The 50,189-nt window shown below is 47.5% G+C and carries 43 protein-coding genes; 21 read left to right on the top strand and 22 right to left on the bottom strand.

Going from position 1 to position 50,189, the window contains the following annotated elements; all coding sequences use genetic code 11:
• Together VM802_RS32125 and map are read right to left on the bottom strand one after the other, a co-directional pair.
• Positions 1-1,172 (bottom strand): THUMP domain-containing class I SAM-dependent RNA methyltransferase (locus tag VM802_RS32125; RefSeq protein WP_325538662.1); only part of this gene is annotated, 1,172 nt, incomplete at its 3' end.
• 27 nt (positions 1,173-1,199) lie between these two features.
• Positions 1,200-1,958, bottom strand: coding sequence for a type I methionyl aminopeptidase (gene map / locus VM802_RS32120; RefSeq protein WP_325538660.1), 759 nt, complete (start codon positions 1,956-1,958; stop codon positions 1,200-1,202).
• 166 nt (positions 1,959-2,124) lie between these two features.
• Here map and VM802_RS32115 point away from each other — a divergent pair, with 166 nt between their 5' ends.
• The 9 genes from VM802_RS32115 to VM802_RS32075 all read left to right on the top strand — a co-directional run bounded on the left by VM802_RS32115 (position 2,125) and on the right by VM802_RS32075 (position 9,506).
• On the top strand, positions 2,125-2,550 hold the full coding sequence (locus VM802_RS32115) for an organic hydroperoxide resistance protein (RefSeq protein ID WP_325538658.1): 426 nt from the start codon (positions 2,125-2,127) through the stop codon (positions 2,548-2,550).
• Between the two features lie 12 nt (positions 2,551-2,562).
• Positions 2,563-3,240 (top strand): type 1 glutamine amidotransferase domain-containing protein, encoded by a 678-nt coding sequence (locus VM802_RS32110; protein ID WP_325538656.1) that lies wholly within the window; start codon positions 2,563-2,565, stop codon positions 3,238-3,240.
• Between the two features lie 17 nt (positions 3,241-3,257).
• Positions 3,258-3,689: a MarR family winged helix-turn-helix transcriptional regulator gene (locus VM802_RS32105; RefSeq protein WP_325538654.1), complete on the top strand. Its 432-nt coding sequence runs from the start codon at positions 3,258-3,260 to the stop codon at positions 3,687-3,689.
• Between the two features lie 73 nt (positions 3,690-3,762).
• Positions 3,763-5,436, top strand: a complete 1,674-nt coding sequence (locus tag VM802_RS32100) for a glycoside hydrolase family 28 protein (protein WP_325538652.1) — start codon at positions 3,763-3,765, stop codon at positions 5,434-5,436.
• Between the two features lie 113 nt (positions 5,437-5,549).
• Positions 5,550-6,029: a MarR family winged helix-turn-helix transcriptional regulator gene (locus VM802_RS32095; protein WP_325538650.1), complete on the top strand. Its 480-nt coding sequence runs from the start codon at positions 5,550-5,552 to the stop codon at positions 6,027-6,029.
• A 134-nt stretch (positions 6,030-6,163) separates the two neighbouring features.
• Positions 6,164-6,652 (top strand): GNAT family N-acetyltransferase, encoded by a 489-nt coding sequence (locus tag VM802_RS32090; RefSeq protein ID WP_325538648.1) that lies wholly within the window; start codon positions 6,164-6,166, stop codon positions 6,650-6,652.
• A 247-nt stretch (positions 6,653-6,899) separates the two neighbouring features.
• Positions 6,900-7,694, top strand: a complete 795-nt coding sequence (locus VM802_RS32085; protein ID WP_325538646.1) for an MlaE family ABC transporter permease — start codon at positions 6,900-6,902, stop codon at positions 7,692-7,694.
• Between the two features lies 1 nt (position 7,695).
• Entirely contained in the window at positions 7,696-8,469 is a 774-nt protein-coding gene (locus VM802_RS32080) for an ABC transporter ATP-binding protein (protein WP_325538644.1), read from the top strand.
• Positions 8,470-8,474: 5 nt separating this feature from the next.
• A complete protein-coding gene (locus VM802_RS32075; protein ID WP_325538642.1) occupies positions 8,475-9,506 on the top strand; it encodes an MlaD family protein in 1,032 nt (343 codons plus the stop codon).
• Between the two features lie 62 nt (positions 9,507-9,568).
• On the opposite strand, the gene VM802_RS32070 is transcribed toward VM802_RS32075, so the two are convergent.
• On the bottom strand, positions 9,569-10,204 hold the full coding sequence (locus tag VM802_RS32070) for a YiiX family permuted papain-like enzyme (RefSeq protein WP_325538640.1): 636 nt from the start codon (positions 10,202-10,204) through the stop codon (positions 9,569-9,571).
• A gap of 139 nt (positions 10,205-10,343) precedes the next feature.
• Here VM802_RS32070 and VM802_RS32065 point away from each other — a divergent pair, with 139 nt between their 5' ends.
• A complete protein-coding gene (locus tag VM802_RS32065) occupies positions 10,344-10,757 on the top strand; it encodes a ribosomal maturation YjgA family protein (RefSeq protein ID WP_325538638.1) in 414 nt (137 codons plus the stop codon).
• A gap of 15 nt (positions 10,758-10,772) precedes the next feature.
• Here VM802_RS32065 and VM802_RS32060 read toward each other — a convergent pair whose 3' ends face one another.
• Entirely contained in the window at positions 10,773-11,228 is a 456-nt protein-coding gene (locus tag VM802_RS32060) for a NanQ anomerase/TabA/YiaL family protein (RefSeq protein WP_325538636.1), read from the bottom strand.
• Between the two features lie 60 nt (positions 11,229-11,288).
• On the bottom strand, positions 11,289-12,059 hold the full coding sequence (locus VM802_RS32055) for a DeoR/GlpR family DNA-binding transcription regulator (RefSeq protein ID WP_325538634.1): 771 nt from the start codon (positions 12,057-12,059) through the stop codon (positions 11,289-11,291).
• Positions 12,060-12,257: 198 nt separating this feature from the next.
• On the opposite strand from VM802_RS32055, the gene VM802_RS32050 reads away from it, so the two are divergent.
• From VM802_RS32050 to VM802_RS32025, 6 genes are all read left to right on the top strand, one after another.
• Positions 12,258-13,826 carry a glycerol-3-phosphate dehydrogenase/oxidase gene (locus tag VM802_RS32050; protein ID WP_325538632.1) on the top strand — a complete coding sequence of 523 codons (1,569 nt, stop codon included), beginning with the start codon at positions 12,258-12,260 and terminating at the stop codon, positions 13,824-13,826.
• A gap of 29 nt (positions 13,827-13,855) precedes the next feature.
• Positions 13,856-15,349 carry a glycerol kinase GlpK gene (glpK, locus tag VM802_RS32045; protein ID WP_325538630.1) on the top strand — a complete coding sequence of 498 codons (1,494 nt, stop codon included), beginning with the start codon at positions 13,856-13,858 and terminating at the stop codon, positions 15,347-15,349.
• A gap of 43 nt (positions 15,350-15,392) precedes the next feature.
• Positions 15,393-16,121, top strand: coding sequence for an MIP/aquaporin family protein (locus VM802_RS32040; protein ID WP_325538628.1), 729 nt, complete (start codon positions 15,393-15,395; stop codon positions 16,119-16,121).
• Positions 16,122-16,186: 65 nt separating this feature from the next.
• Complete coding sequence (locus tag VM802_RS32035; protein ID WP_325538626.1) at positions 16,187-17,119, top strand: glycerophosphodiester phosphodiesterase family protein; 933 nt, start codon at positions 16,187-16,189, stop codon at positions 17,117-17,119.
• A gap of 217 nt (positions 17,120-17,336) precedes the next feature.
• Positions 17,337-18,968, top strand: a complete 1,632-nt coding sequence (gene pafA, locus VM802_RS32030; protein ID WP_325538624.1) for an alkaline phosphatase PafA — start codon at positions 17,337-17,339, stop codon at positions 18,966-18,968.
• Between the two features lie 142 nt (positions 18,969-19,110).
• Complete coding sequence (locus VM802_RS32025; RefSeq protein WP_325538622.1) at positions 19,111-19,740, top strand: hypothetical protein; 630 nt, start codon at positions 19,111-19,113, stop codon at positions 19,738-19,740.
• A 48-nt stretch (positions 19,741-19,788) separates the two neighbouring features.
• On the opposite strand, the gene VM802_RS32020 is transcribed toward VM802_RS32025, so the two are convergent.
• A complete protein-coding gene (locus VM802_RS32020; RefSeq protein WP_325538620.1) occupies positions 19,789-21,981 on the bottom strand; it encodes an ATP-binding response regulator in 2,193 nt (730 codons plus the stop codon).
• 282 nt (positions 21,982-22,263) lie between these two features.
• Here VM802_RS32020 and VM802_RS32015 point away from each other — a divergent pair, with 282 nt between their 5' ends.
• Entirely contained in the window at positions 22,264-22,923 is a 660-nt protein-coding gene (locus tag VM802_RS32015) for an ImmA/IrrE family metallo-endopeptidase (RefSeq protein ID WP_325538618.1), read from the top strand.
• Positions 22,924-22,930: 7 nt separating this feature from the next.
• On the opposite strand, the gene VM802_RS32010 is transcribed toward VM802_RS32015, so the two are convergent.
• From VM802_RS32010 to VM802_RS31970, 9 genes are all read right to left on the bottom strand, one after another.
• Positions 22,931-24,703, bottom strand: a complete 1,773-nt coding sequence (locus VM802_RS32010; RefSeq protein ID WP_325538616.1) for a family 43 glycosylhydrolase — start codon at positions 24,701-24,703, stop codon at positions 22,931-22,933.
• 2 nt (positions 24,704-24,705) lie between these two features.
• Positions 24,706-26,025 carry a glucoamylase family protein gene (locus VM802_RS32005; RefSeq protein ID WP_325538614.1) on the bottom strand — a complete coding sequence of 440 codons (1,320 nt, stop codon included), beginning with the start codon at positions 26,023-26,025 and terminating at the stop codon, positions 24,706-24,708.
• 10 nt (positions 26,026-26,035) lie between these two features.
• A complete protein-coding gene (locus VM802_RS32000) occupies positions 26,036-27,673 on the bottom strand; it encodes a glucoamylase family protein (RefSeq protein WP_325538612.1) in 1,638 nt (545 codons plus the stop codon).
• Between the two features lie 58 nt (positions 27,674-27,731).
• Positions 27,732-28,559, bottom strand: a complete 828-nt coding sequence (locus VM802_RS31995) for a LamG-like jellyroll fold domain-containing protein (RefSeq protein ID WP_325538610.1) — start codon at positions 28,557-28,559, stop codon at positions 27,732-27,734.
• Between the two features lie 18 nt (positions 28,560-28,577).
• Positions 28,578-30,065 carry a RagB/SusD family nutrient uptake outer membrane protein gene (locus VM802_RS31990; RefSeq protein ID WP_325538608.1) on the bottom strand — a complete coding sequence of 496 codons (1,488 nt, stop codon included), beginning with the start codon at positions 30,063-30,065 and terminating at the stop codon, positions 28,578-28,580.
• Between the two features lie 11 nt (positions 30,066-30,076).
• On the bottom strand, positions 30,077-33,403 hold the full coding sequence (locus tag VM802_RS31985) for a TonB-dependent receptor (RefSeq protein WP_325538606.1): 3,327 nt from the start codon (positions 33,401-33,403) through the stop codon (positions 30,077-30,079).
• Positions 33,404-33,564: 161 nt separating this feature from the next.
• Positions 33,565-34,665, bottom strand: a complete 1,101-nt coding sequence (locus VM802_RS31980) for a FecR family protein (RefSeq protein ID WP_325538604.1) — start codon at positions 34,663-34,665, stop codon at positions 33,565-33,567.
• A 211-nt stretch (positions 34,666-34,876) separates the two neighbouring features.
• Complete coding sequence (locus tag VM802_RS31975) at positions 34,877-35,446, bottom strand: RNA polymerase sigma-70 factor (protein ID WP_325538602.1); 570 nt, start codon at positions 35,444-35,446, stop codon at positions 34,877-34,879.
• Positions 35,447-35,647: 201 nt separating this feature from the next.
• Positions 35,648-36,658, bottom strand: a complete 1,011-nt coding sequence (locus VM802_RS31970) for a zinc-dependent alcohol dehydrogenase family protein (protein ID WP_325538600.1) — start codon at positions 36,656-36,658, stop codon at positions 35,648-35,650.
• 94 nt (positions 36,659-36,752) lie between these two features.
• On the opposite strand from VM802_RS31970, the gene VM802_RS31965 reads away from it, so the two are divergent.
• The gene (locus tag VM802_RS31965) at positions 36,753-37,136 is read left to right on the top strand and encodes a winged helix-turn-helix transcriptional regulator (RefSeq protein WP_325538598.1); all 384 of its coding nucleotides are present in this window, start codon (positions 36,753-36,755) and stop codon (positions 37,134-37,136) included.
• On the opposite strand, the gene VM802_RS31960 is transcribed toward VM802_RS31965, so the two are convergent.
• Positions 37,130-38,086 carry an ABC transporter ATP-binding protein gene (locus VM802_RS31960; RefSeq protein ID WP_325538595.1) on the bottom strand — a complete coding sequence of 319 codons (957 nt, stop codon included), beginning with the start codon at positions 38,084-38,086 and terminating at the stop codon, positions 37,130-37,132. The two genes, VM802_RS31965 and VM802_RS31960, sit on opposite strands and share 7 nt — an antisense overlap.
• Positions 38,087-38,240: 154 nt before the next feature.
• Here VM802_RS31960 and VM802_RS31955 point away from each other — a divergent pair, with 154 nt between their 5' ends.
• Entirely contained in the window at positions 38,241-38,744 is a 504-nt protein-coding gene (locus tag VM802_RS31955) for a DinB family protein (protein ID WP_325538593.1), read from the top strand.
• Between the two features lie 160 nt (positions 38,745-38,904).
• A complete protein-coding gene (locus VM802_RS31950; RefSeq protein WP_325538591.1) occupies positions 38,905-41,301 on the top strand; it encodes an ABC transporter permease in 2,397 nt (798 codons plus the stop codon).
• 69 nt (positions 41,302-41,370) lie between these two features.
• Here the strand turns inward: VM802_RS31950 and VM802_RS31945 are convergent, their stop codons facing one another.
• The 4 genes from VM802_RS31945 to VM802_RS31930 all read right to left on the bottom strand — a co-directional run bounded on the left by VM802_RS31945 (position 41,371) and on the right by VM802_RS31930 (position 47,328).
• Positions 41,371-42,534: a PepSY-associated TM helix domain-containing protein gene (locus VM802_RS31945; protein ID WP_325538589.1), complete on the bottom strand. Its 1,164-nt coding sequence runs from the start codon at positions 42,532-42,534 to the stop codon at positions 41,371-41,373.
• Positions 42,535-42,558: 24 nt separating this feature from the next.
• Entirely contained in the window at positions 42,559-45,033 is a 2,475-nt protein-coding gene (locus VM802_RS31940; protein WP_325538587.1) for a TonB-dependent receptor domain-containing protein, read from the bottom strand.
• Positions 45,034-45,162: 129 nt separating this feature from the next.
• Positions 45,163-46,128 carry a hypothetical protein gene (locus VM802_RS31935; protein WP_325538585.1) on the bottom strand — a complete coding sequence of 322 codons (966 nt, stop codon included), beginning with the start codon at positions 46,126-46,128 and terminating at the stop codon, positions 45,163-45,165.
• Positions 46,129-46,185: 57 nt separating this feature from the next.
• Positions 46,186-47,328, bottom strand: a complete 1,143-nt coding sequence (locus VM802_RS31930; RefSeq protein WP_325538583.1) for a hypothetical protein — start codon at positions 47,326-47,328, stop codon at positions 46,186-46,188.
• A 224-nt stretch (positions 47,329-47,552) separates the two neighbouring features.
• Here VM802_RS31930 and VM802_RS31925 point away from each other — a divergent pair, with 224 nt between their 5' ends.
• Complete coding sequence (locus tag VM802_RS31925; protein ID WP_325538581.1) at positions 47,553-48,545, top strand: GlxA family transcriptional regulator; 993 nt, start codon at positions 47,553-47,555, stop codon at positions 48,543-48,545.
• A gap of 3 nt (positions 48,546-48,548) precedes the next feature.
• On the opposite strand, the gene VM802_RS31920 is transcribed toward VM802_RS31925, so the two are convergent.
• A complete protein-coding gene (locus VM802_RS31920) occupies positions 48,549-48,761 on the bottom strand; it encodes a helix-hairpin-helix domain-containing protein (RefSeq protein ID WP_325538578.1) in 213 nt (70 codons plus the stop codon).
• Positions 48,762-48,815: 54 nt separating this feature from the next.
• Complete coding sequence (locus VM802_RS31915) at positions 48,816-50,039, bottom strand: cytochrome-c peroxidase (protein WP_325538576.1); 1,224 nt, start codon at positions 50,037-50,039, stop codon at positions 48,816-48,818.
• Between the last annotated feature and the right edge of the window lie 150 nt (positions 50,040-50,189).

Genomic DNA, 50,189 nt, shown 5'->3' with positions numbered 1-50,189 from the left:
TAAAGGCTTTCCGCCCTTTTGGTACCTGCATATAACTCATATTCCAGAAGACGGCAATCGAGTGTGCTTGTATAGAATTCTATTCTGCGTTTGGCTTTAAGCCCTATTTTCTTTGCGAGATCCAGGTTTCCGGTGAAGATATAACCGTAGTAGCCTTTACATTGTTGCTTCATGAAATCGCCGATACGTGCGTAAGTATCTTCAAGGGCCGTTATCTCACCAAGTCGCAGGCCATATTCCGGGTTCATATAAACCACACCACCGCCATCTTCCGGCACGGTGGTGGACGCAAAATCGCAGACGCGGAACGTAACTAAATCAGCAACACCCGCTGCTCTGGCATTCTTGCGGGCATTTTCAACAGCTGCGTCACTCAGATCTGTAGCAATGATCTGCAGGCCCGGTACATCAATAATCTGGTTTTCGAGCAGGCCTCTTTCTTTCTGGTATATGGCATCTTCATACCCTTTCAGATGCATGAAGCTGTAGTTGTTGCGGAAAAGTCCCGGGCGACTGTTGGTGGCTATTAATGCCGCTTCAATGGCTACTGTTCCGGAACCACACATGGGATTGATAAAGGGGGATTTTCTGTCCCAGCGTGTAGCCATCACCGTAGCTGCTGCCAACGCTTCCAGCATGGGTGCTCGACCTGGGATTTTACGGTAACCGTGGCGCGCCAGGGAGTCTCCGGAAGTATCTGCAAATACCTCCGCATGATCATTCTTCCAGAACAGATGAATCACGGCACCACTCAGCTCTGCACCAGTAGATGGCCTGGTGCCGGTTTTACTGCGCAGCCGGTCGATGATCGCATCCTTCACACGCAGATTGGCGAACATGCTGTTGTTGATCGTATCGTTCTGAACATTACTGGTGATAGAGAAATAACCGTCTGCCGGCAGTATATTTTCCCAGGGGTAAGTATGCAGGTGTGTATAAATCTCGTCGGCATCAGCGGCGGTGAACTGCTTCAGGCTGTATAACACCTGGCTTGCGCACCGTAGGTTGAGATTCAGGCGTATGCATTCATTAATAGAAGCCTGAATACGTACACCTGTTACAAATGTATCTTCAATAGTGTATCCTAATTCCTTTACTTCCTGCTCCAGGTAAGGCGTCAGACGCTTGTTGCAGGTGATCGTTACTGCTGCTCTTGTTGTATATAAAGACATAATGGCCGCAAAATACCGATAAAATCGCTATATCTCATTCGCAGCCGTGAGAATAACAGGCTGACCGCCAGTAATAACGATCGTATGCTCATGTTGCGCCACGAAGCCGCCCTTGTTACCCACCAGTGTCCAGCCATCACTGGCTTCATCTGCAAATGTCGAGTCGGTGGCAATGAATGTTTCGATAGCCACCACAGAATTCTTACGGAAACGATGTTTATTATAACGGTCGTAACAATTGAGAATATCGCCCGGAGGTTCGTGCAAACTGCGCCCCACCCCGTGTCCGGCAAGATTACGGATCACACGGTAACCGGCTTTGCTGGCTTCGGTCTCTATCAGCTTTCCTATTTCTGCAATCATCACACCACCCCTTATCTGGTTCAAAGCCTTATGCAATATGGCCCTGGAAGTATCTACCAGTCGCTGATGATGATGCAGGTCATTTCCGAGTACAAAAGAGCCGCCGTTATCCGACCAGAAACCATCCAGTTCTGCTGATACATCGATGTTCACCAGGTCGCCTTCCTGTAGTATTCTGTCGGCCGTAGGAATGCCGTGAGCAATTTCATTATTGACGCTGATGCAGGTCCACCCAGGAAAACCGTATGTCAGTTTGGGCGCCGACTTTGCGCCGAAGGCTTCCAATATAGCGCCTCCGAATTCGTCCACTTCTTTGGTAGATATGCCGGGCTTTGCATAGTTGCGCATTTCACGAAGGGTAACAGCCACCACTTCACTCACTTTCTTCATCCCCTGTAATTCTGCTTCTGAGGTAATAGACATATACAATGTGTTTACTTCGCTAATGTACCGATTTATACCGATCAAAGCACAGAATATCTTTTATCCTACGCACCATTTATGCAGCCATCTTGATCATCAGAAAATAAATTTGGAATTAAATTGTACACAATTTAATTTTACACTATAATTAAAATCCATCACTATTATGACAGCAATAAACAAGTTATATACTGCCCAGGCAACTGCCACTGGCGGCAGAAACGGACAAGTCTCCACCTCTGACGGGGTGTTAAATCTGGAAGTAAGGATGCCAAAAGAGTTGGGAGGTAACGGTATCGGTTATACGAACCCGGAACAGCTGTTTGCTGCAGGTTATGCTGCCTGTTTCGACAGTGCACTGAACCTGGTCATCCGTACAGCAAAAGTAGAGGCGGGCGCTACCACAGTGACCGCAGATGTCAGCCTTGGAAAGAACAATGAGGGCGGTTATGGGTTATCTGTTAAGCTAGCGGTAAGCATTCCGGGTACTGACAGGCAAACGGCGCAGCAGCTCATGGAGAAAGCGCACCAGGTATGCCCCTACTCAAACGCCACCCGCGGTAACATTGAAGTAGAACTCACTCTTGTCTAAAACTGATTACGCATGAAAGTACTATTCGTGCTCACTTCCCACAGTGAGCTGGGTAACACCGGTCATAAGACCGGCTTCTGGATAGAAGAATTCGCGGCCCCTTACTACGCGCTGGCCGACAAAAACGTGGAGATTACTATAGCCTCTCCCGCAGGTGGGCAACCACCCATTGATCCCAAGAGCGAACTGCCGGATTTCCAAACACCCGCTACCAGACGCTTCAATGAAGACGCCGCATTAAAGGAAAAGCTGGCACATACGATGAAGCTGAACCAGGCAGATGCCTCGGATTATGATGCGGTGTTCTATCCCGGCGGACATGGCCCTTTATGGGATCTTGCCAACGATACAACTTCCATAAAATTGATTGAAGAATTTTACCGGCAACAAAAGCCTGTAGCTTTTGTTTGCCACGCTCCTGGCGTATTGCGAAAAGTGAAAGCGCCCAATGGCGAACCGCTGGTAAAAGGAAAAGAAGTGACTGGCTTCAGCAATACGGAAGAAGAAGCTGTACAACTCACCGGCATCGTGCCCTTCCTGGTGGAAGACGAGCTGAAACAGCTGGGCGGATTCTACAGCAAAGTGGCCGACTGGCAGCCATATGCACTGAAGGACGGTCTGCTGATCACTGGACAGAATCCGGCATCCTCCGAAGAAGTAGCAGGAATTTTACTGCAAACATTAGCGTAATTTAGCGTTGCCAAATCATGCAAACATTGAAGCAACTCAAATTATCTAACCAGGTATGTTTTTCAATATATGCCCTGTCGCGGCTGGTAACCTCCCATTACCAGCCGTTACTGGCTAACCTGGATCTCACCTACCCGCAATACCTGGTGATGCTTACACTCTGGGAGCACCAAACCCTCAGCGTAAAAGCCATGGGCGAACTGCTCATGCTGGATTCCGGCACGCTGACCCCACTCCTCAAAAGACTGGAAGCCAAGAAAATTATCAAACGCTCCCGCAGCAAGGAAGATGAACGCATCGTCAACATTCAGCTTACGGCACAAGGTCTGCAGCTGAAAGACCAGGCAGCCGATATTCCCTTCCAGCTGCAATGCAGCCTGGGTATGAACAATGAAGAGATTAAGTCGCTGAAAGCTATCATCAATCCTATTCTTGAAAGAGAACGCTGATCCGGGAAAAAATTCCAGGAAATAATCATTTCTTTCCGTATTTTATGCAACCGTTTGCATAAAATACATCGTTATGAAAGATCCTACAAGTCAATACCCCATTTCCTTATCAAGACGCAACTGGCTGCAGCGGGTATCTGCCCCCGCAATGTTCACTGCTGGCGCCTCTTTACTGGGCGTGGCTTCATTCGCATCCACACAACAACCATCCTCCACATCTCCTTTCCCCGGCTGGCGCAGCATCCTGGATTACGGCGCACGTGGTGACGGCAAAACCAATAACACAGCAGCGATCCAACATGCCATCGACGACTGTCACAACAACAACGGCGGCGTTGTACTAATACCCGCCGGCGATTTCCTGTGTGGTACCATTGAGCTGAAGAGCAATGTAACGCTGTACCTCGCTGTCAACTGCAGGTTGCTGGGGAGCCCTCGCCGCGAAGACTACCAGGCTCCTGATACCATTCCTCCCGGCAATGGCAATGTAGTATTCATCTTTGCAGCCAACGCTGAAAACGTGGCCATCACTGGCAGCGGCACAATTGACGGCGACGGGATTCATTTCAACACGGGCAAAGGTGATGGCACCGGACCCGGAGGACAAAAAGGAGGAAACATGGACCGGCCGCATCTCGCGATTTTTTATCGTTGTAACAATGTCCGGGTAACCGACACCTTCTTTACCAGAAGTGCTTATCACTGCTTCCGTATCCTGGAGTGTCGTTATGTTCACTTCACCGGAATTCGTATATACAATCGTGTTAACCGCAACAATGACGGCTTTCACTTCAATAGCAGCGCACATGTACGCATATCCGACTGTGATGTGGCCTGCCAGGATGATGCCTGCGCCCTCTTTGGCAGTAACCAGTTTGTAACAGTTACCAATTGCAGCTTCAGCACGCGCTGGTCCATCTTTCGCTTTGGCGGTGGTGAAGCAAAGAACATCACGGTTACCAACTGTGTGATCTATGACACTTATGGTTGCCCGGTGAAGATCAGCGCAGGCAAGGCAAAGATCGAAAATCTATTGTTCAGTAACATTGTGATGGAAAACGTTACCGGCCCTATCGGAATAGGGTTCCGGGCAGGCGCCGCTACAGATGCATACGTGCGCAACATATCCTTCAGTCATATCAGGGCCAGCGTAGTAGCCCTGCCGGTAAATCATCCTGATATACCTTTTGACGTTAAGCCCTTCGACGGTGAGCAGCTCAGCTGTATTACACTCAATGGGGCTGATGGCAGTTACCTGGAAAACATCAGTTTTACAGATGTACATGTAACATATGCTGGTGGTGGATCTGCAGATCTCGCTGGCAAAACGGACATACCGCAGGTTGCTGTGGAATACTTTGTGGTATGGGGCCGCCCGCCCTTTGGCCCTGTTGCCTATGGCATGTATGCACGTAATGTAAAAGGACTAACGCTGAAGGACATACGATTTACTTACCGGGAAAACGACCTGCGACCAGCTGTCGTATTCGACAATGTAGAAGACGCAGATGTGGGCGGAATCAGTATACAAAGTAACACCGCCTCCATGGCGGCTTTCAGGATCATCAACAGCAGGGATGTACTGATAACCGGCGCACGATTACTGGGACCGGCAACCAACTTTCTGCGGGTAGAAGGCAGACAATCGCGCAACATCACTGTAGATGGTGGCGATCTTTCCAAAGCAGTACAACCAATGGTTACTGCCGACGGAGCGGCAACCGATGCCATAAAATTCAGGAGCTGATTTTTTACTACCTGACCTCATAGGCAGAAATGAAAAGAAAGGACAAGCCATCTGCATTAAGAAGACTACATGATATTTTGGGATTATTGTAGTTAACTACCTATTTTCGCTACATGTCGAATGCAATTGATCAAATAGGGATACTGGCTATCGCAACGAGGCTGCAGCGGTTGAGTGAACTGTTGCGCAAAGATGGATTACAGATTTACAAAGCCCATGGTATCGACTTTGAGCCGAAGTGGTTTCCCGTCATCTATACGCTACATCTCAACCCCATTATGAGTGTGGTGGAAATAGCCAATGAAATAGGGTACACCCACCCCTCCACTATCAGCCTGCTGAAGGAACTGGAAGTATTGAAACTGATCAAATCAAAGAAAGATAAGACTGATACGCGGAAACGAATGATATCTCTTACCGAAAAAGGTAAAAAACTCGTGGATGAAATAAAGCCTGTATGGGGCATTATTGGCAGCTCTCTCGCCGACCTGACAGACTCCCCCAACAATCTCATGCAGGCGATCATTGAAGTAGAAGAAAGATATCGTCGCAAAAGTCTGCTGGATCGGGCTCTTACACAAATGGAACAATAATACCTTTATACTTGAAATAATCAAAGGCCTCCTCTTTGCAAAGCCCCCAAAAGTGTCCAAACTTTTCGGGGCTTTTTGTGAACACATTTGAATATATGTAGTCAACTACATATATTTGCTGAAACATTAGCAAGATGGGAAACAATATCACAATCAGACCGATCCGGAACCAGCATTCCCAACAGGTAATAGACCTCGTACTTCCTATACAACAGCTTGAATTCAACGTAAATATTGACCTGGCGGCGCAATCAGACCTGCTTGACATTGAACATTACTATTGGCAATCCGGCGGCGGCTTCTGGGGCGCATTTGAGGATGATCACCTGGTTGGTACTATCGCATTGGTTGGCTATGAAAACGCCGGTGCATTGAGGAAGATGTTTGTAAAAAAAGAATACCGGGGAAAAGAGTATGGTATTGCAGCTGCCTTGATAAAGGAGCTGACCGGCTTCGCCCGCAGCAAGGGCATGATAGAGCTGTATCTGGGCACAGTAAGCGCCATGAAAGCAGCGCATCGCTTCTATGAGAAAAATGGCTTTCAACAAGTACAGCCGGAAGCCCTCCCTGTTGCATATCCGAGGATGCCGGTAGATGATGTGTTCTATCACCTTGGATTATAAGGCTTTTGATTGAGCCGATGAGCCGATACTACAGCGATTTCAATCTATCATTGAGCGGAAACCGGCGCTGGATTTAATTCTACCGCCGCTTTACTCATCAATCGCTCATCAGCATTATTATACAAACAATAAAAAAATAGAAGCATTTGCCTGTTTTTGTTTGCTGTTATAACAAATGAGAACAATATTTGTAATAATATTGACCAATATTTTGTTCACCAGTTTGTAGAGAAGTAAAAACAGGCAAATGGATTCCAGCAACGGGCAAACCGACAAACCAGTAATATCGCCAAAGGTTGATGCTTTTTTCATCAGCGTTCGCAATATCTTTTCATTTATCAGCCGATTTTTCCGCGAAGCGTTGCGCCCTCCGCTGGAAACAAAAGAGTTTATCCGTCAGTGTTATATGGTCGGCTACAAGTCGCTTGCCCTGATCAGCCTGACTGGCTTTATTACCGGCCTTGTATTTACAAAGCAGTCGCGTCCCTCCCTCTCTGAATTCGGTGCTACTTCCTGGCTACCTTCTCTTATAGCCATCGCCATCGTTAGAGCACTGGCCCCGCTGGTAACTGCATTGATTTGTGCCGGTAAAGTAGGCTCCAGTATCGGTGCGGAGCTGGGTTCCATGAAAGTAACTGAGCAAATTGATGCTATGGAAGTCTCGGCCATCAATCCATTCAAATATCTCGTGGTAACCCGTGTAATGGCTACCACCGTCTGCCTGCCCCTTCTCATGTCCTATACAGGGCTGGTTGGCCTGCTGGGTTCTTATCTTGATGTGCATATCAACGAACAACTGAGCTTTGTTGCTTTTATACAGAAAGCATTCAGCAATATTAACTTCCTGGATCTCTTTTCCTCTCTCTTTAAAGCTATGATGTATGGCTTTACGATCGGTATTGTGAGCTGTTACCAGGGTTACAATGCCTCACAAGGTACACAGGGTGTAGGAAAGGCGGCCAACACATCTGTGGTGGTTTCGATGTTCCTGATTTTTATTGAAGAGGTAATTATTGTTCAGGTAGTAAATTCGATCAGATAATATGAAACAACGGAATCCCGATATAGATACAAATGATGTAGTGATCTCTATAAGAGATCTCTATAAGTCGTTTGGCTCAAAACATGTATTGCGCGGCGTGGACCTGGATCTTCATAAGGGCGAAAACCTCGTGGTGCTCGGCCGTTCAGGAACCGGTAAATCTGTACTGATAAAGATTATTGTAGGATTATTATATCCCGATGCCGGTGGCGTGAATGTACTGGGCAAAGAAGTGGTACAGCTCAACAGTGTAGAGCTGCGCGAACTACGTCTGCAAGTAGGCTTCTCTTTCCAGAGCAGCGCCCTGTACGATAGCATGACTGTAGGTGAAAACCTTGCCTTCCCGCTGATGCGTAACAACAAATCCATCAGTAAAGACCAGGTGCGCAGAATGGTAGATATTGTGCTGGATGCAGTAGGACTGTCGCAATCCATCAATCAGCTACCAGCTGAACTTTCAGGTGGCCAGCGGAAACGCATCGGTATAGCACGCACACTTATTCTAAGGCCGCAGATTATGCTGTACGATGAACCTACCGCCGGCCTGGACCCGATCACCTGTACAGAGATCAACAACCTTATCAACGAAGTACAACGACGTTTTAATACCAGCTCCATCATCATTACCCATGACCTTACCTGTGCCAAGGAAACCGGCGACAGTATAGCGGTAATGCAGGAAGGGAAATTCGTGGCACAAGGCTCTTTTGATGAAGTATTCAGCAAAGAGAATGACCTGATCACAAGCTTTTACCAATACAACTTCATACAGTAAAATTTATGCGTAACGAAAGTAATAAACGAACCGTCATTGTAGGCATATTCATCTTTCTCGGACTGATCATCTTTACTGTAGGAATACTCGTCCTCGGCGGACAGCGGAAAACCTTCGTGTCTTCACTACGGGTAAAAGCCGTCTTCCATGACATCAACGGTCTTGCAAATGGAAACAACGTCTGGTATTCCGGCGTTAAAATAGGTACAGTGAAGAAGATTCACTTTTTGAAATATGATGAAATAGAGGTAATTCTGAACATTGAAAAAAGCGCGAGGCAGTTCATTCACAAGGATGTGAAAGCAAAAGTCGGTTCCGACGGGCTGGTGGGTAATAAAATCGTGGTACTTTCCGGTGGTTCAGATAATGTGCCTGCCATTGAAGATGGCGACGTAATCCAGGTGCAGCCTGTAGTAAGCCCTGACGCCATTATGGCCACGCTTCAGGTCAACAACGAAAACCTGGTGGAGATTACCTCCAACCTGAAAACACTTTCGAAGAAAATTGCAGACGGACAAGGCACACTGGGTAAGCTGCTCTCCGATGAAACCATCTATAACAGCCTGGAAACAACTATCAGCACACTCAAATCCACAGCAGGCAATACACAGCGCCTGACCAATAACCTGGCAGACTACACTGCCAAACTGCAAACCAAAGGGTCATTAGCCAACGACATCATCACCGATACCGTTGTATTCAGCAAACTGCGCGCTACTATTGCACAGATGCAGGAAGCCGCCCAGAAAGCCAATGGTATCGCAGCAGATCTCAAAAATGCCAGCAACAGCGTCAATCAGAATATCACCAGCGACCAGTCGCCGGCAGGTGTGCTCCTCCATGATCAGCAGGCTGCCGAGAACCTGAAAAAGATCATCAGCAACCTTGAAACGAGTACCTCCAAACTGGATCAGAACATGGAAGCACTGAAACACAACTTCCTGCTACGCGGTTACTTCAGAAAACAAGCCAAACGCGCAAAGAAAGAACAGGAAGAGAAAGCGAAAGAAATAGACAAGCTGCAATCAGCCCAGTAACCGGGCTTCCGGCACTTCAAAATAAAAATAGAACCTGCCGCTGTACACGGCGGGTTCTATTTTTACTGCTCTTTCACCGTTTTCAACAGTTCAGAGTGGAACATATTATCCGGTGAGATGATCATTTCCTCATACGGAATATTGTTGTCATAAATTTCTTTCATCTGCTTCTTCACAGCAACACTGTTCAGATCAAAATCCTTCAGCGCCTGCAATGTACCAATTTCTATTCCCGCTGCCTGCTTATAGATCTTCCACACCAGCTCAGAGCAATATATACGATCATCTGACCACCTGAAATAAAAATCATAGTTCTTTCCCTCATATTTCTTTCCCGCCACTTTCATGCGATCTGCCATAGCTGGTGTTACCAATTGCTCATTCTTCAGTCTGCGGATCACATAATGTCCGCCTTTACCGCGGCTAACCCACTCCTGCAACGGAGTGTACTGCACTGGTTGTATGGCTTCATAAACAAACAGTTGCCCGTCTTTCCGGAGTATAATACCACAGTGACTATATTTCGAATGAGTAGCCAGCTGTATAGCAGTGCTGAGCTCCGATTGCGATTCCTGGAAGATAATATCACCTTCGCGTATACTGTCTTGTGGCTGCGAATGTTGCTGATTATCTGATGAAGCGGAAAGATGACCGGTTACAACAACCGCCATCAGTGTAACAAACATGATCGTTCTCATTGCAGACATAGACTGATTTTCAGCAAGTATAACCAATAATCTGTACACTATGCTTTTCCGGTGATACAAAAATTTTCTTCCCGTAGAAGTGATTATATTGCAACCTTATTTATTCGTTCCAGAACTGTTATACCTGTCAATGAAAACAAAACGACGCTGGCTGTACGCTGTACTGATATTGCTCAATATCCCGCTGGGGCTGGCCACCAGATGGGCTCCGCAATATTTCCCTGAAATCATCAGGATTTACGGTGGCGATGTATTTTCTGCTACCTGTATTTTTTTCGGCATGAGATTTCTTTATCCGCTGAAGGCATTACCGCGCGTGGCACTAATCAGTTTTATCATCTGTATCTGTATTGAGTTGCAACAGTTATATCAGGCAGACTGGATAGTAAAGCTGCGTCATACCTTTCCTGTAGGAATTATTCTGGGCTTCGGCTTTAAATGGAGTGACTGTGTATGTTATGCCGTGGGTACTTTGATGGCGCTGTCGGTGGCGGTTCTCGCAGAAAACATACCGGCGTTCCGGATGCAGGCCGCATCAGCATAAACGCCGGCATATCGTTTATTGTACGCTTATCTTGATCACCACTTTTTTCACGGCTGTCGTTTTTTCAGCGGTGAGGTTAGGCATATGCAGGTCTGTTGGAAAGAAGATTGCAAAATAGTGCGGCATAAGTTTGGTGAAGAAGGCCGGCTTTTCTGCAAACAACATGTAATCTTCTTCTTCACTATATGCTTTTGACGGAACCTGCTGTTGCAGGAAATCATGCCCGATCAGCTCCTCTCCTTTTACAAGATATTGCACATCGATATGCTTACGATGCGCTTCCATCTGTTCGCCGGAGGCATCCACAGTATCGTACTCATTCACGATGGCGAAGATGTTGGCGCCATCTATTTCATAACGTCCTTTCTCCAGGGTATTGAAATCTGTTGTGGCGAGGTACTCAAAAGCCTTTACAAACCTGGGCCCCAGGCCGTGATAAAGGTGTGCATTGTTCAATGTATCTAATATCATGTTGCTAAAATAATAAATGATCAGGGAAGCAAAGATATTCAGAAAAACTAAATGCAATGGCTATACGATTGTTACCTGGATACCCATATCTTCCATTGATTTCACCAGATGGGATGAGATACCCCTGTCGGTGATAATCTCATCAATATCTTCCAGGCCGCAGACCCTCCCGAAACCTCTTTTGCCGAACTTACTGGAATCCGCCAACACGATAATCTTCTGCACGGTGGCAATCATTTTCTGGTTGAGATGCGCTTCCATAATATTAGAGGTTGTAAGGCCGAATTCAAGATCGATGCCATCTGCCCCCAGAAACAGTTTGCTACACGAGAAATCGTCCAGTATTTTTTCTGCATAGGGACCAGTCACCGAAGAGGAACTGTTGCGCAGCAGGCCCCCCAGCTGTATCACTTCAATATCAGGCGAATGCAGCAGTTCCAGTGCCACGTTGAGTGCGGCTGTGATGACCGTCAGACGGCCTTTAGGGTGAATATTGCGGGCCAGCGCCAGTACAGTAGTGCCAGAGCCGATGATAACAGCGTCGTTGGGTGCTATCAGCCCAGCCGCTGCCATCCCAATGTTTTTCTTTTCCTCCGCACGTATCTTCTCCTTTTCATTTACCGGCTTGTCGTTGGTATATGGGTTGGAAACGGTAGCGCCGCCATGTGATCTGAACAACAGCGCTTTATCTTCCAGCAGTTTAAGATCTTTTCGTATCGTCACTCCCGACACATCCAGCTGTTTGCACAGGTCTACCACATTTACATATCCCTTTTCCGCCAGCTTATCCAGAATAAACTTATGACGCTCAGCTATATTGATCACAGCCATAATAACATATTAACCTAAAATAATGCATTGGTCTTTTTACAAGGCACTTTCTGTAAGTTTCAATTTATTTTCCTTTCGTCCAAAATATTTTCATTTTTTCATTTTAATTTCTATTTTGATTTCGAATTGTTTTAATTTCTTTTACTTTGTTTTACTTTAACAGAAATCGAAACTATTCAAAATATCTAAAGAAATAAAATGAACAGGACGGAATTCATCAAACATGCCCGGTCGGTATCAGCTCAGCATTGGGATATGATCATTATAGGTGGCGGCGCCACTGGTCTGGGTGTAGCTATGGACGCCGCTTCCCGCGGATACAAAACCCTGCTGCTGGAGCAGGCGGATTTTGCCAAAGGCACGTCCAGCCGCAGTACCAAATTGGTACATGGAGGCGTAAGATACCTGGCCCAGGGGGATGTTGGCCTGGTGAGAGAAGCCTTGTACGAACGCGGATTGTTGTTGAATAATGCACCCCATCTTGCACATAACCAGCAGTTTATCATTCCGCAGTACAACTGGTGGCAGGGGCCCTTCTATACCATCGGACTAAAAATATATGACCTGTTGTCCGGTCGCCTGAGCCTGGGTAAGTCGCTTCATATAGGTAGAAAAGAGATGATAAACCGGTTGCCCACGATCCGCCAGGAAGGACTCAAAGGTGGTATCGTTTACCACGACGGCCAGTTTGATGATGCCCGTCTCGCCGTGAACATTGCTCAGACTGCCGCAGAGCAGGGCGCTGTACTGCTCAACTACTTTAAGGTAGATGGATTACTCAAACAACCCAACGGTAAGGTAAACGGCGTGAAGGCCAAAGACCTGGAGAACGGTGACGAGTATACGTTTTATGCCCGCAGCGTTATCAATGCCACCGGCGTATTTGTAGACGAGATTCTGCAACTCGATAATCCTGGTGCAAGGCCCATGGTAAAACCCAGTCAGGGGGTACACGTAGTCCTCGATGCCTCTTTCCTCAACAGCAACAGCGCCATCATGATCCCCAAGACCTCTGATGGACGTGTGCTCTTCGCCGTACCCTGGCACAGCAAGGTATTGCTGGGCACCACAGATACACCGCTGAATGAACACAGCATGGAACCCGTGGCACTGGAAGAAGAGATTACCTTCATATTAAATACGGCAGCCCGATACCTGAACCGCCCTCCCGTACGTGAAGACGTGTTGAGTGTATTTGCAGGTCTGCGGCCACTCGCTGCACCACAAAAGGAAACCGGCAGCACCAAAGAGATTTCACGCAGTCATAAGATACTGGTAGCGTCTTCCGGCCTGATCACCATCACGGGCGGTAAGTGGACTACCTTCCGCAGAATGGCCGAAGATACCGTAGAGCAAGCGATAAAAACCGGAGGCATGACCGCAGCCCCATGCAAAACAAAGAACCTGCGCATACACGGTTATATAAAACAACCATCCGCAGCGGCGCCGCTAGGCGTATATGGCAGCGATGCCCCACTAATACAAGCATTAGCCGGCGATCAACCCGGGCTTGCACAACCACTGCATCACAGGCTGCCATATATAAAAGCGCAGGTGATCTGGGCTGTCAGGAATGAAATGGCACGCACAGTGGAAGACACGCTGGCACGCCGTCTCCGCGCACTGTTCCTCGACGCACAGGCAGCCATTGATATGGCTCCCCAGGTAGCTGCCCTGATGGCCGCAGAACTGGGACGCGATGAACAATGGCAACGCGAACAGGTAACCGCATTCAATAAAATCGCAGCAAACTATCTGCTGCACTGATACAAAATATCCACGCAGAAAAAGACCACATGATGAAATACATTATGGCGCTGGACCAGGGAACGACCAGCTCAAGAGCGATTATCTTCGACAAAAGCGGCACAGTAGTAGCCGTTGCCCAGAAAGAATTCACCCAGATATTTCCACAACCGGGATGGGTAGAACATGATCCGGCCGAAATATGGAGCAGCCAGATAGGCGTAGCTACCGAAGCAATGGCCAAAGTATCGTTGGAAGGCGGAAACATAGCCGCTATCGGTATTACCAACCAGCGTGAAACCACCATTGTGTGGGATCGTGAAACCGGTAAACCTGTATACAACGCCATTGTATGGCAGGATCGCCGCACCGCCGCCTATTGCGACAGCCTCAAGGCAGCAGGCCATGCCCAGATGATCCGGGAAAAGACAGGTCTTGTTACAGATGCCTATTTCTCTGGCACCAAAGTGAAATGGATACTCGACAACGTACCCGGCGCCCGCGAACGTGCATCGGAGGGCAAGCTGGCATTCGGTACGGTAGATACCTGGCTCGTATGGAACCTTACCTACGGCGCTGTACATGCTACAGATATTACCAACGCTTCCCGCACCATGCTGTTCAATATACACACACAGGAATGGGATACAGAACTGTTGCAGTTACTGGACATCCCTTTGTCCATGCTCCCCGTGGTAAATGAATCCAGTGCGGTTTGTGGCAAAACAGCACCCGGCGTATTTTCTGTGCAGATCCCGATAGCTGGGATAGCCGGCGATCAGCATGCTGCACTGTTCGGACAGATGTGCACCGCGCCCGGAATGGTAAAGAATACCTATGGCACAGGATGTTTTATGTTGATGAACATCGGCAGTAAACCAATCATCTCCAGAAACAACCTGCTGACCACCGTTGCCTGGAAAGTAAATGGACAGGTGCAATACGCCCTGGAAGGCAGTATCTTCATTGCAGGGGCTATCGTACAGTGGCTGCGCGACGGACTGGGCATCATCCGCTCTTCTTCAGAGGTTGAACCACTCGCAGCCAGCGTAGCGCAGAATGATGGTGTATATTTGGTACCTGCCTTCGCCGGACTAGGTGCTCCACATTGGGATCAGCATGCCCGTGGCACATTGGTAGGCATGACCCGTGGCACCCACGCAGCACATATCGCCAGGGCTGCACTGGAAAGCATTGCATACCAAACCATGGACGTACTGAAGGCAATGGAAGCCGACGCAGACATCAGCATCGCGGAGTTGCGTGTGGATGGCGGCGCTACTGGCAACAATCTGCTCATGCAGTTCCAGGCTGATATTCTACAAGTGAAGGTGGTAAGACCCGCCATCACCGAAACCACAGCTCTCGGAGCCGCTTACCTGGCAGGCCTTGCAACCGGATATTGGAAAGACCTGGAAGAAATCAGCAGCCAATGGAAAATGGAAAAAGAATTCATACCACAGCCTGATGGCGAACAACGCACAACATGGATCAACGGATGGAACAGGGCTGTAAAAGCAGCTAAGGCGTGGGCGCAACAATAATACTCATTCCCGTTATTGAAAAATAAAACACAACTCAATCCTTATGTCTCCGTATTTAGCAGAATTCATCGGCACAGCCTTGCTCCTTTTACTGGGCAATGGCGTTGTTGCCAATGTTGTACTTCAGAAAACCAAAGGCAATAACAGTGGCTGGATCGTAATCACTACCGGCTGGGCACTGGCGGTATTTATAGGCGTTGTAGTGGCTGGCCCCTACAGCGGCGCTCACCTGAATCCTGCTGTAACGCTGGCAATGGCCATTGCAGGAAAATTTCCCTGGAGTGACGTACCAGCTTTCATTGCCGCACAGATGCTGGGCGCTATGACCGGCATGTTCCTTGTCTGGTACAACTATAAAGATCACCTGGATGCCACTGCTGACAGTGGTTTACAACGTGCCGTATTCTGCACGGATCCCGCGATCTACAATCCTGTCCGCAATTTTGTCTGTGAAGTTACCGGCACATTTGTACTGCTGTTCACCATCTTTTACTTTACCGGTGCAGAAACAGGTCCGGAGAAAACACCCGCTGGACTTGGCTCACTCGGCGCTGTACCAGTAGCTTTCCTGGTATGGGCTATCGGATTGTCGCTCGGTGGCACCACTGGCTATGCCATCAATCCGGCCAGAGATCTGGGCCCACGCATCATGCATGCACTGCTGCCCATGAAGGGAAAGCAGGACAGCGGCTGGGGATATGCCTGGATACCAGTGGCTGCACCACTTGCAGGCGCAGCAATTGCCGCCGCCGCTTACCTGGCACTCAAATAAGCAGGCCATACAACGGATAGGACTATACGAAGAATGCACTGGCCCACACCTGTAAAAACATCAAGATGAAAAATAATACTGCCTTAGGGCTCATGGCCTGTGCCATCGCCGCAGCATGCAGCATAACTGCATGCAAGACCAGCCGCTCTGTAGCCAGCGGCAACAATGACCTGCCAACCTTCTTTAAAGTAGGGCACCGCGGTACCCGCGGCCTGATGCCGGAAAACACAATTCCCGCTATGTACAAAGGACTGGAGACAGGCGCCAATACCATTGAATTTGATGTCCATATTACAAAAGACGGACAGGTAGTAGTTTATCATGACGCCTCCTTTACTCCTTCCTACACCACAATGCCGGACGGAAAGGATATACCTGCCACTGACCGCGTGAAATACACCTTTTACCAGATGAACTATACTGACATCCGTCCGTTCATCATCGGAGAAAAGGCTTATCCAGCATTTCCGGAACAGCAAAGGCTCCGCTCCTATGCGCCATTGCTCTCTGAAATGATTGACGCGGTGGAAGCCTATACGGAAAAGCACAATATGCCAGCTCCCTATTATCTGCTGGAAATAAAATCTTCCGAAAAAACAGATGGGAAAGAACAACCGGCGCCAGAAGAATATATCAGTAAACTGATGGCAGTAAAACAGTTGAAACCACTGGGCAAACGCCTGTTGATACAATCATTTGACATGCGGCCACTCCAGGTTCTTCACAAAAAGTATCCTGATATTGCACTTGGTTTTCTGACAGGCGATAAAAAGGCTTCCTTCGACGAACACTTACAACAACTGGGCTTTACACCACTCTTCTACAACCCGCATTATGAAATGGTAACACCGGAGCTGATACAGCAATGTCATACGAAAAAAATGCGTATCGTACCCTGGACCATCAATGAAACAGCTGATATGAAACGTATCAGATCATTGGGCGTAGATGGTATCATCACCGATTATCCCAACAGGCTACAGGATGCAGGCATGTAATCATGATGCCGTCATTCCCTGAGAGGGAGAATCAGCATCTTGTATCGGAACAAAATCCGTTTTACTGATGTTGTACGTTTTGAATGGATTCCATACATTTATTTGACCGTTGATACATTAAACAACGCATATTTTTTTCAAAGTGATGAATCTTAGCGGTTCCGGTCATCCTGGCCGGAACCGTTTTATTTAACAGGATGTTGAAATTTTTTGCATTATGATGAGAATAGGAAACACAAAGGCGCTTGTTATGTTGGCTGCCCTTGCTTTATTGCAGGGTATTTCAGCCAAGGGCCAGTCGAATGAGAAGCCCAAACTGATAGTAGGAATTGTAGTAGACCAGATGCGTTGGGACTACCTGTACCGTTATGCCGACCGTTATGAGTCCGGTGGTTTTAAACGATTGCTGGGAGAGGGTTTTTCATGTGAAAATACTTACATCAGCCATCTTCCCTCTTTTACGGCTGTAGGCCACAGTACCGTATATACCGGCTCCGTGCCTGCCATTCACGGTATCACCGGTAATGACTGGACAGACCAGGAAACCGGCCGTAAATGGTATTGTACAGAAGATACCATTGTGCAATCTGTAGGCAGCACTTCCTCCGCCGGAAGGATGTCGCCACGCAATCTGCTGGCTTCCACGATTACGGATGAACTGCGAATGGCTACCAACTTCCGGTCCAAAGTAGCAGGCGTATCCCTGAAAGACCGTGCTTCCATTCTGCCTGCCGGCCACACACCTAATGGCGCTTTCTGGCTGGACGACAGCAACGGTAGCTTCATCACCAGCACTTATTACATGAAGGAACTGCCTGAATGGGTATCCCGTTTCAACGCCCGCAAAATACCGGCCAGCCTGATGTCCCAGCCCTGGGAGACATTGTATCCCATCAACACTTATGTACAAAGCACAACCGATAACGTAAGCTGGGAAGGTACTTTCACGGGAGAGAAAGCACCGGTGTTTCCACATAACATGAAAGAAATCTACAAAAAGGATCCAGGCAGTCTCCGTTCCACTCCTTCCGGTAACACACTCACACTCGAGTTTGCCATGGCAGCTGTAGAAGGCTATGATATGGGCACAGGCTCAGCTACAGATTTTCTGACCATCAACTGTGCATCCACAGATTATGTAGGTCATAAATACGGTCCCAATTCCATTGAAGTGGAAGACACATACTTGCGCCTCGACAAAGACCTCGCCGGTTTCTTCTCCTTCCTGGATAAGCGCGTAGGCAAAGGCAACTACCTGGTATTCCTCACCGCTGACCACGGCGCTGCGCATTCCGTAGGTTTTATGCAAGACCATAACATACCCGCGGGATTTGTGAAAGATAAACAACTCATGACCGACCTGGATGCTTTGCTCTCTGCACGTTTTGGTGTTAAAGGCCTCGTGCGTAACGGCATGAACTACCACGTCAATTACGATGTTGCCAAAATTGAATCGAACAAACTGGATTATGATGCCATCAAAAAAGAAACAGTGAGATTCCTACAGAAGCAGCCAGGCATCCAGTTTGCGGCCGACATTGACAATATCGGCAACAGCCCCCTGCCTGAGCCTATCAAAAGTATGGTCCGCAACGGTTACAATCCCAAACGTACAGGCTCCGTGATCATCATCCCCGAACCAGGCTGGTACGAAGGCTTTGAGAAAGGTACCACTCACGGCAACTGGAATCCTTACGACATTCATATCCCACTTGTGTTCATGGGCTGGCATGTGCCTCATGGCGCATCCAACGAAACCACACATATGACAGACATTGCAGCGACCTTGGCTGCGATACTACATATCCAGATGCCTAATGGATGTGTAGGAAAACCCGTGAAGATGTAATGTTTCGATGTGCGAAGATGATGAAGAAAATGAAAGATTGAAGTAAATTTGTGTACTCATAATAATGAGCGAAGATTAAAGTACAGATGGCCTTTAGTCTTCGCTCATCACCATCATCAAACAAATCACATAAATCACAGTCATGACAGTGCTCAACAGACTCTCAACCACTCTTCAGCGCAAAGATGAACACCCCAATATCGAGCTGGCCAGGCATATTGCCGCAACAGGCGATGCAGTGGCAATAAGGGAGCTGATAGATAATCTGCATCACAAGATCAAGGGAATCCGATACGACTGTATCAAGGTATTATATGAAACCGGCGCCATAGAGCCTTCCTTGATATCGCCATACCTTAAAAATTTCGCAACACTGCTGAAAGACAAAGACAACAGGATGCAGTGGGGCGCGATGACGGCACTTCATGCCATTGCAAGAGAAAGCCCCAAAGCAGTGCACGCGCTTTTACCTGAGCTGGCTGAAGCAGCGGGAAAAGGCTCCGTTATTACGCGCGATAATTATGTAGGCATTCTGATTTCATTATATAATGTTAACGCATATACGGATAATGCCTTCGCCCTGCTGAACGAACAACTGCAAATCTCCCCCTCCAATCAGCTGCCGATGTATGCAGAAAAACTTCAACCGGTTATTGCTGACAGACATAAGGCAACACTCGCCAAAACACTGAACACCCGCCTGGGCGACATTGAACAGGAAAGCAAGAAAAAGCGGGTGGAAAAGGTACTGAAGAAAATCCAGGTAAAATAAAAAGCCGCCTGGCTTCTCCCAGACGGCCTTGTTGTGTTTATTTATCTGTTATGCTTCTTCCTTCTGATCTTCTTCCACAAGTGGGAAGTTCTTCATGATTGTATTGTAAATATCCTTCTCCCTGAAAGGCTTCATCAACCAATCATTGAAACCAACCTTCTTAAATTTCTCCACATCCTCCTCAGAGATATTGGCTGTGAGTGCCAGGATCACCACACCCGCTTTAGACGGATCCTTATCCTTTCTGATCCTTTCTGCTACTTCTGCCCCGCTCATTTTAGGCATATGATGATCCAACAGCACGAGGTCGTATTGATGTTTTTCAAACAACTCTATCGCTACGGCGCCGTCTGTAGCCATATCGAAGCGGCATTTCCACCGGGTGAGCATCATCTTGAGTAACAACAGATTCATTTCCTGGTCTTCAGCCACCAGCACATAACGGCCCTCCATAAACGAAGCAGGGTCCTGTGCCTGTAAGTCGCGCTGCTTCACGACCATAGTAAGCGGCGCCGTCACAATTTCATAAGGAATGTGACAAACAAACTGTGTGCCCTTGCCCAACTCGCTGGTGAAGGTAATATCACCGCCATGCAGCTGTACCAGCCGCTTGGTGATGGCCAGTCCCAGACCCGTGCCTTTAATAACGGAACGTGAGTTGGATGCCTGATAAAAACGCTCAAATAAACGGGATTGCGCTTCCAGGCTAATGCCCTCGCCGGTATCGGTTACGGTACAGCTGAACAATGCCCTGGACTCAGATTGTTTTTCCAGTTTAGCCGTTACCGTTACGCTGCCTTTCTCTGTATATTTGATGGCGTTGCTGATCAGGTTGAGCAGAATCTGCTTGAGCCGGAAAACGTCGCCACTCACCTGCCATTGCTGACTTCCCTCAAAATGAACATTCATCTGAAGATTTTTCTGTACTGCCTGCACACGCATAGTATTCACCACGTCATTGAATGCGCTGTATAATACAAATGGTTGCCGCTGTATGGAGATATAATCCTTTTCCAGTTTGGAAAAATCGAGTACATCATTCACCACCTGCATCAGCATATCTGCGGCTACTTCCACGGAACGCAGCAGATCACGTTGTTCCTTATCGAGTTGCGTGAACGACAGCTGCTCTGTAAAGCCAACGATTGAATTAAGTGGTGTACGTATCTCGTGGCTCATATTCGTAAGGAAGTCGGTGCGCACGCGCGCCTGCTCCACAGCGGCGCTTCTGCCGGCATCCAGCTTCCGGCGGTCTTCCCGTATAATCAGGGTTTCCACGACTACCAATAGCAGGCAAAGCAGCAGCGCCATCAACCCTACAGCAGCAATGCTTCTCATGCGCGCAACACTCTTGTTGACAATGGTATGTGCACTCTCCCGCTGGGTGAGCGTTATCGCCGACAACTGCGCTTTCAGGGTAACTATCACTTCCTTCATATCCTCCAGCATGGCAATATTGGTAAGCGCCAGATCCTGTTCCGCATTGTTGATCTTCATGCGGTTGGTCAGTTGTTGCTTTATTATTCTCTTATAGTAAGAGTTGATATCTGTAACAATATCCTGCAACCGTTGCTTATCATAGGTTTCCTTATCTATCACCTTACCGGTCTTTGTTTTCACCATAATGGCCACAGAAGTCTTAACGGTATCCTGTTTACCCTTATTGGAAAAGGCATTGCCAAGGCGTTTGAAAAAACCACTCTTCTTTACAGTCGCAGGTGGCTGCGAGGTGTTGACAGTATCCATCGTCACATTATCCTTCTTTACCTGTTTTACATTATAGGAAGGAATGCTACTCAAGAGCTGCGCAATCCGGTCGTCACGGATCGTACCATTAAGCATGGAATCGGTCGTCTGTTTCAACTGGCCGATTTGTTCAGATACCTCTTCTTTCTTTTTTATAAGAGCAGCCACTTCGCGGGTGTTGTGCGCCAGGCTGAGCGGGCCGCTGATGGTATCCACCATCGACAACACATCGCCGAGTTCGGTCGAAAATTTCTGCAGGTATTTGCGCTGATAGGTTACGGTAAACAAACGGAAATTGCTTTCCGCATCATTGAGTGCAATCAGGGCCGAATCCATAAGGAAAAGTCCTGGATTATCCTGCGAAAGCGTGTCCGCAGCCATCAGCAAGCGTTGTCCGCTTTTACGGTGCACATTAAAACCATTCAGTACTACATAAGCCAACAACGCCAGGATGATTACCAGGCTGGTAATGAACAGGAGGAATGATCGACGCATAATTCAATGGTTAAATTGGAACACAATTCAGGTACACATCACACTATAATTCTACGGCTATTACTACGGAAACCAGGGGATTTTGGTACTTCAAGGGTCTTAAATTGACAACCTAATTTAGATAATAAAATTTCTGTATATAATGGTTACATTCTGATAGGAAAAGTAAAGAAAACTATTGAAATAAAAAAAAGAGTATCAAATACACTTTTTGTTTTGTTTTTAAACTGCGGACAGCCAACAGCTGAAAAATATTTTTAGTAATTTTATGGAAATGGATATATGAGAATATCTGGTATTGAATACCTCAGCAAGGAAGATATTGAAGCACGCTCCAGAACCTTATTATCGCAGTTTAATCCCAAATGCTTCCAGGCGCTGCAGAACATTCCTATGAGAAAACTCTGTGACTACCTGACAGGAGCATTCGGCCTCTCGTTCAATTTAAAAGCCGCCTTGGGTTATACAGCAGACAGGAGCAAGATCCTGGGCACTTATTGCCCGGTAAATAAACGTGTCTCAATAGATATGTCAATAGCCTGGCATGAAGACAGGCTGAACTTTACATTGGCCCATGAGATCGGGCACTGGGCCCTGCATTCAAAGGTCAAAATCCTTAATTGTAGCAGCAATAACTTCACAGATACGGAGTATGGCCTGACAGCTGATCGTAAGAAGATCAACACAGACGCCGACCGTATGGAGTGGCAGGCCAATCATTTTGCCGCCTGTCTCCTGATGCCTGCTGGTGTGGTAAAAGAGGTACTGCTGAAAGTATTGCAGAAAACCTCCAGCCTGGCAAAAGACGGCAGGATCTATCTCGATGAACTGCAATACAGCGTCAGTGATTTTAAAAATATTATTAAGTCGCTGAGCGACTTCTTCAGCGTATCCCCTCAGGCAATGGAATACCGGCTGAATGAGCTGGACCTGATTATATAGCCTGCTGTTAATCGACCCTGATCACCGTACTGCGTTTTGAAACACCATTTTCACTGACAGCCTCAATACAGAAGTAATACGGCATTTCCTTATCCATCCCCTTGAAATAATAGTCATTGGCCCCATGTACCATGATACAGTTGTATAGCTTATCCGGTGCAATACCTGTATAGATATTGTACGCATAGGCGTTGTCTGCCGGCGACCATTTAATCCAGGCGCTGCGTTTATCTTTCTCCGTACGGAGCACCAGGAGCTGTTTCACGGTATCCGGCGCATACCCGTTACCTTTACCAAACACGCGTAAGCCACTGATGGCGAACTTACCGGTAGGTATATGTATATTCTCCAGTTTGACGTACCTCGCTTGTACCGGTTGCTTCAGCTCAACATAATCATGCGGCACGTCTTTTTTGTTATTGCTTTTATCAACCAGTATTTCCCAGCGTTTACCGTCTTTTGAAGCGTAGAGTTTATATTGATGAAAGATATGCTGCTGTTTTCCCAGGAATCCGGCATCCTGGTCTGCATAGTTGATCTGTACAGCATTAATGCTACTGATGTCGCCAAGGTCTGTCTGCATCCACTCCCCCTTATTGCCGCTGGCGGCACTCCAGTATGTTTTTATATTTTCATCAACCGCATTATTGGCAGGATAACCATTGAGCGAAGAAGAAACGGTGACAGGCTTGTTGTAATTGAGCAGCATCCATCCGGTGAAGGTTCCGGCAGCATCTTCAAATGAAGATGTAGCAGCATTTGCGGCATTACCTCTGGTAAGATAATGCGGGTAATCCCCGAATGCCGTATTGCAATACATCACACCATCTTTGTCAAAGCCCGCAGGCCAGAAACCAATACGGCGCTCAAAGCTGTTCTTCACAGAAATTACCATCGTAGATACGTGCCACCAGTAGCCACTATTATCCTGGAATGTGCTGCCATGACCCGCTCCGCGCGCATACCCTCCGGGCTTATACGAAACGGGATTATGAGCCTGCGGGGTGAATGGTCCCAGCGGATAATCGCTCACCACTACGCCGTCTGCATAACCGCTGAACTCCGTTCCCGGGGCACCGTACTGCAGGTAATATTTGCCGTTGTGTTTCGTCATCCAGGCGCCTTCGATAAAAGGGTCCAGGAAAGTATTGTCCATGTTCTCCCCGAATCGCTGCCACCCGTAACGGTAGTCTTCCAGCATATACATCTCCTTACGTGCACCAACAGGCTTAAATGTCTTAGTGTCTATTTCCACACCGTACAGCGGATAGCGGTTACTGCTGCCATTGTACATATACAGCCTTCCGTCATCGTCCAGGAAAAAATCAGGGTCCCAGCCTCCTATTTCAAAAGAGTCTACAGCTTCTTTCCACTCATTGCCTTTGGGATTGGTACTCATCCAGATAGGGAAATTCTTCGAATAGGTAGAACCGAATACCAGTAAGGTATCGCCCATCGCCCACACGGCAGGCGCGCACAGGTCATCATATACATGATGCCACGGCTTCAGGAAGCGCCGGGAAACAAACTGCCAGTTGCTCATATCGTGGCTCCACCAGTACCCCCACTGATTGGTAGAAAAGAGATAGTAGTCTCCCTTGTAATTAACAATCACAGGATCTGCCGTGGCCCGGTGTTTTCCCCATTCGGTAAAATTCGGAATGGGGCAATAGCCATAATCAATATTAACTGGATTGCAGTAAGTTGTCTGTGCGTGTAGCCATTCCTGTGAGCATATCAGCATGCTGATCATTAACAGAATACCTGCTGTCTTCTTCATAATCATTTCAATTGCGGACTTTCAAACCCAAGCTTTGTAAGGCCATTCTTTACTTCAGGACAACTCATGAACAATTTCCAGAGCAAGCCACTGCGATAGTTCTCAATCATCACGACGATAGGCCCCTGGTCTATTGCCAGGTAAGATTTGGCATACCAGTTTTTTGTCTCATTAAATCCGTCTACAAAACCATATTCACCCCATATCTTATCTCCCATCTTATAATAAAAATGTTTTAGTGCCTGCATAGCGTATTCAGGTGTATACGGGAAAGCCGACAATGCAGCAGTAGGCGTGATAGTACCCCAGTCATTATCCGGCGATTGCGCATTGTAACCATCATAAGTATCGCCGGCAGTAAGTCCCCAGCAGTCTGCACTGTAGCCTTTAAATCCTTTTGGATTACGGATGCAGTGCTCGCGGTTAATCAGTGTATGATTCCGGTTCTGTTCCCAGTAATCAGCATAATGATCTTTTAACCCGCGGGGATCGAGACCCAGAAAAGAGTAATGTGTGAAGAACAGCGGTCCGCCGTAATCGAAGCCCAGTGGCAGTTTGATACCATAGAACTCCCGGCCGTTTTTAAAGTTGAGGCTGTTCGCCCAGCCTTTATGGTATACATCCGGATTGATACTGTAAGTAGGAGAAGAAGCCGCCATCACGTAAGTGATAAGGCATTCGTTCCAGCCCTTTATCTCATGATTCATGCTCCAGCCGTTGTCAGGGCTCCAGTGCCAGTATAGTACGTTGCGGCCATCGCGGGTATACCAGTTCCATTCTGCTTCACGCCAGGTCCATTCTATTTTTTCACGTAGCTCCTGCTCTTTGGGGGTATTCAGGTTGAAGTACTGACGCGCGGAAAGCAGCCCCTGGAAAAGAAACGAAGACTCCACTATATCACCGCCGTCATCCTTCCGGCTGAAGGGAATAGTTCTGCCGGTGTTGCCATTCAGCCAGTGTGGGAATATACCATGATAGCTGTCTGCCTTGCGAAGGAAGTTGATCATCTTCAACAGCCTGTCCACAGCTGCTTCGCGGGTAATCCATTTACGATCGGTTGCCACGATGACCGCCATTACGCCAAAGCCGGAACCACCGGTTGTCACTACTTCATCACCGTAGTCAAACGACTTATTACTACGCTCCCGCGCAAGACCAGATACCGGATGACCAAAATCCCAGAAGTAACGGAACGTCTGTTTTTGTACAAGGTCCAGCAACTGTTCATCAGACAAAGCTTTGCGGTTACGCTGTGCTGTTACCTGCAATGCACCACCAAGCAACACGATCATCCATATATATTTCAGCAAAGAAAGTTTCATCTTATCCTATTTAAATGTACGGGCTCACAAATCCCAGGTTATGCAGCCCTGATTTGATCTCTGGGCTGCTCATCAGCAGGTTCCACAACAGGCCGCTGCGGTAGTTTTCAATCATAATGATAATAGGCCCCTGGTCAATAGCGATGTGAGAGTCAGCAAACCAGACATCTTTCAGAGAGAAAGCATCTGTAAAGCCATAGTCTTTCCATATCCTGTCACCTAGTTTATAGTAAAAGAACTTCAATGCACTCATAGATGCATCGGGGGTATAAGGAAACGAAGCCAGTGCCGCAGTAGGTGCAATCACACCTATATCATTGGTAGGTGAGCTGGCCGCGTAGCCATTGGGAATATCGCTGGCCGTAAGTCCCCAACAGTTGGGGCCATAACCATAAAAACCTGAAGGGTTGGCCACACAGTGAGCATAGTTGATCTTCGCGTGGTTCACTACCTGTGTCTTATAATCCGCATACTGATCCGTGAGGCCGTTGGGATTGACGCCAAGGAATGAATAATGTGAGAAGAACAGTGGTCCGCCAAAGGCAGGCCCCAGTGGAAGTTTCAGGCCGAAATAGTCGTTATTGTTCTTCATAGCGCCATTGCGTGCCCATCCGCTGGTATACACAGCAGCAGGAACAGTATAAGGGCCATTGGCTGCGGCCAGGATGTAGGTAATGAGACATTCGCTCCAGCCTTTGATGGGCATGTTCATGTCCCAATTATAGTTGGGGCTCCAATGCCAGTACAAAACATTCTCATTGTTCTTACGAAACCAGTTCCATTCAACGGCACTACAGATAGCATTGATATTATCACGTATGGCCGTTTCTGTTACATCAGTACCTTTAAAGTACTGACGGGCTGCCAGCAGCCCCTGTACGAGATAGGCAGTTTCCACGAGATCAGCGCCGTTGTCTTTCTCGCCGAAGGGAATAGCCTTGCCGGTGGTGCCGTTGAGCCAGTGAGGGAAAGCGCCATGAAAGCGTTCGGCATTGCGCAGGAAGTTGGTAATCTTCTGCATTCTTGCTTGTCCTTCCGTCCTGGTGATGAAGCCACGCTCCACACCTACTATGATGGCCATGATACCAAAGCCGGAACCACCGGAGGTAACGGTCTCGCCACTGGTATTTCTTTCCAGAGCGAGGCCGCTCACCGGATGCGCCAGGTCCCAGAAATACCGGAATGTCCGTTTCTGTACCAGCGTTAATAATTCCTCATCAGAGACCTGCGGGAATTTGTCCTTTGCATCAATCTCCGTAGTAAGCGCCAATGACACCGGCGCCTGCAATACCTTACTGCTGGACGATTTCAGACTACCGCCCACAGTTACCTGGTAAGCGGTGAGATAGGATAATGCAGCAGCAGGACGGATAATAATGGCGCTATCGCCATTTTCATATGTAACAGTCACCGGGACAGCCGTACCTGATTTTGTTGAAAAAGTGGTGGCAGTAGCTACCGTATTGCGATCCACTTTATCAGAGAATGACATTTTTAAGGAAGGCGTTGTATTCACTCCATAATGAGTGAAGCCTTTCAACGATCCGTTTACCGTAAGGTCGGTAAAACTAAAGGTGGAAGGCGGAGGTGGCGGAGGCGATACCTGATCGCCTCCGCCGTTACTGCAACTCCAGCCTGTCATCATCATAAGCAAAAAACCAATTATTCTATCCTTGTGCATATTATAAACTGATAAACTGATCAACTTATTTATTACGTCCTTCCAAGGTTATCAATGCGCCCAGTTCCTTATCCGTGAGCGCCCTGTTATACACCCTTACTTCGTCCAGTGTGCCTTTCAGGAAGCTGGCCCAGGACTGCGCATCTGCAGCAGAAGTAAGGCTGGGCGTGGTCTGGAATTGCACGGTACCGAACACCACTTTATTGAAATCCTTCCAGGCCAGCTTGCCGTAATCCTTGATCACCTTGGTTTCCAGACTTGAGCCGTTCACATATATTTTAAACGTATCCGCACCATTATAGGATAACGCAATGTTGGTGTTCTTTCCCCATACATTGGTCACCTTATAATTGCCCAGCCATGCATCTTTGCCGTTGCTGAACACATGTGCTTTTAATATTGCTGTATCAGCATTACTGCCGTTTTCAAAGAAAATATCCAGGTTACCCCAAAAGCTGTTAGCATTGTTGAAGCCCACGAGACCAACAATTCCGTTGGTGTTTTGCGGGCTGTTAACCCACATGGTGACAGTGAAACTTTGCAATGACTGTAATGTACTGCCGGGTGTAAAAAGTGCATAGGCTTTGTCTGCCCCCTGTAATGCTTGTCCTTTAATGCCGGCAGAGAAGGTAGTGCCTTTGCTTTCACTGGCAGTTTTGGAAACACTATCGATCAGTGAGCCGTTGAAAGCCCAATAGGCAATGAGATTGCCGGATGCAATCTCCCCGGAACTGGTATAGCCGCCGATGTTCAGCGGGGGCGCATAAGTAGCCGGGTCAAACTTTTTGTAACAGGATGACAGCATCAGTCCTACCGCGGCGAGTATAATATATAGTTGCGAGTTCTTTTTCATGATGTTCTTTTTTGAAGATTAATAGCCTGGATTCTGCGTCAGCTTTCCACCGCTGATGTCTATCTCCGTCTGCGGCACAGGCCACAACTCATTTCTGCCAGCCTGGAATCCTTTAGGGCCAAACACTTCAGCGCCTCTGCCCTGACGGATCACATCAAAGAAGCGGTCGTTTTCCATAGCCAATTCCACTCTTCTCTCCTGCCAGATAGCTTTACGAAGGGTCGCCTGATCTGTCGCCGTAACATCCGGAAGGATATTGGGGTTGCTACCACGTGCGCGCTTTCTCACTGCGTTAAGAGACTGCAACGCCTGTGAGGAATTCCCCAGCTCATTGGCGGCTTCTGCGTTCATAAGTAATACATCCGCATAGCGCAACACCCGAAAATTCTGGTCTGCACCTTCGTTATAACCAGCCACAAAGAGCCCAAAAGGAACATATGATTTGTAATTATACATCGGGTTATCACCTATTGCCGGGATAGCATCACCTTCAGCTGTAGTGGTACCGCGGAAAATGATAGTTCCCTCCTTGCGGGGATCACCCGGCTCGTAGGCATTCACCAGATCCGGAGTAGGCACGTTGAAACCCCAGCCGCCACCTACAATACCTCTCACACCCTGTATCTGTGAGTACTGGGAATTAGAAGCATCTGCATTGCCTGGTATCCGCTGACACTGTATTTCAAACACTGATTCAGATGAATTTTCGTTGGGGATGCGGAACAGCTTTTCATAATTCGGGAACAGCGAGTATCCCATCGCCATAACCTGATTACTGAAGTTGAGCACGTCGCTCCATTTTTTCTGATACATGGCTACCTTGGCGTGAAGAGCCAGGACAGCGCCTTTGGTAGCGCGGCCTATATCAGTAGGGCCATAGCTTGGAGGCAGTACACCGGCAGCGTCGTTGAGATCTTTTTCAATAGCCGCCCATACTTCCGCTTTGGCTGTACGCGCCAGGTTATATTCAGATGCGTCTTTAGGTACTTTCAATCTCAATGGCACATCACCATATGCGCGTACCAGCCTGAAGTATGCGTAAGCCCTGATGAATTTAGCTTCCGCGAGATAACGCGCTTTCAGATTCTCATCCATACTGATGCCCGGCACATTATCCAGTACCTGGTTACAGAAGTTGATTTCCTGGTACTGTCCTTTCCAGAAGTCCTGTATCTGTCCTTCCGTAGCGGTTACGCTGAAATCGTCATACTTATTAAAGAAGCTGGCATCAGCCGGGGTACTTCCTTTTTCCGCATCATCGGAACCGATACTTTCTATTGCAATGGTCGCAAAACCTACCTGGCGCCATTCGTGCAGGTTGGCATACATGGCATTCACAGCCTTGGTAGCATCAGACTGGTTTTTCCAGAACTGCTCGCCGGGTTGCTGGCCCTGCGGTGGTACATCCAGGAAACTCTTACCGCAACCGGCTGCAGTTGTCAGTAATCCGGCCGCTATAACGTAACCGGCTATACGTTGTATATATGATTTGTTATATCTTCTCATGATCTTAGTCTTTAGAATGTGACATTTACACCGAAATTATAAGTGGCAAACAACGGGTATACGTTGTTATCAATTCCGATACTAAGTTGATCGGGACCGCCGATTTCAGGCGTAAAACCGCGGTAGCGGAAGAAGTTGAATGCATTCTGTGCATTCAGGTATACGCGCAGCTTCTGCATTCTCCATCTGTCTGTCAGGCTTTTGGGCAGATTATATCCCAGCTGGATATTCCTGATTCTGAAATAGCTGCCTTTTTCTACAAAGAAGGAATTGGGAAGATAGTTATCACGTCCACCTATATACGCAGATGGGTAAGTATTGGAAGTCCCTTCGCCATGCCAGCGTTTATCATAAAAACCCTTGGTAAAGTTTTCATTACCAAAACGCAGGCCCAGGTTAGCATTGTATACATCCACACCTGCTACGCCCTGGAAGTCGATACTGAGGTCGAAGTTCTTATAGGTCATGTAGGTATTGATACCATAGCTATACTTGGGATTGGGATTGCCCAGCGGAACACGGTCAAAGTAATCTATTTTTCCATCTGGTGTACCTTTGGCGCCACTTACATCACGATACTTGAAGTCACCTGCTTTAGCGGTAGGTTGAGCTGATGCAGCAGCTTCTGCATCTGTCTGGAAGACGCCGTCTACAATATATCCAAAGAATTGACCAACGGGTTGCCCTACAATAGTGCGTGTTCCAAGCGCTCCGCCAGTAGAGGCGCTACCTCCGCCGTAGATGGGTGTGTTGCCGGAGATCACAGATATTACTTTGTTATCGTTGATGCCGATATTACCACCGATGGAGTAGGTGAAATCTTCACCCACATTATCTTTCCAGCTGGCGGATATTTCCCATCCGCGGTTCCTGATATTGGCCTGGTTACCCTGTATAGTACCGGAATTGGTTCCAACAGAAGCAGGAATGGGAATCAGGAAAATGGCAGACTGAGTAGTTCTGTTATACCAACCCACTTCTAAGAATAATCTGTTTTTAAATATGCTGGTTTCCAAACCTACATCAGATCCTTCACCTCTTTCCCAGTTCAGGAAAGGAGGAACAACAGAATTGATACTGGCTCCGGTATAAACACTTCCGCCAAAGATGGCCGTCATGAAAGGATCTTGCGCTACTCTCAACACAGCGATTGAATTAGGCACAGATGCATTCCCTATCCTGCCCCAGCTGCCGCGGAGTTTCAGGTTATCGAAGAAATTAAGGTTCTTGATGAATTTTTCTTCACTCAATACCCAACCCACGCCAACAGATGGAAAGTACCCCCAGAGATCGCCGCCCCGGAATTTTGATGAACCGTCAGCACGAAGGGATGCCGTCAACAGGTAACGATCTTTGTATGAATAGTTAATCCTTCCGAAATAAGAAGCAATGGTATAGAGATCTCCCTCATCTTTTATCTCTCTTCCATCTGTAGAGCCAAGTCTCAGGTACATATCGCCGGAGCTGTTGTTAGGTACATTAGGTGCGGAAGCAATCAGCTTATAATACTGATATTGCTGTGCACCCTGACCCAGCAATACTTTTAGGCTATGGTCCTTAAATCTGTTTTCATAAGTCAGTGTATTTTCCACAATCCAGTTACGTCTTTCTACAGAAGTGCGCATCAGGCGGCTGATCTGGTTCTGCTGAAAGAAAGTAGCTTTATAGGCAGGTGTATAATTCCGGATGGTACTATCCCCATATTCTCCACCAACGCTGGTATGGAATACAAAGTGCTTGGCAAACCGCAAGTCAGCATATACGCTACCCGTGATCATCTGCCTTTTGGTATATTGATTATAGAAATCAAGTGTAGCCTGCGGGTTCTTACTCGCGCCGGTTCCCAGGCTAAAATCATTGGGATCTCCATAGCTGCCGTCTGCATACCGTACGGGAACTACAGGGCTGGAGCTGTACAGATCACGGAACGTTCCATCAGGAATATCATTCGCTTTGTAAGCCGTTGCTGTAACAGTATAACCAATCTTCAACGGTTCAAATACCTGGAACTCATTCTGTAAACGGGCAGTATAACGCGTGAAGTCGTTTCCTTTTACAAGACCATCCTGTTTCAGGTAGCCAAGCGAGAAATTATAGGTTGATTTTTCAGAGCCACCGCTCACAGATATCTGATGATTCGTGATCATGGCATTCCTCAATATCTGGTGATACCAGTCGGTGCCTTTGCCGAAGTTGTCCGGATTGAGCAGCGGCGACTTCTTATCCTGCGCGGCGATCTCATTAACCATAATAGCGTATTCATGGGCATTCGCCATCTTCACTTCGTTGGTCACTTTCTGATAACCCACATAGCCGTTGTAGTTAACTACGGCTTTACCAGCTTTACCTTTTCTGGTGGTGATCAGCACCACGCCATTTGCAGCGCGGATACCATAAATCGCTTCACTGGATGCATCTTTCAGGATGCTCATGTTCTCAATATCTGACGGGTTCAGGAAGCTGATGTCCTCATACCATACGCCATCCACCACATACAACGGATTACTGCTGCCATACACCGTTCCGGTACCCCTGATCTTGATCTGGGGCGCCGCACCAGGCTTACCGTTATTGATAATCTGTACACCCGCCACTTTACCTTGCAGGCTGCTCACGGCATTACCAGCCGGTTGCTTGGAGATTTCATCTCCTTTCACCTGCGAGATAGCACCGGTTACATCCACTTTACGCTGTACGCCGTAACCCACTACCACCACTTGTTCTACCTGGCTGATCGCTTCATTCAGCTTAATATTAACCACAGACTGACTGTTGACCGCCACCTCCTGGCTGGTAAAGCCGATGAAGGTAACCACGAGTGTTGCATTCTCAGGCACAGTAAGTGTATAGGAACCATCTGCACCGGTAACCGTACCACGGCCGGTGCCTTTTACGCTGATGGTGGCGCCGGGAACGGGTGTACCGTCTTTTGCACTGGTGACTTTACCTGTAATCTTAATATCCTGCATGCCGGGTACATCCGCCATGATCACAACGAGATTATTTTCGATCACTTTATACTTAAGACCGGTGCCTGCAAGCACAGTGCCCATCAGTTCACTGATGCCGGAATTGGCTACATCAACGTTGATCTTATTATGAATGCTTTTAAGTGCATTGTTATAGAGAAAGCGGTAGCTCCCCTGCTTTTCAATGCTGCTCAGTACTTTGGATATCTCCGCCTCCTTCATTTTGAGGGTGATGGTCCCCTGGCCATTCACGCTGGCCGATACCTGTAGTGCGCCTGCGAGCAGCAATAACGCGACAATTCTCGTAATTAAAAGAGCTTTTTTCAGGGCATGGGTGGTTCGCTCCCTAAATGTTAGCGATTTTTTCATACTTTTAAATCTTGAGGTAATAAAATGGAAACTTGTGCTGCTTCTCAATACCGGCAAAGTTTCTGTTATGCTTCTGCGGGAAATGTTGACGCATTTCCCGTTTTTATCCGGTCAGCATTCACGAACTATTATACCTGCTTTTTTTCATAACGTATTAAATATTACTGGTTGATGATTATCTCTTTTCCGTGGATTGTATAATTAAATGCTGCAATCATTTTTAGTGCTTCCAGGGCCTGCTGCACATTCTCCTGCTCAAAGATGCCCGTGAAACGCAGATCCTCCTTCTGCTTATCTTTGAAGGTAACCGTCACTCCATACCAGCGTTCCATCTGTTTGGCCAGTGATACAAAAGATTCATCGCGGAACACAAGTTTGTTTTCCATCCACAATGTTTCCACAACGGCATTGTCTTTTCCTTCGTAATAAGTAAGGTGCTGTACAGTGATCACCGGTTCTTCCTGCACGGTTCCGCTGGTATGTATCTTCTTCAGGGTTTCCTCACTCCGCACGATGATCTTTTCACTGGGTTTCAGGATGATCTTTTCCGCAGGCCTGTCTTTCGGAGAGGCTTCAATACTGCCCTGAATCAGCGCTGCTTCTGTGATCTTATCTTCCGGGTATGACCGTACATTAAACCGTGTACCCAATACCCGTATATCCATCTCAGCTGTATGAATAATAAAGGGCCGGCGGGCATTCTTTGTTACGTCAAAGAAGGCTTCTCCGGTAAGTGTGATCTCCCTGGATTCATTGCCGAAATCTTTATCATAAGTGATCCTGCTGCCTGCATTCAGCCACACTTTGGTGCCATCGGGCAACACCAGCGTGGTTCTGGAGCCATTACGGGTGAGTACTTCGCTTACAGGTGCAGTATTTACCGCCTGCCTGCCGGAAGGTACCAGCCACCACGTAGCGCCTGCTATAAGCCCCACTGCAACAGCGGCAACCAGGTATCGTATGTAATTTTTGCTTTTCCTGGTGCCTTCCAGGAGTAATGTCGGTTCGTCTGCATCCTCACTACGTAAACCAACAGGAATGCCCAATTGTTGCATCCGGGCAATATGACGGTCATGCGCCTTTTCAGCTGCGCTGCGGTCTGAATCTGTAAGAGGTTGTTTCCAGAGATCAGATATGGTTTCTATGGGCAGGTGAAGTTCCGGGTGAGCACGCAATAAACCGTCGAGCTCCTGCAGTTCTTCTGCAGATGCTTCGCCGGCAAGCTTTCTCCCCATCAATTCCCAGATACGTTTGGTAGACATAACGTGTTATATAGGCTCTGAACTAATAGGATCCTTTTTTCTGAGAAATCTACCAAAGAGAAGAAAGAAATATTTTGGGGATGTAGGAATTTTGAGATGTAGGAATTTGAAATGCAGCGAAGATCATGGTTACAATTTCAACAATTATTCTATAACATCATCTTCGCTGCATTTCAAATTCCTACATCTCAAAATTCCTAAATTCCCGAATTCACCTGCTTTTTTTCAGGCTGAAATTCAATGCCCTGGATATTTTGCTAAGGGCTATGGCGAGCTGGTTATCAATCGTTTTTACCGATACATTCAATATTTCGGCGATCTCCTTATAGCGAAGCCCGTCCTCCCTGATCAGTCTGAAGATGATCTTACAACGGGGTGGCAGCTCGTTGATAGCAGTTTGTACCCTGTTCATCAGCTCAGCGGTAACTAACTGCTGTTCCGGATTATGATAAGGGCTTTCCAGCTCCACAGATAATTCATCAATTGTGATGGAGACCTGTCTCTGTTGTTTCAGGAGATATTTGAGTGAAGTATTTTTAGTGCTGACATACAAATAGACCTTGAGGTTGACGATCTCCTCCAACTGCCGGCGACGTTCCCAGATATGGAGAAACACGTCAGACACCACCTCTTCTGCCACCTCATGCGACTTGACAAATGAATTGGCGAATTGCAGCAACGGCTTATAAAAGATAATGAACAGCTCTTTATAGGCTGCTTCATCATCATATACCGCGATACGGCGCTGTAACTCTTTCATTTCAGTCGCGTGGAACGTCATTTCTGGCTGCTTATCGGCTCAAGATAAGGCAAAAAAATAAAACAGCCGCATGAATGCCTGCCGGTTTAACCACCAGTTACCTGGTGAGCTGCTCCCGCATAGGAAGGGCCTGCTCACCAGCAGGACATATCCATATCAAGTCCGCATCAAGTCCACCTATACTCCGGTATTCCCGGAAGGTGTCCGTTGCAATAGCAGGCGTTAATGTACGATTACCACTTTCCCAAAATATCTGCCGGCAGCCAGATAATGTAACGCCTCTTTTGCTTCGTTGAAATGAAAGACCTTGTCAATTACCGGTTTCAACCCGTTCACCTGAATCGCTCTGTTCATGGCAATGTGATGTGCGCGGCTACCCAGCGCAATACGTCTGAGATTACCTACCGTACCGTTGAAGGCGTTCAAATCAATGGTACTGCTTCCTCCTGCCAACCATCCTATCATACTGATCTCTCCCCCAACACTCAATGATTGCATGGAACGCTCCATCGTACCAGGACCTCCCACTTCAATAATATGATCTGCCCCGTGTCCACCAGTCAGCTGCTTTACAGCCAGATGCCAATCCGGTGTGGTGTTGTAGTTAATCACTTCATCGGCTCCCAGCGCCCGCAGCTTCTCTGCCTTTTCATCAGAAGAGGTGGTAGCGATCACCCGCGCGCCAGAAAGCTTAGCCAGTTGCATGGCAAAGAGCGACACGCCGCCGGAGCCAAGCGCCAGAACATTTTCTCCTGGTAATACAGGACGGGCGCCATTCAGTGCGTTCCAGGCCGTTACGCCTGCACAAGGCAAAGTAGCCGCTTCTTCCCAGCTAAGATGTTGTGGGATATGCAGCAACCAGTGTTCCGGCATCAATACGTACTCAGCCAGCATACCATCCAGCGAGCCGCCCAACTGCTGTGAATATTCCCATAAGAAAGGTCCGTCTACCCATTCCGGGAAAACGATACCCGTAACACGGTCACCGGTTTTAAAGCGGGTTACTCCGTTGCCAACGGCCACAACTTCTCCCGCACCGTCTGCAACCGGCACTACATCCGGCTTCACTGGCAATGGATATTTTCCGTCTTCAATGATCATCAGTTCGCGGTAATTGAGTGAAGTGGCTTTAACTTTCACCAGTACTTCATTAAAGCCTGGTTCTTTTATATCATGTTCTTTTATTGTAAGTGCATTGATTCCTGCGCCGGCATTAATGTGATAGCTCTTCATAGTTTTCTTTTTTAACTGCGTTTTATTTACGACACAAATGTCTTCACATAACCATACTTTTACAATAACGTACAAAATTGTTCGTGCTTCGTTTATGAGGAAACAACTGTCCACTAATACTATCAACTTAAACACAGTAATCGCGCTTTGCCCTATATCCTATACGATCTCCATTGTCGGCGGCAGATGGAAACCACTGATCATAGACCGTTTAATGTCGAAAGAAGAATTACGTTACAGTGAACTGAAGAAACTAATACCACCTGTCACCGAAAGAATGCTCACGGCGCAACTGAAAGAGATGGAACAGGATGGACTGGTGGAGAGGGTTGTTTATGATACAAAGCCACCTAAAGTAGTGGCCTACCGGCTTACAGCCAGAGGCCATTCCCTGAAAGGCGTACTGCATGAATTACTGGCATGGGGGCAGGAAAATGCACCCGCAGCTATCGGGATGCCTGTGCTTACGGCTCAATGAGACCGCACTGCAAGATGCACCGTATCACCGGTAGCAATATTATGATCGCTGGTTCTGACAATAATGCTTTCATCGTTCAGCATCACTTCGATCTCTTCATAACTACCAAAGAAAGTCTTCTTTGTTACACTGCCGGAGATGCCGGTAGTGTTTTCTGCCACTACACTGAAATGTTCAGGGCGGATGAAGAGATCTTTAACGTGGCCTGTGAGGCCCAGTTGTGGCGCCCTGACTGGGCTTATGCGATTATACTTTCCGAAGAGGCCGGCGGTATATTCATCACCCGGGCGCAGGTAAATATCTTCCGGAGATCCTTCCTGTACAATCTTCCCGTTCCTCATCACCAGTATTTTATCAGCCCAGGAAAGAATATCCAGCGGATCATGTGAAATAAGCATACAGGTAATCTTCAGATCATCACTCACATCACTGATCACTGTCTTCAACGTATTTTTATGGATCATGTCGAGGTTGGAAAACGGCTCATCAAGCAACAACAACCGCGGAGCGGTGGTGAGCAGGCGGGCCAGTGAAATACGTTGCTTCTCCCCTCCTGAAAGCTGATCTGTTTTGCGTTTCAGCAGATGTGTGATCTGGCATATTTCATATACCTTCTCAGCATCTTCATCCACCAGCTTATTGGCGTACGACAGAATCTCTTCCACGCGATAATTATTGCGAAGCTCAAAATGTTGCGACAAATAAGCGGTTCCGGGTTGTCCGGGTATCAGCACTTCCAGCGGGCCCCTTACCCTTACGTTTTCAAAATGTACTTCGCCGGCATCCTTTTGCACCAGCCCGCCCACAATTTTCATGAGCGTGCTCTTGCCCGAGCCTGTTTCGCCTGCGATGGCAATATGCTGAAACTGTTCCTGGCTAAAGCTCACATTATCCAATACTGTAGCTCCGTTCAGCTCTTTCGATACATTTGATACACTTAAAAAACCCATACTTCCGGCCTGAATGGTAATAAAATTAAATGGGTGAAAGTACGAATTAAAAAAAGTTTCAGTAATTTTTTTACTGCTGACATAGGGCTGTCACACCCATGTTTTTACTTTGTATTGTCAAACAGCAATTATCACTTTAAACATTTATAATTTTATGGAAAACACTATCACTCCTGTAGCCACCGTTATTACTCCTGAAGCCTTACTGGAACATTGGCAGGGCCACCGTAAACTCACCCGCCGACTGATCGAGGCATTTCCCGAAAATGAACTGTTCCACCATTCCATCGGCGGCATGCGTCCTTTTTCAGACCTGGCTGTGGAAATGATCACTATGGGTTTTGGTGTGACCGGCCTCGTAAACAATGTATGGCCTGCCTATGGCGACCTTCCTCAGCACAATGCTGCGGCAAAACCTGGTACAAAAGAAGGCCTGCTGGCGCTCTGGGATGAAGTCACCCAACTGATCAACGATACCTGGCCCAATATCACCCTTGACCGCTTCCAGGCACAGGTGAAAGCCTTTGGCCAGTATGAAGGAACCGGCACTTATATTTTGCTCTATTTTATAGACAATGAAATACATCACCGTGGCCAGGGTTACGTATACCTGCGTTCATTGGGTATTACACCCCCTCCATTCTGGGACAGACAGTAACGCTCGTCAGGATTGTCAGCACAGGAGCTGTCCGAAAGCGGACAGCTCCTGTGCTGATTTGAACAATCTGCCGCTGTTGTCACCCCCGTAACCAGCTATAGGAGCCATTGATGGATATGGCAGTCTTATTGATAGACCAAAGTATACCAAATAAGGCATCATGTTTAAAAATTATATGCTTATTGCCTTCCGCAGCCTGATGAAACGGAAGGTGTTTTCCTTTATCAATATATCCGGGCTGGCTATAGGCATGACTGCATGCTTCCTTATTTTTTTGTACGTACATTTTGAACTGAGCTACGATCGCTTTCATACGAAGGCGGACCGCATTTACCGTTTAGCCACTGACGTTAGAACCCCTACAGAAACCATCCATAATGGTATCACTAACCTGCCTGCCCCTCCGCAGATCAAAATGGATTTCCCGGAAGTGGAATCTTTTGTCAGGTTATGTGATTTTGAGATACTCGTTGGCAAAGGCACGCAGCATTACCTAGAGAAAAAGATGCTGGGAGCTGATTCCTCCTTCTTCCAGGTATTTGACTTCATGCTGCTGTCCGGCGATCCGGCCACTGCGCTGAAAGCCCCTTTCAGTGTGGTACTCAGCGAAACGGCTGCCCGCAAATATTTCGGTAACGAAGACCCTATGGGCAAAGCGCTTACACTCACTACAGAAGATGACTCAGCAGCTACTGCCACCGTAACCGGCATCATGAAAGATCTGCCGGAAAACTCCATGATAAAGGCTGAGATGTTACTCTCCCTGTCTACCATTACACAGTTTTATTCTCACAACAATGCAGACAACTGGACCAATCACTGGCCGGCAACTTACCTCCTGCTGCGGCCCGGCACAAATGTAAAGGCATTGGAAGCCAGATTGCCGGATTTCTTTAACAGGCATGTCAGAGAACTGATGGAGAAGAACAAAATGTTCTATACCCTCACCCTGCACCCGCTGAAAGAAGTATATCTTCATTTCGGCGGCAAGCAGTATGCCGGCGTTACAGGCAATATCCAGCATGTATATGTTTTTTCCATTGTGGCAATACTGATCATCCTGATTGCTTGTTTTAACTTCATCAACCTCACCACCGCAAGAGCCGCAGAGAGAGCCAGGGAAGTAGGCGTCAGGAAAGTAATCGGGGCCGAAGGCAGGCAGCTTATATTCCAGTTTATCGGCGAATCGCTGATCGTCAGCCTCGTTGCCTTCCTCCTTACGCTGTTACTGGCTGCGTTGCTGCTACCGCTTTTCAATCAACTCGCGGGTAAAACAATCAGTCATAGCATATTTGAAAACCCGTACGCACCTGGACTGCTACTGCTCGGCGCAATCGGCACAGGATTGCTGGCTGGGCTGTACCCCGCAGTGGTACTGTCTTCCTTCAAACCAGTGACGGTACTGAAAGGGAGGTTTGTTACCAGCCATAAAGGTATCTTCCTCCGAAAAGGACTGGTAGTCACGCAGTTTGCCATCTCTTTGGCGCTGATGGCTGCCACCGTCATTATATACCGGCAGGTAGCCTATATGCGCAATTACCAGCTGGGCTTCCGGAAAGATCAGATGGTGGTAATTCCCACCTACTCCGATAAAACGCAGCTCATGCTGAAGCAGGTCGTAGAACGCCTTCCCGGTGTTAAAGGCTGCTCGTTGTCGTCCAGTTATCCGGGCTCTGGTAACCCCAATGCCTATACGGTCTTAGAGAATAGCCATGGCGAATTTCAGCAGGCCAATATGGCCCTCTATTTTGTGGACTTCAACTACATTTCGTTATATGAAATGAAAATGGTGGCGGGTCGCAGCTTCTCTACCGCCTATGCTACTGATTCCTCGCAGGCAATGATTATCAACGAAGCGGCTGCTAAAATACTGGGATATAGCAAACCCGAAGACGCCATAGGCAGGCGTTATTCCCAGTGGGGCAGCAAGGGAAGGATAATAGGCGTTATGAAAAATTTCCATATGCGCTCGCTGCAGGAAACGATTCAACCGCTTACGATGCGTATTGATCCCAGGTCCTGGGGCGCCCTCTCGGTTTCGATATCAGCACAGCATACCCCTGCGGTTATTGCCGGTCTCGAAAAGGAATGGAGAAAGCTGGTGCCGGATAAGCCTTTCAAATATGATTTCCTGGACGCGTCTTTCAATACCCAATACCGCAGCGAAGAACAATTCGGGAATCTGTTCCTGTACTTCTCCATGCTCGCGATATTCATCTCCTGTCTGGGATTACTTGGCCTCGCTGCTTACAGCACTGTGCAGCGCAGCAAAGAAATAGGCATCCGTAAAGTAATGGGCGCTTCGGTATTAAACATCGTAACCCTGCTTTCCGGAGATTTCATCAAACTCGTACTATTGGCCGCTGTCATTGCCATACCGGTCATTTGGTACAGTATGCAGCAATGGCTGAACAGCTTCGCCTACCGCGCTACACTCAGCTGGTGGGTCTTTCCGGTCGTAGGTATGGCTGCCGTTGCAATCGCATTACTCACTATCAGCTGGCAGGCCATCAGGGCTGCGCTGATGGATCCCGTACAATCACTTAAGTCCGAATAAAATGAAACCGGGAGCGGCATACTTCGTGTAGCCGCTCCCGGTAGTTATCCCTAAATCCTTTCAGAAATATTATTGCCCTGCCAGCTCCAGCCCTTTATAAGCAGGTGCATTCACAGGCTTTATCTTATTAATGGCAGGCTTCTTCTTTTTCCTCCTGCCCAGCCAGATAATAGTACCCGTTACTGGTAGCGAAGCCGCAAAGAGGCTCACCAGTAACGCCAGTATTTGAGTGGGCCATCCATAAACACTACCCGTATGCACCGGATATACCAGCCGCCGCAGCTTTGAACCGTTCGACTCTTGCTCATAGGGCTTTACTTTCAGTGCTGCGCCGCTGTTACGGTCGAAGTACATCGCGCTCACCACATTGTCAATATGCGCCTTTTTATTTTCTTTGGAAAACATTACCGCAGTAGTCCTTTCCGCAGGTATGAAGATATTGATATCGCCGGGAAAAGTATAGGTGGCATTTAATGCCGTCAGCATTTTTTCCATCTTACCGTTGACTCCCCTTACAGAGGCTGGATCATTCTTCACCACTTCCTTTTGCTGTGGTTTGCCGTCAGCCAGCAGGAAGAGCATCTTATTCACCCAGGGATAACTCCATACCAGGCCGGTAGCCGCAATAACAAAGAGGAACAGGAAGGCATAAAAACCCAGTACTGCGTGCAGATCCCAGTTAAGTCTTTTGAAGGAAGCATTCCACTTCACCCGGAAACGCTGCTTCACCGCCTGCTTCACCCGTGGCCACCACAAAACCATACCGCTTACCAGCATCAGCAAGAATATTATACAGCTGATCCCCGTAATCAGTTTTCCCGTTTCTCCCATCAACAGATAGCGATGCAGCTGCAATACAATAGTAAAGAACCGTTTGTCATAACTATAGACACCTGCTACCTCCGCAGTGTAAGGATTCACGGCCACGATAATACGACCATCCGGTTTCTTGTCACTGGTCATGAACAATGCATTACGATTCGGCTCCTGAAATACCTGTATACGCTGTATTTCCTTGCCGATAACGCGCTGCTGCACCGCGGCTGTCAGCTCATCAAGTGATTTCCGCTGAGCGTGTATATGCGTAGTAGTGAGCACATCACGGTTCAGCCACAGGTCAATTTCCTGTTCAAAGACAAGTATACTGCCTGTCAGCGCCACCACCAGTACCACCAGACCGGAAGCGAGTCCCAGCCATAGATGCAGCTTACCGGTAATTTGTTTTACAGTCATGCCGTTCTGATTTTATAGTGATGGTCAGAAAGTATATGTTGCAGTGGCCATCCAGTTGCGTGGAGCACCCGGAAACAGCCGCAGGTAATCATATCCCCCTACCCAATAGGTTTTATTGGTAATATTGTTAAGATTCAACTGCAGCTGCAGCTTACGTAACCTGTAGTATACGGCCGCATTGAGCAGGCTGTAACCCGGAAGTGTCTGTTCTGTGTTCAATGATATGTTTCGCTCTGTAACGAAATTGCCGCCCAGCCCCAACCCGAGGTTGCGCAGTGCGCCTGCATGGAAAGTATACTTTGTCCAGAAACTGCCTTGCTGACGCGGTGCGTTGGGTTTCTGCATGCCTATCAGGCTGGAATCCGCTTTACCGGCGCTGAGTAGCCTTGCATCGTTGTATGCGTAGGTGAGCAGTACATTCCAATATGGCGTAATTTGTCCTATCACATCCAGCTCTACTCCTTTAGAGACTTCCTCTCCGACCTGCACGCGCAGATCCGGTTTGCCTGCCACACCCGGATCATACAGCGTATTACGCTGACGGATACGGTAAACTGCTGCATTTGCCGTAAGGCGCCCATCAAACCATTCAGTTTTCAATCCACCTTCCACAAGATCACTTTCGATAGGATCAAACGGGCCGCCGGACAAAGGATTGGTCTGCACCATGGCATCCTGCGGGTTATATCCTTCCGTATATATTCCGTATACATTGATATTGCGCGTAACACTGTAAACCACGCCCACTCTGGGCAACAGTTTATACTGACGTACCTTCTTTTCATTATCAGTCTTATAGCCTGCCTTATCCACATAGGTTTCATAACGCAGTCCCGCCAGCAGCTGTAAAGCACCCAGCTTCACCTGATCCTGTATATAGAAGCCATGCAGCGCGGTGAACATAGGCTTGGTGGCGCCATTCTGCACACTGCTGAAAATGTAGCCCGACATATCTTCCCATCCGTTATTACCGGTCAACAGATCAAATGATGATACATTGGGTTTCGGTATACGGATGTTTTCCTTTCCATTGAAATAATTATAGAACACATATTTCGCAGAATCTGCTGCCTTGTAAGGCGCCGCGCCGCCATCTTTCAACTGGTAACCGCTGGCAGTGTTCTGGAAAGCGCCGGGAGGCAACACACTCTGCGAATAGTCGAAACCACCCAGTAGCTTGTGTTCTACGCGACCGGTATTAAAACCGTAAGTAAGATAGGCAGTGAGGTTATCCATGTGTTGTTTCGACTGTCTTACAAACACCTGCCGTTCCACCAGCGATGGGATGGATTTTCCATTCCTGTCTTTGGCATAGGCGTTGGCACTGCGGTGCTCCAGCAGATCCTGGTCGTAGCCGGTACGCAGGTAGCCAACGTTCAGCGCCAGCTGTTTGCTGAAACTGTGGTTGACAGAGGCCATTATAGTATAAGTCTTCTCCTTCAGGTAGTCATTCTTTGCATTGAGTGCCCGGGAGATTGGTGTAGAGTAAATATCATTGTTGCTGAAGACAGACTGTCCGCGATCAAGGCGGCTGTTGGATTGATTGTATACCACATCAAGGTTAATGCGGGTCTTTTCCCCCGGGAGATATGATAACGATGGAGCCACCACCAGGTTCTTATCGAATTGCAGGTCGCGGAATGATCTGGCGTTTTCATAGCCCACATTGAGGCGGTACAACAACGTCTTCTTATGGTTAAGCGGCCCCGTGAGATCCGTCAGCAAACGGTAGGTATCAAAGCTGCCGGCGCTAACGCTAACGGACCTGCGTACTTCTTCCAGTGGCTTTTTGGTTACACGGTTCACAGCGCCGCCTGGGGAAGCGTTACCAAACAAAGCAGAGGCCGGGCCTTTAATCACTTCCACCCTTTCCAGGTAGTTGACAGCGGGCTGTTTCCAGAAACCGCTGAATGTACGCATGCCATTGATCAGCTGTGTGGTGTTGCCGCCATTGATACGGAATCCACGGATAGTAAGGTCATCGTAGAAAGTGAACTGGTTTACGCCACTCATATTCTTCACTACGTCGCCTATACGGTTGGAGGCCTGGTCCTGCATCAGCTCTTTGGTTACATAAGACACCGACTGCGGAACATCTTTCAGTGGTGTTGCCGTTTTGCTGGCTACGAAGGAGGTGGTGTTCTTATAGCCTTTTTCTTTACGGCCCGTAATCTCAATGTGTTGCAGGTCTCTTACGGCAGGCTGCAGTAAAAAGTTTATCTCGACAGTACCGTTGGTTACTTTGACACGGTGCGTAGCAGGTTCAAACCCGATCAGGGAAACCTGCAATACATAATCTCCGGCTGATAATCCCGGAATCTCAAAGTGACCTGTGGCGTCCGTAGCAGCGCCTCGCGCTTGTCCTCCGACAGATACGGTAGCGCCAGCAACAGGTCCCCCTTCATGGTTGTGAACAGTTCCTTTGATGATGTTACTTTGCGCAAAAAGCGCCGCAGGCAACAGTAACAGTGTAAGTGTAATGGTAAAAATCGCTCTCATTTAGATGGTATTGGACTTCCGGATTACAAAATTACCGGCATGGGTCGCTACTCATTTATGAGATCGGGAAAATCATTTACGCATTCAGGAAAGTCTTGCACGGCATGCAGCTTCCAGGGGGCTCCATTTTCAGTTCGCCGCCGCCTGTTTCAGCCAGGGCGTCGAACTGCTCCAGAAGATGATATTCACACCCAGGTAACCTGCGGCATAGGAAACAAATTCCGTTTTGGTAAATGGCTTTTTTGTCTTAGGATTTGTATATGTAAGCGTCGGCTCCTGTACCGCCATGGCTACAATTGCCAGGCGGCCTTTGTAACGGTGAAAGAATGGATAGGAATTCTTCATCTGTCCTTTCCGTTCAGGTATAATATCTGGCCCCCCCAACCCTATTTTGTTTTCTTCGGCAGCAGCAAACAAACGCGACATATACTGATGATCATTGTTCCACTCGCAGGGAATAAAGTTGACATATTGTACCACATAAGACCGTTTGAACACTTGTTTGGCAAAACGCATATTCTCTATCTCTGCCTGAAAATATTTATCACAGCTGAAGCCTGTTTTGTCGTGCTTCATATCAATGTCTATGGAAGTTTCCGGCAGGTTCACACCGGCAATCCGTCCGTCAAAAACCGCAGCCAACGCTTGCAGCAGTGCCTGATAACGCGCTCTGACAGCGGGATTCCACTGCTGTGTAACCCATCCGCTGGCCTGTAGTTTGTTTTCACCGGGATTATCGACTTGCTGTACAAGTCCACCATTATATCCGGCGTCATGCAGCAGGTATGCGGGTATATTGCGGGCCTCCGGACTAAAAAACCGATCCTGTACCTGTATAAACAATTGCTTGTGTAATTTGCTGATGACAGCCAGGGCTTCTTCAATGGCTGAGAAATCGTATTTACCTTTTGCCTTCTCCAGGTCCTTCCAGTTGTACACGATCTGTACACCCTTTATCTCCGGCAGCTCCAGCAGACGCTGTACCTCCGGAAGATCTCCGTGAGAAATGTAGAGGTAGTGATGTATGCCATCCTGACTATTTCCCGGCACGTACATCATCATCAACATGACAAATAAACAACAGATTTTCTTCATTCATTATTCACTTTATAATCAAAAATAATAATTTCAGGAAAATCATAGTAATCACTTTTATCGTTGTTTCAGTTGCCTGATCTCTTTCTTCAGTTGTTCATTTTCTTCTCTGAGTAGGTCAAACATCTTTTTGCTTTCCTTATTCTGTTCTATAAGATACAAAGTGAGTTCTTCTATTTTCTGTAACAGCTTTTTATTCATTTCTCCCACGTCTATTCCTTCATTCTTCACCTCATCAGCAGCAGGTATTCCGGGCAGATGCTTATGTTCAGTAACATAACTTTCCAGTTGTTGCAGCGAAGGCAACTGATAATTTTCATGAAATACATAATCCGGCCAGTTGCCCTGTAGCTTAACTCTCACACGCTCTGCTATCAGGCCACCTGCTACTGCAAGTTTATACCCCTTGGCGTCAGTAGTACCTATGGTTACACTTCCGCCATTGGGATTGAGATACAAGCTGCCATTTTCATTGGTGGATGAATACGCCTGTATAAGCCCGCTGTTGTTATCTCCTACACTAATACCAACACCACCGGTAAACCGGGAAGAAGCACACAACAATGCATGACCGCCACTAAAGATGGAATTACCGGAAGTATTGGCGGTGAAGGTGGCAGCCCCCGAGCCAACTGTTGAAACAACCAGTTTATCACTACCCGGTGCAGGATCACTGAAGGGCCCGCCCACAGCGAGGTAACCGGGCACTGTAACCAAATCATAAGCGACAAAAGGTTTCACATTGCTCACCTGACTTTGATACGCAATGACCAACGCCTCATTCCGAAGATAGCCTGTAAATGTAAAATTATACATTGATGAATTCAGCGCGATCATGACAGCAAGATATTCTTCGCCATTATAGGTGAGCGTCACCAGTGAGGCAGGTTCGTTATAACAAATCATGCTTCCCCTGTTCCGGTCATAGGCGCTGGAAGTATTCACTTCCACAGTCCATTTACGGTTCCAGGCAGTGGCGCTGCCGCGTATGGCAGTTACTTTCCCCATTACATAATGGTCCTCTGTTAATGTGCCGGCATAAGTTTTATGTAATAACAGATAATTGACAGCAGTTCCATCTTCTGTCTGGCCAACAATGGTTTTGTCAGCATAATAGGTACGGGGGCCTTGTCCTTTTGCCGCAACTACCACCAGAAGCAGGCATATCATCGCGATGAGATGAGATAATTTTTTTTTCATAGGTGTTTTTTTTGATTCAGGCTAATAGATATTATTAATCGTGCGTTATACATCGTCTAAGACGGCTATTGATATCTACGGCAGGCAAATTTAATAAAACGTTTTATCTAACCCGGAAAAATACGACAACAGCTTCCGGATCCGGTCATCCAAACGCGTGGAAAGCTGTTACAACACACATTTCATCCTGACCAATACCATAAATATTTATTTATATTTACTTTATGAAACACATTTCCATACTGGTGCCTTATGGGCATTCCAGCCTAAGCAACATAGAAGGTACCCACCAGATACTTTCAGAGGTTAACTCGTTCAGGGAACAGATGGACAAAGAACCTGTGTTTAAGGTACAGCTGGTAGGGCTTTCCAGGGAAACAAGGCAGACTAACGGCCGGTTCACCGTTAACCCGGATGTACTGCTCCACGAAGTGGAGAAAACTGATCTCATCGTTATTCCTGCTGTTTATGGCGATCCCATTGAAGTGCAGGAAGCGAATAAAGCATTTATCCCCTGGATCATCGAACAATACAATAGCGGTGCTGAAGTAGCCAGCCTTTGTATTGGCGCATTCTTCCTCGCCGCCACCGGCTTGCTGAAAGGCAAACAATGTGCAACCCACTGGCGCACGGCCAATCAGTTTAAAGTTATGTATCCTGACGTTATTCTCGTAGACGATAAAATCATGACGGAATCCGACAGACTGTACACCAGCGGCGGCGCCTACTCCTATCTCAATCTGCTGCTTTACCTGGTAGAGAAATACACCAACCGCGATCTCGCAATTCTTATCTCCAAAGCCTTCATGATCGATATTGACCGCGATAAACAATCACCGTTCATTATCTTCCAGGGACAAAAAACCCATGAGGATGAACCTATCCGTAAGGCCCAGGAATTTATTGAAAGTAATTTTGAAGACAAGATCACCGTAGATCAGCTGGCTAGTATGTTCGCATTAAGCCGCAGAAGCCTGGAGCGCAGGTTTAAAAAAGCAACCTCCAACACCGTAACCGAATATATACAGCGCGTAAAAATAGAAGCTGCCAAGAAGAGCTTCGAGACCAGCAGAAAGAATATCAGCGAAATTATGTGCGATGTGGGTTACAACGATGTAAAATCCTTCAGAACTATCTTCAGAAAGATCACCGGGTTATCACCCATTGAATACAAAAATAAATACAATAAAGAAGTGCTGACTGCCGACAGCTTGTAGCCATTAACTCCGGAATGCCAGGCCTTTTTCGGCCAGTGCATTCCGGAGCTGTTCCAGTGCTTTAGGCCCCATCCCGTGCAATTGCTTCAGCTCTGCTGCTGTAGCCTTAGTAAGCTGTTCCAGTTTCGTATACCCAGCCCCGTGGAGTGCCCTGATAGCAGGTTGCGACAACCCCTGCGTAAATCCGTTTCCGGATGATGCTGCTTTCTTGTTCATCTTTATAAAAGCATTTTATTGCCAATAAGTTACAAACAAAAAAGAAGATACGGTTTATTTCACGAAAGGATCAGCATATCTCGGATCTGCGGTCAGCTTACGATCTGTGAGCGTTCTCAGGAATGCGATAATATCTTTTTTGTCCTGGTCACTAAAGGTGAATCCGTGCGGCGGCAGCTGTCCTCCTGTATTGGGGCCATTTTTCACGTTACCCGCATAGTGATTGATCACTTCTTCCAAAGTGGCGAAGCGGCCATCGTGCATGTAAGGCGCGGTTAATTCAATGTTGCGGAGAGAAGGCATCTTGAAGGTTCCCTGGTCAATATCTTTACCGGTGATCTCCCCTATGCCTTTATCTGTATAGTTCAGTTCCAGACCATTATTCGACCCGAAGTTCTTGTCGTTCAACCCTGAATTTTCTGCAGGCAGCATCGGCGCCATACCGCCATTGGGGAATATGTGGTTCAAATCACTGTGGCATTCTGCGCAGTGCAAGCCTGTAACAAAACGCTTACCCCTTATTTCTTCCGGCGTGAAGTCTGCGAAATTGTTGCGCATCCCTTCGTCATAACGGGACCTGAAGGATACAATGGAACGCAGGAATTGTGATAATGCCCTGCTGATGCGCTCCGAAGTAACCTGCGTTGTGCCGAAGGCTGCTCTGAACAGTTCCGGATAATAAGACACCTTGCTCAGTTTCTCTTCCAGCACAGTCAGGGAAGGCATTCCCATTTCCACCTTGTCCAACACAGGCATTAGTGTTTGCTGTTCGAGATTACCCGCTCTCATGTCCCAGAACATTTTCTTGGCCATGAAGAAGCGGAGATTCACAGTAGACATGGCATTCCTTCTGGTAAGCTGACCACCGAAACCTTTTGATCTTGTAGTCCCATCTGTAAAGGCCTTGTCCTGGTGATGACACGAAGCGCAGGAAATCGTATTATTGATAGACAACTTCTTGTCATAAAACAGCACCCTTCCGAGTGTAGCGCCTTCGTTGGTGATAGCGTTACCCCCGGGAGTATTGTCCATGTCCGTGGTGGTGTTGATGATATTAAAAATGTACGACGGCATTTCCACACTGGTATGCACATAGTCGTATAGCATGAGAGGCAGAGATGGCACATCGCTTGTTCCGCCGGTACCAGGTGGCTGACCGGTACCTCCGGTATGATCTTCCGGTATAGGTTTATCCGCTTTGCTACAGCTCTGTATTAATAGCCCGCTGGTAAAAAAAATCAGGATACCGTAACGTATCCATGCTGCTTTAATGGTCATAAATAAACATGGTTATAGGAATATAACACGGAGCAGCAGCAAAACCCTTATTATTATTTAGGAATTTTTTGAAATTTTGGAATTTTGGAATTTTTTATGTCGCGGATAATTGTCTGAACTGTGATTTATGTGATTTGGGTGATTATTCTG

The sequence above is a fragment of the Chitinophaga sp. genome (assembly GCF_035538455.1).
Lineage (GTDB): Bacteria > Bacteroidota > Bacteroidia > Chitinophagales > Chitinophagaceae > Chitinophaga.
Note: the sequence above shows the minus strand (reverse complement) of the source record. Positions and strands in the feature narration are given on the sequence as shown.

Coding starts and splice junctions, on each gene's coding strand:
- map (WP_325538660.1), bottom strand. CDS start 1,958: ATGTCTATTACCTCAGAAGCAGAATTACAGGGGATGAAGAAAGTGAGT.
- VM802_RS32115 (WP_325538658.1), top strand. CDS start 2,125: ATGACAGCAATAAACAAGTTATATACTGCCCAGGCAACTGCCACTGGC.
- VM802_RS32110 (WP_325538656.1), top strand. CDS start 2,563: ATGAAAGTACTATTCGTGCTCACTTCCCACAGTGAGCTGGGTAACACC.
- VM802_RS32105 (WP_325538654.1), top strand. CDS start 3,258: ATGCAAACATTGAAGCAACTCAAATTATCTAACCAGGTATGTTTTTCA.
- VM802_RS32100 (WP_325538652.1), top strand. CDS start 3,763: ATGAAAGATCCTACAAGTCAATACCCCATTTCCTTATCAAGACGCAAC.
- VM802_RS32095 (WP_325538650.1), top strand. CDS start 5,550: ATGTCGAATGCAATTGATCAAATAGGGATACTGGCTATCGCAACGAGG.
- VM802_RS32090 (WP_325538648.1), top strand. CDS start 6,164: ATGGGAAACAATATCACAATCAGACCGATCCGGAACCAGCATTCCCAA.
- VM802_RS32085 (WP_325538646.1), top strand. CDS start 6,900: ATGGATTCCAGCAACGGGCAAACCGACAAACCAGTAATATCGCCAAAG.
- VM802_RS32080 (WP_325538644.1), top strand. CDS start 7,696: ATGAAACAACGGAATCCCGATATAGATACAAATGATGTAGTGATCTCT.
- VM802_RS32075 (WP_325538642.1), top strand. CDS start 8,475: ATGCGTAACGAAAGTAATAAACGAACCGTCATTGTAGGCATATTCATC.
- VM802_RS32070 (WP_325538640.1), bottom strand. CDS start 10,204: ATGAGAACGATCATGTTTGTTACACTGATGGCGGTTGTTGTAACCGGT.
- VM802_RS32065 (WP_325538638.1), top strand. CDS start 10,344: ATGAAAACAAAACGACGCTGGCTGTACGCTGTACTGATATTGCTCAAT.
- VM802_RS32060 (WP_325538636.1), bottom strand. CDS start 11,228: ATGATATTAGATACATTGAACAATGCACACCTTTATCACGGCCTGGGG.
- VM802_RS32055 (WP_325538634.1), bottom strand. CDS start 12,059: ATGGCTGTGATCAATATAGCTGAGCGTCATAAGTTTATTCTGGATAAG.
- VM802_RS32050 (WP_325538632.1), top strand. CDS start 12,258: ATGAACAGGACGGAATTCATCAAACATGCCCGGTCGGTATCAGCTCAG.
- glpK (WP_325538630.1), top strand. CDS start 13,856: ATGATGAAATACATTATGGCGCTGGACCAGGGAACGACCAGCTCAAGA.
- VM802_RS32040 (WP_325538628.1), top strand. CDS start 15,393: ATGTCTCCGTATTTAGCAGAATTCATCGGCACAGCCTTGCTCCTTTTA.
- VM802_RS32035 (WP_325538626.1), top strand. CDS start 16,187: ATGAAAAATAATACTGCCTTAGGGCTCATGGCCTGTGCCATCGCCGCA.
- pafA (WP_325538624.1), top strand. CDS start 17,337: ATGATGAGAATAGGAAACACAAAGGCGCTTGTTATGTTGGCTGCCCTT.
- VM802_RS32025 (WP_325538622.1), top strand. CDS start 19,111: ATGACAGTGCTCAACAGACTCTCAACCACTCTTCAGCGCAAAGATGAA.
- VM802_RS32020 (WP_325538620.1), bottom strand. CDS start 21,981: ATGCGTCGATCATTCCTCCTGTTCATTACCAGCCTGGTAATCATCCTG.
- VM802_RS32015 (WP_325538618.1), top strand. CDS start 22,264: ATGAGAATATCTGGTATTGAATACCTCAGCAAGGAAGATATTGAAGCA.
- VM802_RS32010 (WP_325538616.1), bottom strand. CDS start 24,703: ATGAAGAAGACAGCAGGTATTCTGTTAATGATCAGCATGCTGATATGC.
- VM802_RS32005 (WP_325538614.1), bottom strand. CDS start 26,025: ATGAAACTTTCTTTGCTGAAATATATATGGATGATCGTGTTGCTTGGT.
- VM802_RS32000 (WP_325538612.1), bottom strand. CDS start 27,673: ATGATGATGACAGGCTGGAGTTGCAGTAACGGCGGAGGCGATCAGGTA.
- VM802_RS31995 (WP_325538610.1), bottom strand. CDS start 28,559: ATGAAAAAGAACTCGCAACTATATATTATACTCGCCGCGGTAGGACTG.
- VM802_RS31990 (WP_325538608.1), bottom strand. CDS start 30,065: ATGAGAAGATATAACAAATCATATATACAACGTATAGCCGGTTACGTT.
- VM802_RS31985 (WP_325538606.1), bottom strand. CDS start 33,403: ATGAAAAAATCGCTAACATTTAGGGAGCGAACCACCCATGCCCTGAAA.
- VM802_RS31980 (WP_325538604.1), bottom strand. CDS start 34,665: ATGTCTACCAAACGTATCTGGGAATTGATGGGGAGAAAGCTTGCCGGC.
- VM802_RS31975 (WP_325538602.1), bottom strand. CDS start 35,446: ATGACGTTCCACGCGACTGAAATGAAAGAGTTACAGCGCCGTATCGCG.
- VM802_RS31970 (WP_325538600.1), bottom strand. CDS start 36,658: ATGAAGAGCTATCACATTAATGCCGGCGCAGGAATCAATGCACTTACA.
- VM802_RS31965 (WP_325538598.1), top strand. CDS start 36,753: ATGAGGAAACAACTGTCCACTAATACTATCAACTTAAACACAGTAATC.
- VM802_RS31960 (WP_325538595.1), bottom strand. CDS start 38,086: ATGGGTTTTTTAAGTGTATCAAATGTATCGAAAGAGCTGAACGGAGCT.
- VM802_RS31955 (WP_325538593.1), top strand. CDS start 38,241: ATGGAAAACACTATCACTCCTGTAGCCACCGTTATTACTCCTGAAGCC.
- VM802_RS31950 (WP_325538591.1), top strand. CDS start 38,905: ATGTTTAAAAATTATATGCTTATTGCCTTCCGCAGCCTGATGAAACGG.
- VM802_RS31945 (WP_325538589.1), bottom strand. CDS start 42,534: ATGACTGTAAAACAAATTACCGGTAAGCTGCATCTATGGCTGGGACTC.
- VM802_RS31940 (WP_325538587.1), bottom strand. CDS start 45,033: ATGAGAGCGATTTTTACCATTACACTTACACTGTTACTGTTGCCTGCG.
- VM802_RS31935 (WP_325538585.1), bottom strand. CDS start 46,128: ATGAAGAAAATCTGTTGTTTATTTGTCATGTTGATGATGATGTACGTG.
- VM802_RS31930 (WP_325538583.1), bottom strand. CDS start 47,328: ATGAAAAAAAAATTATCTCATCTCATCGCGATGATATGCCTGCTTCTG.
- VM802_RS31925 (WP_325538581.1), top strand. CDS start 47,553: ATGAAACACATTTCCATACTGGTGCCTTATGGGCATTCCAGCCTAAGC.
- VM802_RS31920 (WP_325538578.1), bottom strand. CDS start 48,761: ATGAACAAGAAAGCAGCATCATCCGGAAACGGATTTACGCAGGGGTTG.
- VM802_RS31915 (WP_325538576.1), bottom strand. CDS start 50,039: ATGACCATTAAAGCAGCATGGATACGTTACGGTATCCTGATTTTTTTT.